Annotated in this window: 43 protein-coding genes, 9 pseudogenes and 1 riboswitch (1 of these 53 running past the window's edge); of the genes and pseudogenes, 31 read left to right on the top strand and 21 right to left on the bottom strand. The window is 67.8% G+C overall.

Going from position 1 to position 57,671, the window contains the following annotated elements; translation table 11 throughout:
• On the bottom strand, positions 1-1,197 hold the 5' portion of the coding sequence (locus tag PV679_RS22505; RefSeq protein WP_319682155.1) for an extracellular solute-binding protein. The gene continues 48 nt to the left of window position 1, outside the view; the window shows 1,197 of its 1,245 coding nt (coding positions 1-1,197); its start codon is at positions 1,195-1,197; its stop codon lies beyond the left edge, outside the window.
• Positions 1,198-1,342: 145 nt separating this feature from the next.
• Entirely contained in the window at positions 1,343-2,392 is a 1,050-nt protein-coding gene (locus tag PV679_RS22500; protein WP_319682154.1) for a LacI family DNA-binding transcriptional regulator, read from the bottom strand.
• 125 nt (positions 2,393-2,517) lie between these two features.
• On the opposite strand from PV679_RS22500, the gene PV679_RS22495 reads away from it, so the two are divergent.
• The 8 genes and pseudogenes from PV679_RS22495 to PV679_RS22460 form a co-directional block, all read left to right on the top strand.
• Positions 2,518-4,641 carry a glycogen debranching N-terminal domain-containing protein gene (locus PV679_RS22495; RefSeq protein ID WP_319682153.1) on the top strand — a complete coding sequence of 708 codons (2,124 nt, stop codon included), beginning with the start codon at positions 2,518-2,520 and terminating at the stop codon, positions 4,639-4,641.
• 256 nt (positions 4,642-4,897) lie between these two features.
• Positions 4,898-5,293 (top strand): cell division protein SepF, encoded by a 396-nt coding sequence (locus tag PV679_RS22490; protein ID WP_319682152.1) that lies wholly within the window; start codon positions 4,898-4,900, stop codon positions 5,291-5,293.
• Between the two features lie 55 nt (positions 5,294-5,348).
• A complete protein-coding gene (locus PV679_RS22485; RefSeq protein ID WP_319682151.1) occupies positions 5,349-6,491 on the top strand; it encodes an ATP-binding protein in 1,143 nt (380 codons plus the stop codon).
• Positions 6,488-6,838, top strand: a complete 351-nt coding sequence (locus PV679_RS22480; protein ID WP_319682150.1) for a nucleotide pyrophosphohydrolase — start codon at positions 6,488-6,490, stop codon at positions 6,836-6,838. Before PV679_RS22485 ends, PV679_RS22480 begins: the two co-directional genes overlap by 4 nt.
• Positions 6,839-6,981: 143 nt before the next feature.
• Positions 6,982-7,515: a DUF6099 family protein gene (locus PV679_RS22475; RefSeq protein WP_319682149.1), complete on the top strand. Its 534-nt coding sequence runs from the start codon at positions 6,982-6,984 to the stop codon at positions 7,513-7,515.
• Positions 7,516-7,692: 177 nt separating this feature from the next.
• Positions 7,693-8,616 carry an LLM class F420-dependent oxidoreductase gene (locus tag PV679_RS22470; RefSeq protein WP_319682148.1) on the top strand — a complete coding sequence of 308 codons (924 nt, stop codon included), beginning with the start codon at positions 7,693-7,695 and terminating at the stop codon, positions 8,614-8,616.
• Between the two features lie 125 nt (positions 8,617-8,741).
• Positions 8,742-9,668 carry a homocysteine S-methyltransferase gene (gene mmuM / locus PV679_RS22465; RefSeq protein WP_319682147.1) on the top strand — a complete coding sequence of 309 codons (927 nt, stop codon included), beginning with the start codon at positions 8,742-8,744 and terminating at the stop codon, positions 9,666-9,668.
• Positions 9,669-9,695: 27 nt separating this feature from the next.
• Positions 9,696-10,169 (top strand): annotated as a pseudogene (locus PV679_RS22460) (3' terminal RNA ribose 2'-O-methyltransferase Hen1); the annotation flags it as partial.
• Positions 10,170-10,572: 403 nt separating this feature from the next.
• Here the strand turns inward: PV679_RS22460 and PV679_RS22455 are convergent.
• Positions 10,573-10,800: a hypothetical protein gene (locus PV679_RS22455; protein WP_319682200.1), complete on the bottom strand. Its 228-nt coding sequence runs from the start codon at positions 10,798-10,800 to the stop codon at positions 10,573-10,575.
• Positions 10,797-11,000 (bottom strand): hypothetical protein, encoded by a 204-nt coding sequence (locus tag PV679_RS22450; RefSeq protein WP_319682146.1) that lies wholly within the window; start codon positions 10,998-11,000, stop codon positions 10,797-10,799. The genes PV679_RS22455 and PV679_RS22450 overlap by 4 nt, the downstream gene beginning before the upstream one ends.
• A gap of 170 nt (positions 11,001-11,170) precedes the next feature.
• Between PV679_RS22450 and PV679_RS22445 the strand changes: the two are divergent.
• Positions 11,171-11,922 (top strand): annotated as a pseudogene (locus PV679_RS22445) (DUF6879 family protein).
• A gap of 10 nt (positions 11,923-11,932) precedes the next feature.
• On the top strand, positions 11,933-12,784 hold the full coding sequence (locus PV679_RS22440) for a helix-turn-helix transcriptional regulator (protein ID WP_319682145.1): 852 nt from the start codon (positions 11,933-11,935) through the stop codon (positions 12,782-12,784).
• 7 nt (positions 12,785-12,791) lie between these two features.
• Here PV679_RS22440 and PV679_RS22435 read toward each other — a convergent pair whose 3' ends face one another.
• Entirely contained in the window at positions 12,792-13,370 is a 579-nt protein-coding gene (locus PV679_RS22435; protein ID WP_319682144.1) for a hypothetical protein, read from the bottom strand.
• A 77-nt stretch (positions 13,371-13,447) separates the two neighbouring features.
• Here PV679_RS22435 and PV679_RS22430 point away from each other — a divergent pair.
• The 3 genes and pseudogenes from PV679_RS22430 to argF all read left to right on the top strand — a co-directional run.
• Positions 13,448-13,864 (top strand): annotated as a pseudogene (locus PV679_RS22430) (polynucleotide kinase-phosphatase); the annotation flags it as partial.
• Positions 13,865-13,988: 124 nt separating this feature from the next.
• Positions 13,989-15,221 (top strand): arginine deiminase, encoded by a 1,233-nt coding sequence (locus PV679_RS22425; RefSeq protein ID WP_319682143.1) that lies wholly within the window; start codon positions 13,989-13,991, stop codon positions 15,219-15,221.
• A 110-nt stretch (positions 15,222-15,331) separates the two neighbouring features.
• Entirely contained in the window at positions 15,332-16,360 is a 1,029-nt protein-coding gene (argF, locus tag PV679_RS22420) for an ornithine carbamoyltransferase (RefSeq protein WP_319682142.1), read from the top strand.
• 34 nt (positions 16,361-16,394) lie between these two features.
• On the opposite strand, the gene PV679_RS22415 is transcribed toward argF, so the two are convergent.
• Positions 16,395-16,877, bottom strand: a complete 483-nt coding sequence (locus tag PV679_RS22415; RefSeq protein WP_319682141.1) for an ATP-binding protein — start codon at positions 16,875-16,877, stop codon at positions 16,395-16,397.
• Positions 16,878-17,164: 287 nt separating this feature from the next.
• Between PV679_RS22415 and PV679_RS22410 the strand changes: the two genes are divergently transcribed.
• The gene (locus PV679_RS22410; RefSeq protein WP_319682140.1) at positions 17,165-17,992 is read left to right on the top strand and encodes an enoyl-CoA hydratase family protein; all 828 of its coding nucleotides are present in this window, start codon (positions 17,165-17,167) and stop codon (positions 17,990-17,992) included.
• Complete coding sequence (locus PV679_RS22405) at positions 17,977-20,337, top strand: bifunctional salicylyl-CoA 5-hydroxylase/oxidoreductase (RefSeq protein WP_319682139.1); 2,361 nt, start codon at positions 17,977-17,979, stop codon at positions 20,335-20,337. The genes PV679_RS22410 and PV679_RS22405 overlap by 16 nt, the downstream gene beginning before the upstream one ends.
• On the opposite strand, the gene PV679_RS22400 is transcribed toward PV679_RS22405, so the two are convergent.
• Both PV679_RS22400 and PV679_RS22395 read right to left on the bottom strand, forming a co-directional pair.
• Positions 20,312-21,136 (bottom strand): PaaX family transcriptional regulator C-terminal domain-containing protein, encoded by an 825-nt coding sequence (locus PV679_RS22400; RefSeq protein WP_319682138.1) that lies wholly within the window; start codon positions 21,134-21,136, stop codon positions 20,312-20,314. The two genes, PV679_RS22405 and PV679_RS22400, sit on opposite strands and share 26 nt — an antisense overlap.
• Before the next feature lie 43 nt (positions 21,137-21,179).
• Positions 21,180-22,799 carry an AMP-binding protein gene (locus PV679_RS22395; protein WP_319682137.1) on the bottom strand — a complete coding sequence of 540 codons (1,620 nt, stop codon included), beginning with the start codon at positions 22,797-22,799 and terminating at the stop codon, positions 21,180-21,182.
• A gap of 100 nt (positions 22,800-22,899) precedes the next feature.
• Here PV679_RS22395 and PV679_RS22390 point away from each other — a divergent pair, with 100 nt between their 5' ends.
• The 3 genes from PV679_RS22390 to PV679_RS22380 all read left to right on the top strand — a co-directional run bounded on the left by PV679_RS22390 (position 22,900) and on the right by PV679_RS22380 (position 25,135).
• Positions 22,900-24,009 (top strand): acyl-CoA dehydrogenase family protein, encoded by a 1,110-nt coding sequence (locus PV679_RS22390; protein WP_319682136.1) that lies wholly within the window; start codon positions 22,900-22,902, stop codon positions 24,007-24,009.
• On the top strand, positions 24,006-24,404 hold the full coding sequence (locus PV679_RS22385) for a RidA family protein (protein ID WP_319682135.1): 399 nt from the start codon (positions 24,006-24,008) through the stop codon (positions 24,402-24,404). Before PV679_RS22390 ends, PV679_RS22385 begins: the two co-directional genes overlap by 4 nt.
• Before the next feature lie 173 nt (positions 24,405-24,577).
• A complete protein-coding gene (locus PV679_RS22380) occupies positions 24,578-25,135 on the top strand; it encodes a hypothetical protein (protein WP_319682134.1) in 558 nt (185 codons plus the stop codon).
• Between the two features lie 71 nt (positions 25,136-25,206).
• Here the strand turns inward: PV679_RS22380 and PV679_RS22375 are convergent, their stop codons facing one another.
• From PV679_RS22375 to PV679_RS22365, 3 genes are all read right to left on the bottom strand, one after another.
• Positions 25,207-25,599 (bottom strand): hypothetical protein, encoded by a 393-nt coding sequence (locus tag PV679_RS22375; RefSeq protein ID WP_319682133.1) that lies wholly within the window; start codon positions 25,597-25,599, stop codon positions 25,207-25,209.
• 241 nt (positions 25,600-25,840) lie between these two features.
• The gene (locus PV679_RS22370; protein ID WP_319682132.1) at positions 25,841-26,722 is read right to left on the bottom strand and encodes a helix-turn-helix transcriptional regulator; all 882 of its coding nucleotides are present in this window, start codon (positions 26,720-26,722) and stop codon (positions 25,841-25,843) included.
• 182 nt (positions 26,723-26,904) lie between these two features.
• On the bottom strand, positions 26,905-27,753 hold the full coding sequence (locus PV679_RS22365; protein WP_319682131.1) for a helix-turn-helix transcriptional regulator: 849 nt from the start codon (positions 27,751-27,753) through the stop codon (positions 26,905-26,907).
• Positions 27,754-27,968: 215 nt separating this feature from the next.
• On the opposite strand from PV679_RS22365, the gene PV679_RS22360 reads away from it, so the two are divergent.
• The 3 genes from PV679_RS22360 to PV679_RS22350 all read left to right on the top strand — a co-directional run bounded on the left by PV679_RS22360 (position 27,969) and on the right by PV679_RS22350 (position 30,592).
• On the top strand, positions 27,969-28,979 hold the full coding sequence (locus PV679_RS22360) for an alcohol dehydrogenase catalytic domain-containing protein (protein ID WP_319682130.1): 1,011 nt from the start codon (positions 27,969-27,971) through the stop codon (positions 28,977-28,979).
• A 133-nt stretch (positions 28,980-29,112) separates the two neighbouring features.
• The gene (locus PV679_RS22355; protein ID WP_319682129.1) at positions 29,113-30,006 is read left to right on the top strand and encodes an SDR family NAD(P)-dependent oxidoreductase; all 894 of its coding nucleotides are present in this window, start codon (positions 29,113-29,115) and stop codon (positions 30,004-30,006) included.
• A 118-nt stretch (positions 30,007-30,124) separates the two neighbouring features.
• Complete coding sequence (locus PV679_RS22350) at positions 30,125-30,592, top strand: nuclear transport factor 2 family protein (RefSeq protein ID WP_319682128.1); 468 nt, start codon at positions 30,125-30,127, stop codon at positions 30,590-30,592.
• Between the two features lie 46 nt (positions 30,593-30,638).
• On the opposite strand, the gene PV679_RS22345 is transcribed toward PV679_RS22350, so the two are convergent.
• Both PV679_RS22345 and PV679_RS22340 read right to left on the bottom strand, forming a co-directional pair.
• Positions 30,639-31,055: a CBS domain-containing protein gene (locus PV679_RS22345; RefSeq protein ID WP_319682127.1), complete on the bottom strand. Its 417-nt coding sequence runs from the start codon at positions 31,053-31,055 to the stop codon at positions 30,639-30,641.
• A 198-nt stretch (positions 31,056-31,253) separates the two neighbouring features.
• On the bottom strand, positions 31,254-32,120 hold the full coding sequence (locus tag PV679_RS22340; RefSeq protein WP_319682126.1) for a hypothetical protein: 867 nt from the start codon (positions 32,118-32,120) through the stop codon (positions 31,254-31,256).
• Between the two features lie 267 nt (positions 32,121-32,387).
• On the opposite strand from PV679_RS22340, the gene PV679_RS22335 reads away from it, so the two are divergent.
• Positions 32,388-33,347: an SDR family NAD(P)-dependent oxidoreductase gene (locus PV679_RS22335; protein WP_319682125.1), complete on the top strand. Its 960-nt coding sequence runs from the start codon at positions 32,388-32,390 to the stop codon at positions 33,345-33,347.
• Positions 33,348-33,677: 330 nt separating this feature from the next.
• Positions 33,678-34,151, top strand: a complete 474-nt coding sequence (locus tag PV679_RS22330) for an SseB family protein (RefSeq protein ID WP_319682124.1) — start codon at positions 33,678-33,680, stop codon at positions 34,149-34,151.
• A 115-nt stretch (positions 34,152-34,266) separates the two neighbouring features.
• On the opposite strand, the gene PV679_RS22325 is transcribed toward PV679_RS22330, so the two are convergent.
• Complete coding sequence (locus tag PV679_RS22325) at positions 34,267-35,169, bottom strand: bifunctional 5,10-methylenetetrahydrofolate dehydrogenase/5,10-methenyltetrahydrofolate cyclohydrolase (protein ID WP_319682123.1); 903 nt, start codon at positions 35,167-35,169, stop codon at positions 34,267-34,269.
• Positions 35,170-35,190: 21 nt separating this feature from the next.
• A riboswitch (ZMP/ZTP riboswitch) is annotated at positions 35,191-35,277 on the bottom strand.
• A gap of 643 nt (positions 35,278-35,920) precedes the next feature.
• On the opposite strand from PV679_RS22325, the gene PV679_RS22320 reads away from it, so the two are divergent.
• From PV679_RS22320 to PV679_RS22300, 5 genes are all read left to right on the top strand, one after another.
• Entirely contained in the window at positions 35,921-40,219 is a 4,299-nt protein-coding gene (locus PV679_RS22320; RefSeq protein ID WP_319682122.1) for a LamG domain-containing protein, read from the top strand.
• Positions 40,220-40,857: 638 nt separating this feature from the next.
• Positions 40,858-47,343 (top strand): polymorphic toxin-type HINT domain-containing protein, encoded by a 6,486-nt coding sequence (locus PV679_RS22315; protein WP_416069775.1) that lies wholly within the window; start codon positions 40,858-40,860, stop codon positions 47,341-47,343.
• Positions 47,344-47,348: 5 nt separating this feature from the next.
• Complete coding sequence (locus PV679_RS22310) at positions 47,349-47,759, top strand: hypothetical protein (RefSeq protein WP_319682120.1); 411 nt, start codon at positions 47,349-47,351, stop codon at positions 47,757-47,759.
• A 911-nt stretch (positions 47,760-48,670) separates the two neighbouring features.
• Complete coding sequence (locus PV679_RS22305) at positions 48,671-48,982, top strand: hypothetical protein (protein ID WP_319682119.1); 312 nt, start codon at positions 48,671-48,673, stop codon at positions 48,980-48,982.
• Positions 48,982-49,614 carry a hypothetical protein gene (locus tag PV679_RS22300; protein WP_319682118.1) on the top strand — a complete coding sequence of 211 codons (633 nt, stop codon included), beginning with the start codon at positions 48,982-48,984 and terminating at the stop codon, positions 49,612-49,614. The genes PV679_RS22305 and PV679_RS22300 overlap by 1 nt, the downstream gene beginning before the upstream one ends.
• A 47-nt stretch (positions 49,615-49,661) precedes the next feature.
• On the opposite strand, the gene PV679_RS22295 is transcribed toward PV679_RS22300, so the two are convergent.
• From PV679_RS22295 to PV679_RS22285, 3 genes and pseudogenes are all read right to left on the bottom strand, one after another.
• Positions 49,662-51,086 carry a site-specific integrase gene (locus PV679_RS22295; RefSeq protein WP_319682117.1) on the bottom strand — a complete coding sequence of 475 codons (1,425 nt, stop codon included), beginning with the start codon at positions 51,084-51,086 and terminating at the stop codon, positions 49,662-49,664.
• The gene (locus PV679_RS22290) at positions 51,086-51,310 is read right to left on the bottom strand and encodes a helix-turn-helix domain-containing protein (protein ID WP_319682116.1); all 225 of its coding nucleotides are present in this window, start codon (positions 51,308-51,310) and stop codon (positions 51,086-51,088) included. Before PV679_RS22290 ends, PV679_RS22295 begins: the two co-directional genes overlap by 1 nt.
• A pseudogene (locus PV679_RS22285) lies at positions 51,310-52,464 on the bottom strand (replication initiator); the annotation flags it as partial. The gene PV679_RS22290 and the pseudogene PV679_RS22285, both read right to left, overlap by 1 nt.
• Between PV679_RS22285 and PV679_RS22280 the strand changes: the two are divergent.
• The 3 genes and pseudogenes from PV679_RS22280 to PV679_RS22270 all read left to right on the top strand — a co-directional run.
• Positions 52,459-52,837, top strand: a pseudogene (locus tag PV679_RS22280) (NUDIX hydrolase); the annotation flags it as partial. The pseudogenes PV679_RS22285 and PV679_RS22280 overlap by 6 nt on opposite strands.
• Before the next feature lie 125 nt (positions 52,838-52,962).
• The gene (locus PV679_RS22275; protein WP_319682115.1) at positions 52,963-53,160 is read left to right on the top strand and encodes a hypothetical protein; all 198 of its coding nucleotides are present in this window, start codon (positions 52,963-52,965) and stop codon (positions 53,158-53,160) included.
• A 171-nt stretch (positions 53,161-53,331) separates the two neighbouring features.
• On the top strand, positions 53,332-54,369 hold the full coding sequence (locus tag PV679_RS22270) for an IS630 family transposase (RefSeq protein WP_319682114.1): 1,038 nt from the start codon (positions 53,332-53,334) through the stop codon (positions 54,367-54,369).
• 64 nt (positions 54,370-54,433) lie between these two features.
• On the opposite strand, the pseudogene PV679_RS22265 reads toward PV679_RS22270, so the two are convergent.
• The 4 pseudogenes from PV679_RS22265 to PV679_RS22250 all read right to left on the bottom strand — a co-directional run.
• A pseudogene (locus tag PV679_RS22265) lies at positions 54,434-54,614 on the bottom strand (IS5/IS1182 family transposase); the annotation flags it as partial.
• Positions 54,608-54,778, bottom strand: a pseudogene (locus tag PV679_RS22260) (integrase core domain-containing protein); the annotation flags it as partial. The pseudogenes PV679_RS22260 and PV679_RS22265, both read right to left, overlap by 7 nt.
• A 104-nt stretch (positions 54,779-54,882) precedes the next feature.
• A pseudogene (locus tag PV679_RS22255) lies at positions 54,883-56,685 on the bottom strand (reverse transcriptase domain-containing protein).
• A 533-nt stretch (positions 56,686-57,218) separates the two neighbouring features.
• Positions 57,219-57,671: pseudogene (locus PV679_RS22250) on the bottom strand (DDE-type integrase/transposase/recombinase); the annotation flags it as partial.

The following is a 57,671-nucleotide window of genomic DNA, read 5'->3' as shown; positions in this document are numbered from 1 at the left end:
GAGGATCTTCTTCGGGTCGGCCGTCCGCAGCGACTGGAGATCGGTGTTGAACTGGCTCAGCACCTTGTCGAAGCCGGCGATGGTCACGGGGCCCTGGGCGTACGCGCTGCCGTCGACCCACGCCTTGGCGCGCGGCTCCCGCTCGGCGTACGTCTTGAGCGCGCTCGTCCGCGACGGCATCACACCGAACGCGTCGGCGAAGGCGAGCTGCTGGTCGGCGGAGCTGAGGTACTTGACGAGATCGACGCTCGCCGCGCGGTGCGCGCTCTCGGCGGCCACGCCCCAGCAGTTGCTGAAGGCGAGCGTGGACTGGCCGGCCGGTCCGGCGGGCAGCGGCACCACGTCGTACTTCACATCCGGATAGTCGAGCTTCATCCCGCCGTCGAGCCAGTTGCCCTCGATGGTCATGGCGGCCTTGCCCTTGCCGAGCGCCTCACCGCCCCAGCTCGTGTCCACCTGCTTCGCGTACTTCATCGAGCCGGACTTGAGCAGGGACTGGACGAAGCCGAGGCCCTCGGCGTTCTCCGGAGTGGCGGCGGTCATCTTCTTCTGGTCCGCGTCGGTCAGCCAGCCGCCCGCCTGCTTCATGAAGACACCGAGCCGCTGGTACTCGTCGCTGGTGACCAGGCCGGTGACGCCGTCGCCGGTGAGCTTGTCCGCGACGTTCCGCAGCTCCTGCCAGCTCTTCGGATAGTCCTTCGCCGTCAGCCCGGCCTTCTTCCAGAGATCGGAGTTGACGACGAGACCGAGGGTGGAGGTGTCCTTGGGCAGGCACACCAGCTTGCCGTCGTACGTGAAGGAGGTCCGGAGCTGCTCGGAGAAGTCCGAGGCGTCGGATATCTGGTCTCCGTACGGGTACAGCGAGCCGCCCTTGGCGTAGTTCGCGAACTGGTCGGAGTTGACGTAGAAGACGTCCGGCGGCTTGTGCCCGGCGAACGACTGGGCGAGCTGCTGGTTCATGTCCTTGGCGATCGAGACCGTGACCGTGTTGCCGGATTCCTTCGCGTACGCGGCGGCGGCGGTCTTGACGGCCTGAGTCTCGGCGTCCCCGGAGGTGGCGATCAGGACCGTCAGTTCCTGCTTGCCGTTCTTGTCCTGCTCCGGCTCCTTGGCATCGCCGAAGCTGGACGAGCAGCCGGTGGCGGCCAGCAGCGCCGCGCAGGTGGCGAGGGCGGCGACGGTCGTGCGGGTGACCATGAATTCCTCCAGAAGGGATACGACGTGCGGCTCAACAGCCCGGAGAGGGGCGTGCTGTGAATCACTGGCCCCGGGCGGGCGCGATGCCTGGTCGCCCGGAGCGGCTGTGGGGTGGTGCGGTGCCCGGTACGGGCAGGGTTGGTGGTCAGTGGCCCGGTGCGGGCGTGCTGTCGCGGACGACGAGGGACGGTTCGAGCAGGACGCGCTCGGGCGGAGCGCCGGGCTCCGACATCCGTGCCAGCAGGAGACGGACGCATTCGCGGCCGACGGCCTCCAGCGGCTGAGCGACGGTGGACAGGCCGGGTGAGAGGAGCGACGCGGTGGGGGAGTCGTCGAAGCCGACGACCGCGAGATCCCTGCCCGGTACGGCTCTCCGCTCGCGCAGTGCGTGGTAGCAGCCCAGCGCCAGCATGTCACTGGCGGCGACCACCGCCGTGGCTCCCGCGTCGAGCAGTGGTCCGGCGGCGGCCCGCGCCGAGGAGATGTCGTCGACGCTCTGCGCCCGCCGGCCGCGGACCGGAAGGCCGTGCCGCCGCATGGCGCGCTGCCAGCCCTCCGCGCGGTCGTCACCGACGCCGGAGCCGCGCGGCCAGCCGAGGAACGCGATCTTGCGATGCCCCTGGTCCACGAGGTGCTCGACCGCCGCGTCCGTACCGGAGGCGCCATCGACATCCACCCAGTCACCGATCTGGCGGCCCGACCACATCCGGCCGAAGCCCACGAACGGCACACCGCGCTTCTCCAGCCACGCCTGGCGCTGGTCGCCGCGCTCGGTGCCGCTCAGTACGAAACCGTCGACATTGTGCAGGTCGAGGAGTTCCTCGTAGCCGTCCAGACCGGCGGTGCCCGGTGGCGAGGCGAACAGCAGCACCCGGTAACCGGCCTCGTCCGCAGTCTGGGAGAGAGCGTGCAGAAAGCGGTCCATGACCGGGGCCGAGGTGCCGGGCGCGGTGGGACGGATTCCGTAGCCGATGAGTTTGCTGGAGCGGGTGCGCAGCGTCTGAGCGGCCCGATGAGGGCGATAGCCCATCTCGTCGATGGTGCGGCGGACTCGTTCCAGAGTCTCGGGCCGCAGCAGATCGGGCGAATTGAGGGCGTTTGAGACCGTTTGCGGAGAGACCCCGGCCCGCCTCGCGACCATGGCCAGGGTCACCGGACCCGCCTTGGGTGAGGGGGAGTTGGGGGAGCGGGGCATGACAGTCTCCGGAACCGGTCTGGCGAATGGATGAGTTCATTGGAGCGTTCCAATGACGTTGTCAACGACCTGATGTCGTCGTTAGGGTTCTTGGAACGCTCCAATGCCTGAGAGGTTCTGCTGTTTTGGATACGACTGTCAAGACCCACGACATAACGAACTCCGTCGCGGGGGCCGGCCCCGCGGCCGAGGGCCTCCAGCCATTCCTGCACGACGCCGTCGTGACGCTGTACGCGCCGAGCTTCGCCGTCTCGCACCCGGACGGACAGATCGCCGGCGGCGCCGACGGCTTCTACCACGGCGACAGCAGAGCCCTGGCCCGGCTGACCGTCGAGGCCGACGGCATCACGATCGCGCCGGTCCACGGAGCCCTCGACGGAGCGGACCGGGCGGCCTTCCGCGGTGTGCTGCGCGGCCTGGGCGAGGAGACACCGGACCCGGCGGTCACCCTGCACCGGCGGCGCCATGTCACTCCCGGACTCCTGGAGGAGACCCTCGAAGTCGGCAACGCCGGACGCCGGCACGTCCGCGTCCGGCTGATCGTCACCGCCGCCACCGACCTCGCGCCGATGGAGCGCGTCAAGACGGGAAACCGGCAGAGCCCCGCCACCGCCACGGCCATCGAGGACGGCCTCGGCTGGTCTCGCGACTCCTTCGCCGTACGCCTCACGAGCGCACCGGCGCCCGCCGCCGTCGAGCCGGAGACGGGACGGCTGGAGTACGAGATCGAACTGGCGCCGGGCTCGGCGTGGACCGCCGTACTGCGCTGTGACGCGGCTCACGAGGACGGCGACCAGTTTCCCGCGCCGCCGGCGGACAGCGTGCCCTGGCGCACGCCTCGGCTGCGCAGCGCGGACCGGCGCTTCGACCACTGGCTGAGCCAGTCGGCGGCAGACCTCGACCGGCTGCGCCTGGCCGACCCGGAGCGGCCCGCTGACCAGTTCCTGGCCGCGGGAGCCCCGTGGTTCCTCACGCTCTTCGGCCGGGACTCGCTGTGGGCGGCCCGGATGCTGCTGCCGCTGGGCACCGATCTGGCCGCCGGCACACTGCGCACACTCGCCCGCCGTCAGGGCGCGGTCTCCGACCGGGACACCGAGGAGCAGCCCGGCAAGATCCTGCACGAGGTGCGCCGCGCCACACAGCGCTTCGACGACGGGTTCGCGCTGCCCGCCCGCTACTACGGCACGGTCGACGCCACTCCGCTGTGGGTCACTCTGCTGCATGACTCCTGGCGCTGGGGTCTCGCTCCGGATCAGGTCGAACAGCTCCTGCCGCACGCCGAGTCCGCCCTCGCCTGGATGCGCGACCACGGAGACGCGGACGGCGACGGCTTCCTGGAGTACATCGACCACACCGGACGGGGCCTGGCCAACCAGGGCTGGAAGGACTCGGGCGACTCCATCAGGCACCGGGACGGCCGGCTGGCCGCCTCTCCGATCGCGCTCTGCGAGGTCCAGGCGTACGCGTACGAGGCGGCACGCGGCGGCGCCGATCTGCTGCGCGCCTTCGGACGGCCGGGCGCCGACGAGTGGGAGGAGTGGGCCGGCCGGCTGCGCGACCGGTTCCGGAGCCGCTTCTGGGTGGAGGACGAGCGCGGACCGTATCCGGCGGTGGCCCTCGACCGGGACAAGCGGCCGGTGGACTCGGTCACTTCGGGCTTCGGCCATCTTCTGGGCACGGGTCTGCTCGACCGGGACGAGAGCGCTCTGCTGGCCGCCCGGCTCAGCACGCCCGACCTGGACTCGGGCCATGGTCTGCGGACCCTGAGCAGCGACTCCGTGGGCTACAACCCGTACGGCTACCACATCGGTTCCGTATGGCCGCACGACACCGCGATCGCGGTCCACGGGCTGATCAGGGCCGGATTCCCGGCCGCCGCCGCATCGCTGGCCGAGGGCCTGCTGACCGCCTCGGCGGGCTTCGACGCGCGGCTTCCCGAGCTCTTCGCGGGCCATGGCTCGGCGAGCGGCGCCTCGCCCTCGCCCTATCCGGCGTCCTGCCGCCCGCAGGCCTGGGCGGCGGCGTCGTCCGTGATGGTCCTCCAGTCGGTCCTGGGACTCACCGCCGATGTCCCGGGCGGCACGATCACGGTCGCGCCCGCCTTCGCCGAGGCGTACCGGCCGCTGAAGGTGGAGGGCTTCGACATCGCGGGCGGGCGTCTGGACATCGCTGTCGACGCGGACGGCACGGCGCACATCGAGGCGCCGGAGGGCCTGGAGGTGAAGAGGGAGCACGCGACGCCACGGTGACGCGGAGCCATGCTCCGGGCTTTCGGCGGCCGGGCCGTGCGCCGGGATCCTGGCGCACGGCCACCGGCGGTGGCTCCTTCGCCGTGCGCCGCCGGTGGCCGTGCGGATGACCGTGGGTGCGTGTGAGTGGATTTGAGCTGTTGTCCGGCCCGGTGTTCGGCCGGATTCGCCACAGAGCCGTGTCGCTGATGGGCCGAACGGGTGAGGGGCGGGAGGATGGCCCGATGCAGACACAGCGCGCGGGCGAGGTGGTCCGGTGAGCAGGTACGACGGGTACGACGTCACCGACGAGCAGTGGGAGGGACTGGCCCAGGTCGTTCCGCTGCGGGGCCGCAACGAATGGCCCTCGCGGGTCGGCCATCGGGCGATCCCCCGGGACTACGAGGCGGAGAACCGCCGCTTCATCGTCCTTCGGGTGCAGGTCTTCGCGGACGCTCGGGAGGTCGCCGACCATCTCATCGCCCAGATTCCGGTCCTGCTCGATCTGACCGGCGCCGAGAGCGATGTGGCCAAGCGGATCCTCGACTTCAGCAGCGGTGTGGTCTTCGGTCTGGGCAGCGGCATGCACCGGGTCGACAAGAATGTCTTCCTGCTGGCCCCGCACGGCACGGAGGTGGAGGGCATCGCGGCGGACGTCGTCCCTCGATCGTAGGAAGGCCGGCCAGGCGGAACGGTTCGGCACCTTTTGTCCCGCATACGGTCCGGCCATGGAAGACATCCGAGCCGTCCGCACGCGTCCCACCGTCACCGAACTCCGGCTCTCCGCCTTCACCTCGCACCGCGGCGCGGCCTTCCCGCTGGGGCCGATGACGCTCTTCACCGGCGCGAGCGGCAGCGGGAAGACAACGGCGCTGCGCGCGTACGAGTCCCTCGCGCGGCTCGGCGCGGGCGCCGCGCTCGGAGAGGTCTTCCCGGACCCGGTGGCCTGCGTTCCGGAACGGGCCGTGGCCGACGCACAGGGCAGGCGCGGCTTCCGGATCGGCTGCACCGTCGACGGCCCGGCCGGGCCCGTACGGCTCGATCTCGCCGTCCAGGCCGAGCCCGAGCTGCGCGTCGTCGGTGAACGGCTGACCGGCGGCGGCCGGACCCTGCTGACCACCGCGCTGCGCGATCCGGGCCGCCGCGCCGTACAGGCGGCCTGGCACACCGCCGGCGCCGTGCCCGTGACCCGTGCTCCACTGCCGGACGACCGGCTGGCCACCGCGCTGCTGCCGCTGCGGGTCGCCGGCCGGACGGAGGGACAGCGGCAGGTGCTCGCCGCCGCCGAACAGACCGTGATGGCGCTGCGGTCCCTCTTCGTCTGCGATCCGCAGCCGCAGCTCATGCGGCGGCCGGTGGCCATGGGCCAGGAGCGGCTGCGGCGGGACTGCGAGAACCTGGCGGCGGTGCTGGAGCGCACCTGGGACCGGTGCGCCGGGCGGGATGCCCGGCTGGCCGCGGCGGTCCGGGCGGGATGCGCGGGGCCGGTGACGGAGCTGGCCGTCGAGCGGCTCGCCGACGGCACCGTACGGGCGCTGCTCGCCAGGGACTCCTCCGGAGCCAGGGCCGCGACTCCGATGGAACGCCTCGGCGAGGGCGAGCTGCGCTATCTGGCACTGGCGCTGGTGCTGCTCACCGGTCCCGGCGTGCTGGCGGCGGGCCGGGCGGGTGAGGTGCCTGCGGAGCTGTGGTCGTTCACGGTCCTCGCCGACGGATTCGACCGGAGCCTGGACCGGCGGCAGGCCCAGGAACTGCTCTCGCTGGCCGCGGCGGTCTGCGCGGAAGGCGACCTCAGGCTGGTGGGGTCGGTCGGGGACGCCTCGTACGCGCGCGGGGCGGCCGGAGTGACGGTGGTAGACCTGGATCCATGACGGAACTGGACGTAGCGGGACTGCAGCGCAGACTGGCCGAGTTCTCGGCGGCACGCGACTGGGAGCGCTATCACACGCCGAAGAATCTGGTGGCGGCGCTGAGCGTCGAGGCGTCGGAGCTGCTGGAGATCTTCCAGTGGCTGACGCCCGAGCAGTCGGCGCGAGTGATGGAGGACTCCGAGTCGGCTCACCGGGTGGCGGACGAAGTCGCGGACGTACTGGCGTATCTGCTCCAGTTCTGTGAGGTGCTGGGGATCGACGCGCTGGCCGCGCTCGCCGCGAAGATTGACCGGAACGAGGTCCGCTTTCCACCCAAACCTCCCTCAGATCAGCCCAGTTCGGCGTGATCGTCACTCTGCGGAGTGACGGAGTTATACACAATGAGCCCGCTGTCCCCAGATTTCCGCATACCTCTGGCTTTTCAGTCGCCGGTCACTCACTCTGGGTAGTGGAGTGAGTGGGCAGGATTTCGTACGAACGGGGGCGGCGAATGGATGCGGAACGGCTCATCGGGTTGAGCCGGCATGCCCTGACCGGGAGCGCTGACGCGCTGGAGGTGATCGCGGAGGCCTGGCAGGCCCAGGCCCTCGCGCAGGTGATCGGCAACCAGCTCGCGCTGACGGGGCCGCAGGAGCTGAAGGGCGAGGCGCGAGAGCTCGGTGAGGCGGGCGGACGCGGCTGCGGACTGCCGGATCAGCCGGGCCTGGGCAGCGGCGGGATACGGGCGCGGCAGCTCTCCGGCGTGGCGGACCCGCGAAGCGCTCTGACCGGGCTCAGCGAGCTGCTGGGAGAGGTTGGTATCGCGCTGGTGGCGCTGGCGTGTGTGACGGACGAGGAGGGGTTGTACTGGCAGTGCATCGAGGCGATCGACGCGGCCGACGAGTCGAACGACCGGGTGGGCGCGATGCTGCGCCGGCTCGTGGCGATGGACCGGGAGGACGAGAGGGAACGGGAACGGACAGAACGGGCACCACGGGCACGGGGACAGGCGCGGGACGGGCCGCCCGGTGCTCTCCGCCGGTGAGACCGGCGGGCCGACAGCACGGCGGTGACACCACGGTGACACCACGGGGACTGCGGCGCCGGCCGGTCGCCGTCGGTTCGCCGGGCGGTCCGGCTTCGCCCGGCGGTGATCGCCGTGCCATCGGCCGCCGGCCGGGACGGTGCGGAGGAGGGCCGGCCGAAGGTGCAGGATGGAGGCATGGATCTTCGAATCTTCACCGAGCCCCAGCAAGGGGCGAGCTACGAGACGCTGCTGAGTGTGGCCAAGGCCACCGAGGACCTTGGCTTCGATGCCTTTTTCCGCTCCGACCATTACCTGCGCATGGGGGCCGCCGACGGGCTGCCCGGTCCCACCGACGCCTGGATCACCCTGGCCGGTCTGGCGCGTGAGACCAAGCGGATCCGCCTCGGCACACTGATGACCGCCGGGACGTTCCGGCTGCCGGGTGTGCTGGCCATCCAGGTCGCGCAGGTGGACCAGATGTCCGGCGGCCGGATCGAACTGGGCCTGGGCGCGGGCTGGTTCGAGGAGGAGCACAAGGCGTACGGGATCCCGTTTCCCAAGGAGAAGTTCGCCCGGCTGGAGGAGCAGCTCGCCATCGTGACCGGTCTGTGGGCCACGGAGGCCGGCAAGACCTTCTCCTTCGACGGCACGTACTACCAGCTCACCGACTCGCCCGCGCTGCCCAAGCCGGCCCAGGCCAAGGTGCCGGTCCTGATCGGCGGCCACGGCGCGACGCGCACTCCTCGGCTCACCGCGCAGTACGCCGACGAATTCAATATCCCGTTCGCCTCGATCGAGGACACCGAGCGGCAGTTCGGCAGGGTGCGGGACGCCGCCGAGACGGCCGGGCGCAAGGCGGACGATCTCGTGTACTCCAACGCGCTGGTCGTCTGTGTGGGCAAGGACGACGCCGAGGTGGCCCGCCGGGCGGCCGCCCTCGGACGGGAGGTGGAAGAGCTGAAGGCGAACGGGCTGGCGGGCTCGCCCGCCGAGGTGGTCGACAAGATCGGACGGTACGGCGCGGTCGGCTCCTCACGGATCTACCTCCAGGTCATGGATCTGGACGACCTCGACCATCTGGAACTGATCTCCTCGCAGGTCCAGTCCCAGCTCGGTTGAGCCGGGCCCGGCTGCTGAGTCCTGAGGCGAGTCGCTGTCGCCGTGACCGGCGAAGGTAGCCGGGAGGAGCACTCACACCGGACCACCTGGGCACCAGCGCCTCGGACCGGAGTAATGGAGCAGCCGTGAAGCCCGTCCGCACACTCGCCGAGGCCCTCGCCGAAGGGACTGTCGTCCTTGACGGCGGCCTCTCCAATCAACTGAGCGCGCAGGGCTGCGATCTGTCCGACGCTCTCTGGTCGGCGAGCCTCCTCGTCCACGGCACCGAGCAGATCGAGGCGGCCCATGTGGCGTATGTGCGGGCGGGCGCGCAGGTGCTCATCACCTCCAGCTATCAGGCGACCTATGAGGGCTTCGCTCGGCGCGGGGTGTCACGGGACCGGGCCGGGACCCTGCTGGCCCGCAGTGTGTACCTGGCGCGCCGGGCGGCCGAGTCCGGCGAGAGTGAGGTGTGGGTGGCCGCCTCGGTCGGTCCGTACGGGGCGATGCTCGCGGACGGCAGTGAGTACCGCGGGCGGTACGGACTGTCGGTGCGGGAGCTGGAGCGCTTCCACAGGCCGAGGATCGAGATCCTCGCGTCGGCCGGTCCCGACGTGCTCGCGCTGGAGACCGTGCCGGACGTCGACGAGGCGGAGGCGCTGCTGGGCGCGGCCGGAGGCTGCGGGGTGCCCGTGTGGCTCTCGTACTCCATCGCCGGTGAGCGCACTCGGGCCGGACAGTCGCTCGCCGACGCGTTCGCTCCGGCGGCCGAGAACGATCAGGTGATCGCCGTGGGAATCAACTGCTGTGAGCCGGGCGACACGGACCACGCGGTGGAGGTGGCAGCGGCGATCACGGGCAAGCCCGTCGTCGTCTATCCGAACAGCGGCGAGCGGTGGGACACGGCCGCGGGACGCTGGCGCGGAGGCTCCACCTTCGATCCGCTCCGGGTGCGTGACTGGCAGGCCGCCGGCGCCCGGCTGGTCGGCGGATGCTGCCGGGTCGGGCCCGCCGACATCGCCGCACTCAGCGCGCTGACAAGCGCGGCAGCGGACGAAAACCCCTGGTCGTAGGGGGCCGGACGGACAATACTCGGCCGGGTGTTCCTGACAATCAGCACCAGCGGCACCTTGGAACGTCCCGCCACCGATCTCGGATTCCTGCTGCACAAGCATCCGGACCGGGCCCAGACGTTCTCCACGTCCCACGGCACGGCGCATGTGCTGTATCCCGAGGCGTCCGCGGAGCGTTGTACGGCGGCTCTGCTACTGGAGGTCGATCCCGTGGCCCTGGTGCGCAAGGGCAAGGGCAAGGGCCGGGGCGGCGCCCCGGACGCGGCGCTCGCGCAGTACGTCAACGACCGTCCGTACGCGGCCTCCTCGCTGCTCGCGGTCGCGCTGAGCACGGTCTTCAAGAGCGCGCTGCGTGGTGTCTGCGCCGCGCTTCCCGAGCGCGTCGCGCATCCGCTGCCGCTGCGGATCGAGCTGCCCGCTGTGCCGGCGCGCGGTGGCGCCGAGCTGGTCCGCAAGCTCTTCGGGCCGCTCGGCTGGACGTCCGTGGACGCCAGGCCGGTCGCATCCTGAGGGACGCACCGCGGTCTTCGTCGGTGGCCTGGCCGACCGCGGTCCCGACAGCCCGGGTGTGCTCCGGCGAGTGATGAGCATGGTCACAGCCATTTCCCTGGGCATCATCCCGTTCCAGATCATGGTTCCTGCGTAGAAGCCCACGGATGCGCCCGGCGGGGCGTCTCTGTGTCCCGGGAGAGTGACGGAGACGCCACGACGGCCTATGCCCCGCTCTGCTGGCCGGTGCGGGTGTAGGCATGATGGGCGCAGGTGCAGCGGCGCACGAGCAGCAGGCCACCTCCGTGCGGCAACGGGACGTCTTCGGTTTGGCGGCACTCGCGGTGCAAGTCCCTGTAGCCCGGACGCTGGGCGAGGGCGCATTCAGCGGACATGCCCGGGGTATCCGGGCTCATCACAGGACGCCGCTACTACTGGCCGAGTTCAGAGCGCGTGTCCGCTCCCGCACGGACCTAAGCCGCTCCTCGTCCGTGGCAGTGCGGATGCGAGCAGGGTCGGCGTCCCACTCGCGCCCACCGGCCACCGGCCGGAGCTGAACGTACGGACCTTCGTGTCCCATGACGTAGCCCAACCTGTCGCGCTGGGTGTCGATGACAAGGGCGCCCTCCTCCGGCTGCTTCACTCGCGGCCTCCGTGCCGAAGTGCCTGGGCCAGTCGAGCGGCCACGTCGGCGCGAACGCGCCCCAGTTCAACGAGCCGCAGTTGTGGGGACGCAGCGTCGACGCTCATCGAGGGAAGGACGATTCCGGCGTCAGCCAGCGCCGCTCTCAGGGACTCCATCGCTGTGAACGGATCGATGTCCTGCTGTTCTTTGGTTGCCATGAACCGGACGCTAGAAGTGGGCGGTTGGCTGGCGACATGCTGTTTTCTCGAATTTGCTCGACGTCCGACGGAGATTGCTGGTTTTTTCTCTTGGACCCTGCCTGCCCCCGTAGTATCGGGCTGCGGCTCCGGCCATGCTGCTGATCAACACCCTTGGAAGGGAGAGCGCCATGGCTCGTCAGTTGCGCTTCACAGGCACAGACAGCAAGGTCGACGGTTGCCCCGCACTGCACACGGACGAGGGCACCGGCGAGATCATTGTTCAAGGCAAGCCCATCACCGACCCTGGAGACCTCGCGCAGCTCCAGCACTTCGGGCCGGACGATGCGGCGGTGGCCGTGCCGCGCGAACTGCTCGTGAACTGGGGACCGAAGGAGATGGAGCGGGTGCAGGAACTGGTCGATCGGGACACCTTCCGGCGTCTCTTCAAGACCTTCAAGCACACTGCTTGGCGTCTGGAGACGCGGCGCGGTTACGCGTCCGACCGGCAGGACCCCGACTTTCAAGAGTTTCTGGCCACTGGCTCCTCACCCTGCGACCCCAACGAGCCCTGGTTCGTCAACGTCAAGGCGCAGACGGAAGCGGGTAAGCGCGTCGGCCGTGTCCGTGTTGCCGACAACCCGCCCACCACCGAGCAACTGTTCCTGCTCGACTACGCCCGGCACAACGCGGCGGTCGGTGAGGAGATGCGCTACCTGTGGCGCGAGGACGCCGACAGGGCCGCTTTGCCCGCTGAGGATTTCTGGATCTTCGACTCGCGGATCGTCGCCCTGCTGCACTTCGACGACCAAGACAACATGCTCAACATCGAGCTGATCACCGAACCGGCCGAGGTCGTGCGGTACGCCATCGTCCGCGACGCGGCCTGCACCACGCCATCCCGTTCGACCAGTTCGCTGCCCAGGTGGCTGCGGCCGAATGACGCGTGACCGGTGAGCACTGACTACCAGCAGGCACGAGCGGCGTTGGGGGCGCGGCTGCGCGAACTGCGTTTCTCGTGCCCCGGTGGTCGGCTCACCGGTCAGCAGCTCGCCCAGCGGCTCGGGTGGCAGGGCTCCAAGGTCAGCAAGCTGGAGAACGGCAAGCAGACAGCCACCCCCGAGGACCTTCGGGCGTGGGCCGACGCAACCGAGCAGCCGGGCGTGTACGCCGAGCTTGCTGCCCGGCTGGCTGGGTTCGAGTCCCACATCAGGTCATGGCGTCGGGCGCTGGCGAATGGCTTCAAGCCGCTGCACGAGGGCTTGAGCGCGGAGATCGATCGCACCTCACAGATGTGGATCTGGGAAGAGTCGGTGATCCCCGGTCTGTTGCAGACCTCCGAGTACGCGCGCCACGTCATCCAGCGCTATTCGGAGCTGCTGGGCGGAGCCAGCGACATTGAGGCCGCCGTGCGCTCCCGGGCGCAGCGTCAGGAGTGCCTGTACCGCCCCGGTCGCAAGCTGCACGTCCTGTTGTGGGAAGCCGCGTTGCGTTCGCTGATCTGCTCTCCCTCCGTGCTGGCCGCCCAGCTCGACCGCCTTACCGGAATGCTGGGGATGGACACGGTCGAGCTGGGCATCATCCCGTTCACGGCGTCCGTCAAGATCGTGCCCGCCAACGGCTTCTGGGTCCTTGACGATCGCTTGGTGGTCGCGGAGGACTGGCACGCCGAGCTGTGGTTGGACGACGCCGACAACATCGCCCTGTACTCGAAGGTCTGGAAGACCCTCCGCGAGTCGGCGGTGTATGGGCCCGACGCTCACAACGTCATCAACGCGGCGAGGCGTGCGCTGAACCCGCGTTGAAGCGCGCTTACCGGGGAAGTTCTCGGTTCGGCGGGTTCACACGGTTGACGACCGGCTCGAAGATTGCCGTCGCGCGCATGACCCTGGCCAACTCGTCGTACGCCTCGTCAGCCTTGGCCGAGAGCTTTTCGACTTCCGGCCACCGCTTGGTCGTCTCGCGAACTGCTTCTGCACGTACTTCCTCCTCATGACCAGGGCCGGTCCGCTTGTTGTGGCCTTGCCATTGGATGAACTCCACCATCCAGTCCCGGAGCGCTTCCCACGTCGCATCGTGAGCCGCCCGTATGGCGGGGGTTCCGTACAGCTCAAGGTTCGCGTCGATCTTTCCCAGGTCCGCTTCCTTGAAAGCTGCGTTCAATGAGAGGAAGAGGTCGTCGTCCGGGGCGCGCATCGCGTTCCGCCGCTTGTGAGCGAGGTTCCTCTCGTGCTTGAGCAGATCCTCGATAACCGCTACTCGACGTTCCCACAGCTTGTGCTGGCGCTCGCGCTTCAGGGTCACCTTCTGGACCATCACAGCGACCAGCAACGTCATGAGAGCCCCGAACCCCGCTCCGAGGAGCGTGGCTATCACGGGCGTGATTTCCATGGTCGAAGACCATAAGGCCCGGGACGGTATCTCCGGGGGCCTCATGCTGGGGGCGCGGCCGGACGCCCCGGGCGGGTACGAGTGGCCTCCAGGTCACCCGGCGGCTGATCGTCGACACGGCCGACGAGGAGTCGGTCCGCTGTGGTGTCGACTGGTGGCTGGAGATGACGGAAAGAGGCGGCGAAGGCATGGTCGTCAAGCCGCTGCGGGCGCTCGTACGCGACGAGAAGGGCCGGCTCGTACAGCCGGGCATCAAGGTGCGCGGCCGCGAGTATCTGCGGATCGTCTACGGCCCCGAGTACACCCGCCCGGAGAATCTGCGGCGGCTGCGCAACCGATTCCTCGGCCACAAGAGGTCCTTGGCGCTGCGCGAGTACGCCCTCGGCCTGGAGGCCCTGGACCGGCTGGCGGACGGCGAACCGCTGTGGCGGGTGCATGAAGCGGTCTTCGCGGTCCTGGCCCTGGAGTCGGAGCCGGTGGACCCTCGGCTGTGATCCGCGGTGTCGCGAGCCGTACGGAAAGCGGGCCCGGTGCCTTTCCGTACGGCTCGCTCACCGGAGCCGCTCATTGGCGGGCGATCGGCGCGTGAATCGCGCCGCGTGCGGTGAGGATGGGGGCATGGGATTCCATGTCGACTCCGAGGCCGGGCCACTGCGCCGCGTCATACTGCACCGGCCCGATCTGGAGCTGAAGCGGCTCACTCCTGGCAACAAGGACGCGCTGCTCTTCGACGACGTGCTCTGGGTGCGTCGCGCGCAGGAGGAACACGACGGGTTCGCGGAGCTGCTGCGCGAGCGGGGAGTGGAGGTCCATCTCTTCGGCGATCTGCTGCGCGAGTCGCTGGATCTGCCGGCGGCGCGGCGGCTCGTACTGGACCGGGTCTTCGACGAGAAGGAGTACGGGCCGCTCGCCACCGGCCATCTCCGGGCGGTCTTCGACCGGCTGCCGACGGCCGAGCTGGTCGAGGCGCTGGTCGGCGGGATGACCAAGCGGGAGTTTCTGGAGCGGCACGCGGAGCCGACATCCGTCCGCTTCCATGTGATGGAGCCGGACGACTTCCTGCTCGACCCGCTGCCGAACCATCTGTTCACCCGGGACACCTCGGCCTGGATCTACGACGGAGTGTCCATCAACGCGATGCGCTGGCCGGCCAGACAGCGCGAGACGGTGCACTTCGAGGCGATCTACAAGCACCATCCGCTCTTCACAGGACCCGGAGCCGGCTCCTTCCACCACTGGTCGGAGGGGCAGGACGACTATCCGTCCACCATCGAGGGCGGCGATGTCCTGGTGATCGGCAAGGGCGCCGTGCTGATCGGGATGAGTGAGCGCACCACTCCGCAGGCCGTCGAGATGCTGGCCCGAGGGCTCTTCGCGGCCGGTTCCGCGACCACGATCGTGGCGCTCGACATGCCCAAGCACAGGGCCTTCATGCATCTCGACACCGTGATGACGATGATCGACGCCGACACCTTCACGCAGTACGCCGGCCTCGGCATGCTCCGCTCGTACACCATCGAACCGGGCAGCGGACGCAGCGAGCTCAAGGTCACCGACCATCCGCCCGAGCATATGCACCGGGCGATCGCGGCGGCCCTGGGACTGTCCGGGATCCGAGTGCTGACACCCACCCAGGACGTGCACTCGGCGGCCCGTGAGCAGTGGGACGACGGCTGCAATGTGCTCGCCGTCGAGCCCGGCGTCGTCGTCGCCTATGAGCGCAATGTCACCACCAACACCCATCTGCGCGAACAGGGCATCGAGGTGATCGAGATCCGCGGCAGCGAGCTGGGCCGGGGCCGCGGCGGGCCTCGCTGTATGAGCTGTCCGATCGAGCGTGCGGCCGTGTAGCGGACCGGCGCGATGATCCCGAAGAATCTGAATAGCAATACGGAACGTCGTATATAGTTCCGGAGTCCCGATATGAGAAGCCCACTCTTCCTGCCCCAGGAGCAGCCATCATGGCGATACACCTCGCAGGCCGCCACTTCCTCAAGGAGCTGGACTTCACGGCCGAGGAGTTCCGCGGTCTGATCGATCTGGCCGCCGAGCTCAAGGCCGCGAAGAAGGCGCGAACCGAGATCCAGCGGCTGCGTGGCAGGAATATCGCACTGATCTTCGAGAAGTCCTCGACCCGGACCCGCTGTGCCTTCGAGGTGGCGGCGGCGGACCAGGGCGCGGCCACGACCTATATCGACCCGGCGGGCTCGCACATCGGGAAGAAGGAGTCGGCGAAGGACACCGCGCGGGTCCTCGGCCGGATGTTTGACGGTATCGAGTTCCGCGGGGACGCGCAGGAGACCGTCGAGGAGCTCGCCGCGTACGCGGGCGTGCCCGTCTTCAACGGCCTCACCGACGACTGGCATCCGACCCAGATGCTCGCCGATGTGCTCACCATGACCGAGCAGACGGACAAGCCCCTGACGGAGATCGCCTTCGCCTATCTGGGCGACGCGCGTTTCAACATGGGCAATTCGTACCTGTTCACCGGCGCGCTGCTGGGCATGGATGTACGGATCGTCGCGCCGCGTGCCTACTGGCCCGCCGACGAGATCCTCACCCTGGCCCGTAAGGCCGCCGAGGAGAGCGGGGCCCGGCTCACTCTCACCGAGAACATCGCCGAAGGCGTCGCCGGCGCGGATTTCGTGGCGACCGACGTCTGGGTGTCGATGGGTGAGGCCAAGGAGGTCTGGGACGAGCGCATCGAGGCGCTGGGGCCGTACTCCGTGACCATGGACGTACTGCGCGCGACCGGCAATCCCGCGGTGAAGTTCCTGCACTGCCTGCCGGCCTTCCACGATCTGGGCACCGCGGTCGGCCGCGAGATCCATGAGCGTCACGGCCTCACCGAGCTGGAAGTGACCGACGAGGTCTTCGAGTCGGCGCACTCGGTCGTCTTCGACCAGGCGGAGAACCGGCTCCACACCATCAAGGCCGTGCTGGTCGCCACGCTCGCCACCGACGACAGCTCCGGCGCGCGCGCACAGTGAGGCGCTGAACAGCCTCCGGCCGTCCCGCCGGGAGTCAGGCGGTCGCCTCGCCGGAGGCGTACTCGCCGTCCTCGGAGGCGTAGTCGTCCGAGGCGTAGTCCGCATCCGCCACGAGCGTGAACCACACCGCCTTGCCGTGATCGGTGGGACGGTGACCACAGTCCTCGCTGAGCGTCCGGATCAGCAGCAGCCCGCGCCCGTGCTCCTGCCACGGGTCCGGCATGGTGCCGTGTCCTGGCTGCGAGAGATTGCCCGGCGGAGCCGGGTCGCGGTCGTGCACCTCGACCTGGCAGCCGGTCGGCAGCAGCTCCACCACCAGCTCTATGGGCCCGTCGCCGTTCGTGTGCTTCACGGCGTTGGCGACCAGCTCGGCGGTGAGCAGCTCCGCGGTGTCGCTGTCGGCCGCCTGCTCCAGTTCCGCGAGTGCCGTACGCACCAGGGCGCGCGCCATCGGCACGGCGCGCGGGCTGTGCGGCAACGCCACGCGCCAGGAGACGGAGTCTGTGGTTTCGGGCACGAAGGCTGGTCCGATCGGAGTTCAAGTCCTATTGGTGTTGCTATGCCCCCCAGCCTTACTGAGCGTGAAAGGTTCCACAAGAGGCGGCGGCCTGCTGCATATGGGACCTCTGCCACATGTCGGACAGGACTTTTGGCACCCGGATCCTACAGGAGTGCTATCGCGTACTCGTGACGGAAGTCATAAACGGGTGATACCGTCGGAGTGGGGAGCCGGTACGACGGCCCCGTGCGACCGGCACAGAGCACTCGCCGGCGGTCAGCGTCCGCTGAAGGAGGCCGCACTCCATGAGTCCTTTCTCCGGCTCCGCGTCCCGCACCCGGGAGTGGCGCCATTTACGGCTGACGCGGGACGGCGGCGTCGCGACGGTCACGCTGGCCCGCCCGGCAAAACTCAACGCGCTCACCTTCGGCGCCTATGCCGATCTGCGCGATCTGCTCGCCGAGTTGTCCCGGGAGCGCTCCGTACGCGCCCTGGTGCTCGCCGGTGAGGGCCGGGGCTTCTGCTCCGGCGGCGATGTCGACGAGATCATCGGTGCGACCCTCGCCATGGACACCGCACAGCTCCTCGACTTCAACCGGATGACCGGGCAGGTGGTCCGCGCGATCCGCGAGTGCCCTTTCCCTGTCGTCGCCGCCGTGCACGGGGTCGCCGCCGGCGCCGGCGCCGTCCTCGCGCTCGCCGCCGATTTCCGGATCGCGGATCCCTCCGCCCGCTTTGTCTTCCTCTTCACCCGGGTCGGTCTCTCCGGCGGTGACATGGGCGCGGCCTATCTGCTGCCCCGGATCGTCGGCCTCGGCCACGCGACCAGGCTGCTGATGCTCGGCGAGCCGGTACGCGCTCCCGAGGCCGAGCGGATCGGCCTGCTCAGCGAGCTCACCGACGAGGGCCGGGCCGGCTCCCGGGCCGCGGAGCTGGCCCGCCGGCTCGCGGACGGACCGGCCCTGGCCCACGCCCAGACCAAGGCGCTGCTCACCGCCGAACTCGACATGCCGCTCGCCGCCGCCGTCGAGCTGGACGCGGCCTCCCAGGCACTGCTGATGAACGGCGAGGACTACGCGGAGTTCCACGCGGCCTTCACCGAGAAGCGGCCCGCGAAATGGCAGGGCCGCTAGCCATGGCCCGCGCACCGCGTATCGCGGTCATCGGCGGCGGACCCGGCGGACTGTACGCGGCCGCACTGCTCAAGCGCCTCGACCCGGCGCGCGAGATCACCGTCTGGGAACGCAACGGCCCGGACGACACCTTCGGCTTCGGAGTGGTCCTCTCCGACGAGACCCTCGGCGGTATCGAGCACGCCGATCCGGTGATCCACCGGGCGCTCCGGGACGAACTCGTCCGCTGGCACGACATCGACATCGTGCACCGCGGCCGGACCCTCACCTCGGGCGGTCACGGCTTCGCCGCGCTCGGCCGGCGGGAACTGCTGGAGATCCTGCACAAGCGGTGCGCGTCCCTCGGCGTACGGCTCCGCTTCCGCACCGAGGCCCCGCCGGCCGCCGCGCTCGCCGCCGACCACGACCTGGTGATCGCCGCGGACGGTGTCCACAGTCTCACCCGTGAGGCGCACGCCGAGGTCTTCGTCCCGCGGATCACCACTCATCGCTGCCGCTACATCTGGCTCGCCGCCGACTTCGCCTTCGACGCGTTCCGCTTCGAGACCGCCGAGACCGAACACGGAGTCATGCAGCTCCACGGCTATCCGTACTCCCGCCCGTCAACCGCCGACCGCCTCGCCGGCGACCACGGGCCGCGCGCACGGTCCGGCGCGAGCACCGTCATCGTCGAGATGCGCGAAGAGGTCTGGCGGGCCGCCGGATTCGCCGAGCTCGACGAGCGGCAGTCCACCGAGCAGTGCGCCAAGATCTTCGCGGACGCGCTCGACGGGCGCCCGCTGCGCTCGAACGCCTCCTCCTGGACCGCGTTCCGTACCGTCGTCACCGCACGCTGGAGCCACCGCAACACGGTGCTGATCGGCGACGCCGCACACACCGCCCACTTCTCCATCGGCTCCGGCACCAAGCTCGCCGTCGAGGACGCCCTCGCGCTCGCCGCCCGTATCGAGGAGGAGCCGGACCTGCCGGCCGCACTCGCCGCGTACGAGAGCGAGCGCCGTCCGGTCGTCGAGTCGGTCCAGCGCTCGGCCGCCGCCAGTCTTCGCTGGTTCGAGGAGCTGGCCGGCCACACCGGCCGGCCGCCGCGCCAGTTCGCCTTCGGCCTGCTCACCCGCAGCCGCCGGGTCACCCACGGCAATCTGCGGCTGCGCGACCCCGGCTTCACGCGGCTCGTGGAGGAGGACTTTGGCTGTCCGCCCGGCACGCCGCCCATGTTCACGCCTTTCCGGCTCGGCGGTCTCACACTGCGCAACCGTGTCGTGGTCTCACCCATGGACATGTACTCCGCCACGGACGGCGTCCCCGACGACTTCCATCTCGTCCATCTCGGTGCGCGCGCCCTCGGCGGCGCGGGCCTCGTGATGACCGAGATGGTCTGTGTCAGCGCCGAAGGACGGATCACTCCGGGCTGCACCGGCCTCTACACCCGGGAACAGGCCGACGGCTGGCGCCGCGTCACCGACTTCGTCCATACGCGCTCACCCGGCACGGCCATCGGTGTGCAGCTCGGACACGCGGGACGCAAAGGCTCCACCCGCCTCATGTGGGACGGCATGGACGAGCCGCTGCCGTCGGACAACTGGCCGCTGTCCGCCGCCTCACCGCTGCCGTACCGGCCGGGCGTCAGCCAGCTCCCGCACCAGCTCGAACCTCGTCAACTCGGCACCATCCGCGAGGAGTTCGCCACGGCGGCCCGACGGGCCCAGCGCAGCGGCTTCGACCTGCTGGAACTGCACTGCGCGCACGGCTACCTGCTCTCCGGATTCATCTCTCCGCTCACCAACCGGCGCACCGACGCCTACGGCGGTTCGCTCGAAGGCCGGCTGCGCTTCCCGCTCGAAGTCTTCGACGCCGTACGGGCCGACTGGCCCGGCGACCGGCCCATGACGGTCCGGATATCCGCCACCGACTGGGCGCCGGGCGGGACCACCGAGGAGGAGTCCGTCGAGATCGCCCGTGCCTTCGTCGCGCACGGCGCCGACGCGATCGACGTCTCGACGGGACAGGTCGTCTCCGACGAGCGGCCCGAGTACGGCCGCTCCTACCAGGCGCCCTTCGCGGACCGGATTCGTAACACGCTGTCCGTGCCGGTCATCGCGGTGGGAGCCATCTCTTCCTGGGACGACGTCAATTCACTGCTGCTGGCGGGCCGCGCCGACCTGTGCGCGCTCGGCCGTCCGCATCTCCACGATCCGCAGTGGACCCTGCACGCCGCCGCCGCACAGGGATACGAAGGGCCCGGCGCGCCCTGGCCGCTCCCGTACCGCGCGGGCAGCCGCCCGCCTCCGGCCGGCCGCGCCGGCGATCCCGGGCCGCGTCTCACTCCGCGGCGGCCGGCCGCATGACGAACGCCGCTCCCAGGTCCCGCAGCCGGTGGTGGAGGTGGGCGAACACCTCGGCGGAACGCTCTCCGGGCCAGTCCGGCGGCAGCAGTTCCACCGGCAGACCCGGGTCCGTGTACACCAGCCGGCGCCAGGAGCCGAGGGCGAGCAGATAGTCCCGGTAGGCGTTCTCCGGCGAGACCACCTCGCGCTCCTCCCAGGCGCGCAGCACCGGCGCGTGCGCGTCCAGGAAATCCTGGTGCTGCCGGGCGATCGTCTCCAGGTCCCACCAGCGGGCCGCGGCCCGCGCCGTCGGTTCGAAGCCGAGGTGCCGGCCGCTGAACAGGTCCACGTACGGGTCGAGTTGGAGCCGCCGCAAGGTGTGACCGGTCTCCTCGTGGAGCCGGCCGGGCGCGATCCAGACACCGGGCGCCGCCGTCCCGAAACCGAGCCGGCCAAGACGCGACCGCAGCAGATGACGCTTGTGGCGCTCGGCCTCGGGGACGGAGAAGACCGCCAGCAGCCAGCCGTCGGAGAGCCGTGGCGAGGGACGGGCGTAGATCCGGCGGTCGCCGTCGTCGAGCACCTGACGCGCCTCGGCCGACAGCGCGTAACCCGCCGCGCCCTCCGCCGTACGCTCGGGAACGAGCAGGCCGCGCCGCTTGAGCCGGGAGACCGAGGAACGTACCGAGGGCGCGTCCACACCGAGGGCTCCCAGCAGCCGGATCAGTTCGGCGACAGGGAGCGGGGCGTCGTCCGGCGCCCGGCCGTACGCGCCGTACAGGGTGAAGATCAGGGATCGAGGGGTGTGCTGCTCGGCCACGCGATCACTGTAGAGGAGGCGACACCACGAGCGGCCCGCCGTGTCAGACGGGCCCAGGGCCGCGTAGCCGGAAGCGCTGGAGTTTGCCGGTCGGAGTGCGCGGGAGAGCGGTCAGAAAGGTGATCGCGCGCGGACATTTGTACGGCACCAGTTGGGATCTGACGAACTCACGCAGCTTGTCGGCCGTCTCCTCACCGCCCTCCACCTCGGCCCGCAGTACGACATACGCCGCCACGATCTGGCCGCGCAGCTCGTCATGGCGGCCGACGACCGCCGCCTCCAGTACATCGGGATGGGCCAGCAGCGCCTCCTCCACCTGCGGACCCGCGATCTTGTAACCGGCCGAGACGATCATGTCGTCCACGCGGGCCACATAGCGGAAGTAGCCGTCCGGCTCGCGTATGTACGCGTCTCCGGTCAGGTTCCAGCCGCCGCGCACATAGTCGCCTTGGCGCGGATCGGCCAGATAACGGCAGCCCACCGGACCTCTGACGGCCAGCAGACCCGGCTCTCCGTCGGGAACCGGGGCGCCGGAACGGTCCACGACGCGTGCCTGCCAGCCCGGCACCGGCACACCGGTCGTGCCCGGTCTGATCGCCTCGTCGGCCGCGGACAGGAAGATATGAAGCAGCTCGGTGGCGCCGATGCCGTTGATGATCTTCAGTCCGGTCCGCTCGCGCCACGCGTGCCAGGTCTCGGCGGCCAGATTCTCGCCCGCCGAGACACAGCGCCGCAGCGAGGAGATGTCATACGCGCCGGCCTCGTCCAGCATCAGCCGGTAGGCGGTCGGCGCGGTGAACAGAACCGACACCCGGTGCTCCGCTATCGCGGCCAACAGCGCACGCGGATGGGCCTGTTCGAGCAGTAACGCGGAGGCGCCGGCGCGCATCGGGAATATCAGCAGCCCGCCGAGACCGAAGGTGAAGCCCAGTGGCGGGCTGCCGGCGAAGAGATCGTCCGGCTCCGGCCGCAGCACCTGACGCGAGAAGGTGTCGGCGACGGCCAGCACATCCCGGTGGAAGTGCATGCACCCCTTGGGCCGGCCCGTCGTTCCCGAGGTGAAGGCGATGAGCGCCACATCGTCCGCCGCGGTACGCACCGCCGCGTACCGCCCGGGCGCGCTCTCGGCCAGCCGCAGCAGATCGTCCGGCGCGGCCCCGCCGTATGTGGTGATCCGCAGCCCCGGCACCTCGGCCTCGATCAGATCGTCCACCGACCGTATGTCGCACAGGGCATGGCCGACCCGTGCGATCTCGCACATGGCGGCCAGTTCCGGCGCCCGCTGCTGGGCGAGGACGGTCACGGCCACCGCGCCGGCCTTCAGCACCGCCAGCCAGCAGGCCGCCAGCCACGGCGTCGTAGGACCGCGCAACAGCACCCGGTTTCCCGGCACCACGCCCAGCTCGGAGGTAAGGACATGGGCGATGTGGTCGACGTGCCCGAGCAACTCGCCGTACGTCCAGACCTCTCCGGCCGCTGTCCGGAAGACGGGACGGTCCGCTCCGAAGCGTTCGACGGTGCGATCCAGCAGCTCCACGGCGGAGTTGAGCCGCTCCGGAGAAGGCGGCTCGGAAGCGACCGGGAGGAGCCGTGGCCACTGCTCCGAGGGCGGCAGACTGTCGCGCGGAAAAGTGTCGATGTGGGCCGACGGTGTCAGCTCCATGGTCCGCCCCCTTGTCGTGGTGGGGTCGCCCATCGAGCGTATCGTGAAGATGACGACAGTCAACGGTCCGCGATAGACCTGCGCCGAAGTGGGGGCTCGGATGCCCGTATTCTCACTCGATCCGGTACAGACCGCCTGGTGCGCCGAGTTGCGCGCTCTCGCCGGTGAGCGGCTGCGGCCACTCGCCGACAGCGGCGAGCCGGGCCGGGTCAACCGGAGCCTGATCGCCGCTCTCGGTGAACACGGCTTGCTGGCAAGGATGTTCACCTCGGGTGCGCTGGATCTGTGTCTGCTGCGTGAGTCCCTCGCGCACGGCTGTACGGAGGCCGAGACCGCGCTCGCGCTCCAGGGGCTCGGCACCTGTCCGGTCGTCCGGGCCGGTACCGCGGACCAGCGCGCACGCTGGCTGCCCGAGGTGACCGCCGGCCGTGCGGTGGCCGCCTTCGCGCTGAGCGAGCCGGGCGCCGGATCCGACGCGGCGGCGCTGGCCCTGCGGGCCGTACCGGACGGCGACGGCTGGCTGCTGACCGGCGAGAAGAGCTGGATCTCCAACGCTCCCGACGCCGACTTCTACACCGTCTTCGCCCGTACGGACGGCGGCGGCCGGGCCCGTGGGATCACCGCCTTCCTCGTCCCGGCGGACCGTCCGGGACTGACCGGCCGTCCGATCGAGATGCTCTCTCCGCACCCCATCGGAGCCCTGTCCTTCGACGCCGTACCGGTGACCGGCGAGGATGTCCTCGGAGAGGTGGACGGAGGCTTCCGGGTCGCCATGGACACCCTCAACCTGTTCCGGCCCAGTGTCGGCGCCTTCGCCGTCGGCATGGCGGCGGCCGCGCTGGACGCGGCCCTGGAACACACCGCGAGCCGCCACGCGTTCGGCGGCCCGCTGAAGGACCTGCAGTCGGTCGCGCACCAGGTCGCCGAGATGGCGACCCGCACCGAGGCGGCGCGGCTGCTGGTGTACGCGGCCGCCGCCGCGTACGACGCGGGCGCACCAGGGGTGCCGCGCCGCGCCGCCATGGCGAAGCTGTACGCGACCGAGACCGCTCAGTATGTCGTCGACGCGGCCGTCCAGTTGCACGGCGCCCGCGCCCTTCAGCGAGGCCATCCGCTGGAGCACCTCTACCGCGAGGTCCGTGCCACGCGCATCTACGAAGGCGCCACCGAGGTCCAGCGGACCATCATCGCCAAGGAGTTGTACGGATGAGCCTGGAGCGAATCAATCCCGCCGGACTCGCTCCGGCCAGCGGTTTCTCGCACGCCGTCACCGCCACCGGCGGCCGGCTGGTCTTTCTGGCCGGCCAGACGGCGCTGGACGCGGAGGGAGAAGTCGTCGGGCGGAGTCTTCCCGGCCAGTTCGAGACGGCGCTCGGCAATCTGCTCGGCGCTCTCGCCGCGGCGGGCGGCGCTCCGGCCGATCTCGCCCGGGTGACCGTCTACACCACCGATGCCGGGACCTACCGCGCTCACGCGGCCGAACTCGGCCGTGTCTGGCGCCGCCTGGCTGGCCGTGACTATCCCGCCATGGCGGTGATCGGAGTCGTCCGGCTCTGGGACGAACAGGCCCTGGTCGAGCTGGACGGGATCGCCGTACTGCCCTGACGGCCGCGCGGCGGATCCGGTGCACGCCGACCCGGACCGCTCGAAGGCGTACGGGACCCATCGGGCCGATCACGGCCATGTCCGTCCTTGGCATGACCTGCCTGCCATGCCCGTCCCCGGCGAGGGTACCCGAGAAGGGACAACACGCCGCCGGGCGAAGGGAGTTCGCGACCATGCACAGCGTGAAGCGATGGCTGGACCGGAGTGTGCCCGCGCAGGCCGTGCTCCTCCTGCTGCTGGTCGCGGGAGCGACCAGACTGATCCGTCCGGAGCTCTCCACCACACATTGGCTGGTCCAGAGCGCGGTCTGGACGGCGTTCGCCATGGTGTTCGTTCTCGTACGGCGGCGCCAGGACCGCTCCGTCATGGGCGGCGCCTCGGCCGGTGAACACGTCTCGGTCGAGCGCAAGCTGCGGCGCTGCCAGATCCCCGAGGACGCTCGCGAGCGGGAGTCCATGCGCAGGCTGGTGGCGTACCGGCGGCGCCAGATGACCAGGTACGCGTGGACACTGGTCCCGCTGTTCGCGGTGCTGGTGCTGCTGCCGGTCGTGTGGGCCGTTCAGGGCGTCTGGACGACGGCGGTGCTGTGGCTGCTGTTCGGGCTGGTCTTCGGTAGCTGGGTGTTCTCCGCGCGCCGCCACAATCTGAGCCGTATCCGGCACATGGACGAGGCACTGCGCGCCGCCGACCGTGTCCCCGCCGGCGTCGGACGGCCCGCTCACCACGCCTGACGGACGGGGCCCTTGGTCCCGTGGCAGGGACCAAGGGCGTCCCGTTCCGACGGGAAGCGCGCCGCCGGCGGCTACGGGACCAGGGCCAGATCTACTTGCAGCGCCTCGATCGCGCAGCCGACGAGCAGATCACACTGCTCCTGGCCGGTGATGCGGTGTGCCGCCAGGAAGATGTTCCAGACGGCGTCCTGCCGCCTGTCGTGCTCGGTGGCGAAGTCTCTGGCGAGAGCCTGGGACAGATGGTCGCTGTACAGACTCGCCCGGTTGCGCGGGTCCTTGAACGCCCGTGAGGCGGCCTCCGCGCAGCGCAGGAAACGGAGCATGTCCGGCTGTCCCAGTTGGGTGTGGATCAGGTCGAGGAGGTCACGTGCGACAAGGATGCTGTAGGGCCATTCGGCCTTGCGCCCGATGCGCGCCGTGAGTGAGTCGCGGAGCTCGAAGTTGAAGTCGAAACGTTCAGTCATGTCGCGTTGGTAGCGGATATTGGGCGCTCAGTGGTGCACGCCATACCGTGAAACGCCGAACTTCATCCCGATGCGCGGCGACTTCACCCCGATAGGCGCAGTGGCCGCCTTGTCCTTGCGCCAACCGGCCCATCCCGGGCATGGGCCTTTCGGGTGCTCTCGCGGGACGCCGGAACCGGCTCCGGCGGCCGGTTGTTCCGCCGTTCCGCCACGCGCGCTCAACGGCCCGTCGGGCCGCGCGTCACCGGACGACGGACGCGGCGTCCGTGACGGAGGAGCCGGGCCGCGCGGCGGACCGGCCGCCCCAGACCTGTTCCGCGTCCAGACCGCGCATCCTCTCCAGCACACCGGCCTCGGCCGGCACCATCCACAACAGCCGCTGCCCGACATCCGCGGTGTAGATGCTGTTGCAGCTCACCTCGACGACACCGAGCGCGGGATGGACGATGCGCTTGGACTCCTCGTGCCGTACCGAGACGTCGTGGACGTCCCAGAGACCGGTGAATTCCTCGCTCGCCTCGCGCAGCCGACGGATCAGCTCGGCACACAGGGCGTCCCGGCCCCGCCGGGCGGCTGCCGCGCGCAGGTCCGCCACCAGGAGACCGCTGTGGTAGGCGTGGTCCTCGACGGGATAGAGACCGCGGACCACCGGATTGGCGAACCACTGGTAGACAAAACTGGCCTCGACACCACGGCCACCGGACTGAGATCCGATCAGTACCTCACAGAGCTGGTTCTGCACACGGATCTCATGCAGATCCGTGATGATCATCGCGGGCGTGTCCTCGAAGCGGTCCAGAAGCTCCAGCAGAGCCCGTTGCATCTGTACGGGCTCGGCACCGAGCGGTGCCTGGTGTCCCGCCAGGTGGTACAGATGTGTGCTCTCGTCCGCGCTCAGCCGCAGAGCCCGGGCCAGCGCCGTGAGGATCTGCTGTGACGGGCTCTGGCCACGGCCCTGCTCCAGTTCGATGTAGTAGTCGACGGACATGTCCGCCAGCCGGGCCACCTCGTCGCGGCGCAGTCCGGGGACCCTTCTGCGGCCGCCGTCGGGAAGACCCACGTCCGCGGGTCGCAGCCGGCCGCGACGTGACTTGAGGAACCCGCCGAGCTCGGCATGATCCATGACATGACTCCGTTCTGGAGTATCAAAGTGCGCCCGTCAGGGGTCGTCGGCCTCCTCGCCGGCGTGGTGCACAGGTTCTTTACGATCCGATGACCATGCAAGCAGACCGATATTGACAGCGTGTATGCGGGGTGTTGACGACAGGATGCCTCAGGGCCGTGCGGCCGTGACCCCGGCGGCCCTCAGCCGAGCTCCGGCCGGAGGTCCTGCAGTCCGACGACGTCCAGCAGCGCCAGCAGTCCGGCCGCGGTTCCGCCGGGCGGCGCCGTGAACCACAGGAGCCGCTGACTGAGGTCGGCGGTGTGGAGATGAGTGAGATCCAGCTCGATGACGCCGAGGGCCGGATGCGCGAACCGTACCCGGCCCTCCGTAAGGCCGGATCCTGGAAGGTGTGTGTCCCACAGCGCCGCGAAGTCGTCGCTGAGCTCACGGAGCGTGGCCACCAGTCCGGACGCACGACGCGCGCTCGCCGGGCGCAGCGTGGCCGCGCGCAGGTCCGCCACCAGAGCGCGGCCGACCCGGCGGTGGTCCTCGGCGGGAAAGATCTCGCGAACGCCGGGATCGGCGAACCAGCGGTGCACAAAGCTTCCCGGCAGACCTCGTCCGGCCGTCAGGTCACCCAGCAGCGTGACCGACAGCGGGTTCTGCACCAGTACCTCCGCCAGATCGGTCATGACCAGGGCCGGAGTGTCGCTCAGCCGGTCCAGCAGGATGAGCAGGCCCGGCTGGACATGCGCGGCGGCGCCGGCGTCCGGCGGCGTACGCCCGGCCAGGCCGAACAGCTCACCGCGTTCGCGCGCGCCGAGACGCAGCGCCCGCGCCAGTCCCGCGAGGCTGAGATCGGACGGCCGGGATCCTTTGCCCTGCTCAAGCTGGGTGTAGTAGTCCAGCGAGAGCCCTGCCAGCCGAGCGACCTCGTCGCGTCGCAGCCCCGGCACCCGGCGGCGCGCTCCCGATCGCAGGCCCACCTCTTCCGGCAGGGTCCCGTTACGGCGGGAGCGCAGGAAGAGGCCCAGCTCGGCAAGGTTCATCAGGCCAGTGTGAAGGGCCGGAACGACGGCATCCAGGGGCGCCAAACCCCACCTTGGGCGCAACCCTGGGGTTGCCGACCCCAGGGTGACCAACACTCTTTTCCTTGTCGTCGGCTGCTGTGAATGTGGTTCTCGCCGGGAGGAAGTGAGCCTCTCGCTCTCCGCTCCGAACCACTGCTCCGAACGCCTGCTCCGAACCCTTGAGGAAGTGCCCGATGCGTGCTGCCGTCGCGACTGCCGTCGATGCTCCGCTGTCCCTTGTCGAACGCGAGACGCCCGAGCCCGGGCCGGGCGAGGTACTGATCAAGATCACCGCGTGCGGTGTGTGTTTCTCCGACCTGAACCTGGTCCGCGGTCACTATCCCTTCGCCCGCTTCCCGGTCATTCCGGGCCATGAGATCACCGGCTCCGTCGCGGCTGTCGGCCAGGGCGTGACCGGGCTCGCCGTCGGAGACGCGGTCGGCGCCCAGTTCCTGTACGACTCCTGCGGGCACTGCGACTACTGCGTCAGCGGCGAGCAGATCCTGTGCCCCAAGAAGCGGATCACCGGTGTCGTCGCGGACGGCGGCTACGCCGAGTACGCCGTCTTCAAGGCCGGATACGTCACCCCGCTGCCGGCCGGCCTGGACCCGGTGGCCGCCGCGCCGCTGATGTGCGCCGGTATCACCGCCTTCAACGGCCTGCGCAACGGAGGCGCGAAGGCCGGATCCCGTGTCGCGGTCATCGGCGCGGGCGGCATCGGAGCCCTCGCCATCCGGTACGCCGTCGCCATGGGCGCTCGGGTAGCGGTGATCGGCCGGTCGCGCCGAGGTGAGGAGCAGGCGAAGGAACTGGGCGCCGAACTGTTCATCCCCAGTGCCGACACGGATCCCGCCGTCGCGCTCAAGCAGTGGGACGGCGGTGCCAACCTGGTGCTCAACGCGGCGCCGTCCACGGCCGCGGCGGCGGCGACCCTCGGCGGTCTGGCGCCGGACGGCACACTGCTGCTGTGCGGCTACGGCTCCGAGCCGCTGACCCTGCCCACGCAGCCGATGGTGCTCAACCGGCTGCGGGTGATGGCCTCACCGTCCGGTTCGCCGCACAACCTCCGCGAGACCCTCGCGTTCTCCGCAGCCCACAACATCCTTCCCCAGGTCACGCCCATCGCTCTCGACCAGGCTCCGGAGGCACTGGAGGCGCTGGGCGCGGGCGGTGGCGGCGGCCGCTCGGTCATCACCTTCGGCTGATCGCGCACACCTCTTCGGCGGGCCTTTCTCTGTCTTTCCGCCACTCAACCCATCACATCGACATGCGTCACTTCTGCATGCGTCACATCGACATGCATCACATCTGCATGCATCACATCGACTGGAGACCGTCATGAGCAAGACCATCATCATCACCGGCGCTGGTTCTGGCTTCGGAGCACTGGCCGCGCGTGCGCTGGCCCAGGCCGGTCACACCGTGTACGCCGCGATGCGCAACACAACGGGCCGCAACGCCGACCGCGTCGCCGACGCCAAGGCCTATGCCACCGAACACAACGTGGACCTGCGCACCGTCGAACTCGATGTGCTGTCCCAGGAGTCCGCCGACGCCGCCATCGCCACCGTACTCAGCGAGGCCGGCCGGCTGGACGTCATCGTCCACAACGCCGGACACATGGTCACCGGACCCACCGAAGCCTTCACTCCGGAGGAACTGGTCGCCGTCTACGACACCAATGTGCTCGGCACCCAGCGCGTCAACCGGGCCGCACTGCCGCATCTGCGCGCCCAGCGCGACGGACTGGTGCTGTGGATCGGCTCCACATCGACCAAGGGCGGTACGCCGCCCTACCTCGCTCCGTACTTCGCGGCGAAGGCCGCCATGGACGCCCTGGCCGTCTCCTACGCGGCGGAACTGGCCCGCTTCAACATCGAGACCTCCATCGTCGTTCCCGGATCCTTCACCTCGGGCACCAACCACTTCGCCACCGGCGGCCGTCCCTCCGAGGAGACCGTCGTCCCGGCCTACGAGGAGCACTACGCCGGGCTGATGGACCAGGTCTCCCAGCGGCTGGCCGCCCTCGCACCGGCCGACGCGAATGTGTCGCAGGTCGCCGACGCGATCGTCGAGGTCGTCGGCACCGAGCACGGCAAGCGCCCTTTCCGTGTCCACATCGACCCGGCCAACGACGGCAGCGAGGTCGTCAGTGCCGTCGCCGACCATGTGCGCGCCGAGTTTCTCACCCGCATCGGGCTCCAGGACCTGCTGTCCCCGCACAACGCCTGACCCCCGATCCGGCGGGATCCGGCCGGGCGGGGCCATGAGCCCCGCCCGGCGCCTTCCCGCTACGCGGCCCTCGCACCCGTCCGTCCGGCCGCTCCTTGGCGCTACGGCGGATGCCACGGTGACCTGGCCCGTGGCGCGGCCGGCCGTCATCGTTGTGGTGTGCGCCCTGCTCACCGCCTGCGGCGCCGTGTCGCAGGGCGAGCCTCCGCCAGGTGCCGCGTCCGTCAACTCCTCACCCGCACATCCTCTGGAGACTCCCATGACCGCCATCCCGGTCCCGGTACCCGTACAACTGGCACTCGACGCGGCGAACGACGGCGACACCGAAGCCTTCCTGGACACCTTCACCGCCGACGGCGCCGTCGACGACTGGGGACGTGTCTTCCGGGGACGGGAGGCCATCCGCGGCTGGAGCGACAAGGAGTTCATCGGCGTGCGCGTCACTCTCGCTGTGACCGGAGTGCGCCAGTCGGGAAACCGTGTCACGGTGAGCGCCACAGTCGGCGGCGACGGCTTCAACGGACCGTCCGACTTCACCTTCGTCATGGCCGAGGACGGTCTGTCGCTGATGCGGATCACCGGCTGATCCCGAGGCGGTCTGCCGTCGGCAGGCCGTCATGTGTCCGGCGCGGTCAGTGATTGGGCTTCGCGCGGCTCAGGGCGACCAGGACCTCTTGGGCATGAGCTGTGGAGGCGAGGTCGCCGAGCGTGATCAGCCCGACCAGACATCCCTCGTCCACCACCGGAAGTCTGCGCACCGAGTGCGCCATCATCAGGCACGCCGCCTCGCACACCGACACATCGGAGGCGACGGTGACCGGCACACCCGAGACCGCGGAGAGCGCCGTGGCGGCTCCCGCGATCGTGCCTTCGGCCGCGATACGTACCGTGACATCGCGGTCGGTCAGGATTCCGTGCAGCGCGCCTTCGGATGTGATGAGTACGCATCCGACATTCGCGTCACGCATACAGGACGCGACGGATGTGATCGACGTGTACGGAGGCACGGTGATGGGGCCGGTGCTCATCAAGTCGCGTACGAGTTGCATGAGGCGTTCCCAACGGCCGGTGAACCTGCCCCTCATTCAGTGTGGATCAGGCCGCGTCCAGGCGCATCCGTGAGCGAGACCCGTGGCCGGCCGTGTGGGACCGGTGAAGCCATGCGGTCCCCGCCGCGGTCCGGCACCGGCGGGGACCGCATGGTGTCCTGCGGCGTTATGTGATCAGTACGGTGGCGCGTGGTCCGGTCAGGCCAGTTTCTGGATGGTGTAGATGGCGTATACCCCGCACGGAGAGCCGGACTGCTGGTTGGTGACGACCCAGCCGCTCGGGATCCTGGAGGGACCACAGACCCGCATGCTGGTCTGGTCGGTGATTTTCACGACGGTGTAGACCGTGTAGACGCCGCACTGCGAGCCCTGCTGGATCGAGGTGATGACCCAGCCGTCCGGTATGGCGGACTGGCCGCAGTCCTGGATGGTGGTCTGGTCGGTGATCTTCAGCAGTGTGTACAACGGGTAGGCGCCGCAGTGGGCGACGTTCTGCATCGATGTGATGACCCAGCCGTTCGGGATCGCGGAGTGCGAGCACGCCTGGATCGTCGTCTGGTTGGTGATTTTCACGACGGTATAGACGGTGTAGACACCGCACTGCGCGCCGGGTTGCACCGAGATGATGACCCAGCCGTCCGGTATGGCGGACTGGCCGCAGTCCTGGATGGTGGTCTGATCGGTGATCTTCAGCAGCGTGTACCAGGGAAAGCCGCCGCAGTGGGCGACGTTCTGCATCGAAGTGATCACCCACCCATCCGGAATCGGCGAGTTCGCACAGGCCTGGACCGTGGTCTCAGTGGTGAGTTGAGTGATGGTGAAGAGCCCGTAACCGCCGCAGCCGGCCGGCTGCTGGCTGATGATTACCCAGCCACTGGGCACGGGGGTGTAGCCGCAGATCGTCATGGTGTCGCCGGCCTGCGCGGCCTGCGGCGCGGCCTGTGGTGCGGCCTGCGCGGCCTGTGGTGCGGCCTGCGCGGCCGGGGCGCCGGCCAGGGCCAGCCCGCCCAGCAGCAGGGCCGCGACCGCCACCCACCGGGAGAGCAATCGCCGTAATGTTCCCATTCGAATCCTCCTGATCGCCTCGTACATGGCGGCTGAGAGCTTGGCAGAGCCGCGCTCTCGACCGCCACCTCTCCCAGGCGTGGTGCCAGGGCCCGCGAGCCCGGCAAGAGATCCAGACGAGAGACCCTGGCCAAGGGGTGTCCCGGAGCGCACCGGGCACGACTGTTTGCTAAACGGAGCAGACTCCGCTTACGCTTCTTCTCGCCGGAGGATCCTCTGGCGAGACATGGCGCGCGGCTTCTCTCCGCTGCCGGGAACAGGACGATCATGACTTCCCACACTCGTATCACCACTCCCTTCACCAGGGAATCCACCGCCGACGAGGTCATCGCGGGTGTCGATCTGACCGGCAAACGCGCCGTCGTCACCGGCGCCGCGTCCGGCATCGGAGTCGAGACGGCGCGCGCACTGGCGGCGGCGGGAGCCGAGGTGACGCTGGCGGTCCGAAACGTCGAAGCGGGCGAGCGAATCGCGGCCGAGATCGCTTCGAAGACCGGCAACGGCAGCGTCTCAGCCGCCTCGCTCGAACTGACCGACCGCTCGTCCGTCGCGGATTTCGCGGCGGCGTGGCAGGGGCCGTTGCACATCCTGGTCAACAACGCCGGAGTGATGGCCCTGCCCGAGCTGCGCCGCACCGCCGAAGGCTGGGAGTACCAGTTCGCCACGAACCACCTGGGCCACTTCGACCTCGCGCTCAGGCTGCACGACGCCCTGGCCGCCGCGGGCACCGCGCGTATCGTCTCCGTCAGCTCCAACGCGCACCGCAGGTCCCGTGTCGTCTTCGACGACATCCACTATGTGAACCGCGCGTACGACGCGTGGTCGGCGTACGGGCAGTCCAAGACGGCCAATGTCCTCTTCGCCGTCGAGGCGTCCACGCGGTGGGCGGCCGACGGAATCACCGCCAACGCGCTGATGCCCGGCGGCATCCGCACCGCGCTGCAACGCCACCAGACAGGGCCGGAGATGAGCGCCGAGACCAGAAGGATCTTCGACAACTATCCGTGGAGGACGACCGAGCAGGGCGCGGCCACCTCCGTCCTCCTCGCCGCCTCACCTCTGCTGGACGGTGTCGGTGGCCGCTACTTCGAGAACTGCGCGGAAGCGCTCCCGTACACAACCGCCACGGAGCGAACGGCCGAGGCGTCCGGGGTCGCCGCGCACGCACTCGACCCGGACGCCGCCGCGCGGCTCTGGGACGTATCGGCCGCGATGCTGGCCGGCTGACCGGACGCCCGGCGAGCGGCGCGGGGGAGTGGCCGACTGCCGACGCGTCGAGCGTGACCTCGCCGACGCTCCTGATCAGTCGCCTTCCCACGCGGTGTGAGCGTTACGTGTGGTGGCCACGACCCTGTCCAGGGACGGCGGCCCGGCTCCGGCACCACCGATTCCCTCATCGAAAACTTCGCACAGCACGTCGGGCGGCATAGCCTGGTGGTATTGCCTCGCTTGCCCCGGCCCCGTGCCGCTGGGCGGCATCCGGCGGCGACTGCGGCAATTCGTGTCCGCCCGTATCGAGCGGGTGGCCCGTGAGCAACGCCGACGAGAGGACAAGCCATGAGCACTCCGACTCCCGACGAACACGCACCTCCGGCCGAGGCGCGCTCCACCGAGGAAACCCAGGCCGCGGCCGACGCGGCGGAGCGCCAGGCCGCGGCGGACACGCAGGCCACTCTGACCGATCTCGCGAACAGCGTGGCCCTGCTGCCGCAGGCGCCGCCGGTCGAGGGCGAGGAGGAGCGTCCCGATGGCGCAGTCGCTCTGCCGGTGATCGAACAGGACGGCAATCGATACGTGCCCGCCTTCACCTCCGAGGACGCACTGGTGGCGGCCGGCGGCGACCCCGGCACCGCGCTGGGCATATCAATCGTCGAGCTGGCCGAGAACTGGCCGGAGGACGATCTCTGGCTGGCGGTCAACCCGTCGACTGACGAGGGCCTCGCCCTCCCCTCCGACCTGGTGCGGGCGCTGCCCACCTTCAGTCATGCCGGCCGGTCGGGGCGGCCCGGTGGAGAGGGAGGCACGCGATAGCGCGCGGTCCGCGACACGAGTGTCCATGTGGTCCGTGGTGATGACATGGGCTGTGGGTGGTGGGTTTCTCACCTGTCCAGGACGTCGGCGGCGGCGCGGTACAGCATCAGGTCCGCTACGCGGTAGCCGGGCTCGTCGGCGAAACGCGCGGTGAGCCGCCGGGCACGCCGAGCCGGCGTCTCGCAGCGTCGATCGTCTGGGCGAGAAGCACGGCGATGGTCATGGGCCCCACACCGCCGGGGACAGGCGTGATCAGACTCGCCCGGTCCTTGGCGGACTCGAAATCCACATCGCCGACGTTGCCCGGGTTGTAACCCGCGTCGATCACCACCGCACCAGGTTTGAGGTCCGCACCGGTGATGAAGCGCGGCCGTCCCACCGCGGCGAGCAGGATGTCCGCCTGCCGGACGATCGCGGACAGGTTGGAGGTACGTGAGTGGCAGTAGGTCACCGTGGCGTTCCGGCCAAGAAGGAGCATGCCCGCGGGCTTGCCGAGGATGGCACTGCGTCCCACCACGACCGCGTGCTTACCGGCGAGGTCCACCTCGTACTCCTCCAGCAGACGCATGATTCCTCCGGGAGTGCAGGACACGAAGCCGGGCAGGCCGAAGCTCATCGCCGCGAAGGAATGCATGGTCACCCCGTCGACGTCCTTCTCCGGCGCGATCGCCTCAAAGGCGGCGCGTTCGTCGATGTGAGGTCCCACCGGGTGCTGGAGCAGGATGCCGTGCACGCCGGGATCTTCGGAGAGTTCGGTGATTGTTTCGATCAGGCCGCTGGTGCTGATCGAAGCGGGCAGGGCCACATGCCGTGACTGGATACCGGCCTTCTCGCACCGGGCGCGCTTCATCCGGACGTAGGTCACCGAGGCCGGGTCGTCTCCGACCAGCACGGTAGCCAGGCACGGGGCTGTCCCGGTGTGCCGGAGAATGTCCGCGGCAGAGGCGGAGCTGGTCTCGATGATGCGGCGGGCAAGCCCGGTACCGTCCATCAGGCGAGCTGTCCGTGTCTGGGCCATGTGCCACTCCTGAGCGTCACGACGAGTCGCCCAGGCGCACGGCATTCGACAGAGTGTCAGGCCGCTCCCCGGTGGTACTCCACCTCAGCGCCAGTCACGGCCCGCTACTCACCTTAGTGCTTCCGCGGCGCTTCGCTACGCCTACTGGTCGGGCGCCGAGCGGGTCCGGTGTTGGTGGCGACAGCGGCTGGCAACGGCCGGCGGCGGCGTCCAACTCTGCGACCGCAGTGCCGCAAGGCGCACCGCGTGGTGGCCGCGAGCGGGTCCTCCGCACCTGGCACTCGGAGGCGTCGACGGGGTGCTTGCGTCCGGACGCTGGATTCGGGTGAGGAGCCGACGCGGTGGCGTGTTTGTGGTGCCAGCGGGTTCTTCGTTCGCTGGTGTTGCAAGTGCGGCTGCGGCCCCAAGCGTGGTCGGCCACTGAGAGTTCCCATCCGACGTGCAACCAGCGGCTCGACCCCGACACATGGACGGGTCGTCAGCTGAGGGACCTCAGGGGGAGCTTTAAAGGTCACGGGAAGAGCTGAGGGGCGTATCTACTGACTGTTTGCTCTTTGGATGATCAGAATCCGCTAGGGCAATTCCGATTGTTCAAGTGTTGCGTTAATCACGTTACATGGACTTCGGGCTTTCGTGATCAAGGTTGGGGTTTGCCCGGATTGATGGATCTGGACGTGCTCTCAGTCCGGCCTTAGATTTCCGTGCGTCCTGCATGTGTTGGATGTGTGGAGATTTCGGGGAGGGGTGCGTGATGGGCAGACGTCTGCGTGGATATCCGGCGGTGCGGGGCTTGGGGGGCTTGCTCAGCGCGTTGCTGGTAGCAGGCGTACTGACTGCGGTTCCTGCGGCTGCAGTCGCGCCCGCCTCCGCGGCTCTGAAGGCCGGGAGTGCGGCCAGCGACGGCGGTTCCGTTGCTGGTACGGAGGACGCGGCGCTGGCCGAGGCCAGGCGCACAGGCAAGGATGTCGAGGTCACTGCGGAGCGCACGGAGACGGGTGAGGTGTTTGCCAAACCCAATGGCCGTCTGGAGGCGCTGGAGCACCTGCGACCGGTCCGTACCCGTGTGAATGGTGAGTGGCGGGATATCGACACCTCGCTGCGGAAGCGAGCGGACGGTTCCGTTATTCCGGAAGCGGCATCCGTGGGTATCGCTTTTTCGGGCGGGGGCGGTGCGCCGCTGATCGCGCTGGAGCGGGCCGGCCGGGAGCTGTCTCTGTCTTGGCCGACCGCGCTGCCCACGCCGGTGATCGACGGCTCCACGGCTACCTACCCCTCCGTCCTGCCGGACGTGGACCTCAAGGTGCGAGCCGATGTCGACGGTGTCTCGCACACGCTGGTGGTCAAGACGCCGCAGGCGGCCGCCAATCCGCAGCTGGCTGAGCTGCGGCTTGGTATGCACACCGACGGCATGACGGTCCAGGAGACGACCGATGGCGGCCTGCAGGCGATGGACACCGGGGCCGGTGGGCCGGTGTTCGAGGCGCCGCAGCCGCTGATGTGGGATTCCAGTACTGCGGAGGGAACGTCCGTTTCCCGAAAGGCTGCGTCAGCCAAGCTGGACGCATCCGGCGGGCCGGGCGAGGCGGCACAGGTGGCGCCCATTGATGTCGAGGTCACCTCCAACGGTGACGAGCTCGTACTCACCCCAGATCAGCAGCTTCTGAAGGACGCCACATACCCGGTCTACATCGACCCGCAGTGGTACTCGCCGAAGGCGTCGAACTGGACCATGGTCTCGCGCTACTGGGCCTCCTCGCCGCAGTGGCACTTCAACGGCGACTCCGACGCCGGGGCGGGCTACTGTGCGGGCGACGCGCGCTGCGCTCCGGAGGACGTGAAGCGTCTCTTCTACTCGATTCCCACAGAGAAGTTTGCGGGCAAAACGATCCTGGACGCCACGTTCGTGGCGCATGAGACACACTCTTACAGCTGCATCAAGACGGACGTAGAGCTGTGGCGCACCCAGGGCGTCAATAAGTCCACAACCTGGAACTCCCAACTGGCGAGCGGTTTCTGGGCCGATCTGCAGCAGACCCGCAGGGAGGCCAAGGGCTACAGCAGCGACTGTTCGAGTGGCGATGTGGAATTCTGGGCGCTGCGGGCGGTGCAGCAGGCCGCCTCCTTCGGCTGGTCCACCACCACCTTCGGCCTGCGTGCCAAGAGTGAGACAGACCCGGAAGCTTGGAAGCGTTTCTCCGACGACGCCTACCTGCGCGTGCAATACAACAAGCCGCCCGCCCAGATCAAGATGTCCCAGCTCACCCAGAACCCCGGCGGAACTTGCTCCTCGACGGTGCGGCGTGTACGGATTCTGCCGACGTTGCGTGCGGACAATGTCACCGACCCGGACGGCGACAGCGTGGCCGTGCAGTTCCAGGCTTCGTGGGATGCCGGTGATGGCAAGGGGCGTATAGCACGCTGGACTTCGGCGAAATCGACGTCGAAGAAATCCGGCTCCGATTTCTCCCTCGCGATGCCGGCCAGCATCCCCAGAGATAAGGCAGTCGGCTGGCACGCCCGCTCGTACGATGGCGCGCAGTGGTCTCCATGGTCCTTCGAGGGTTCGGCGACCGACTGCGCTGTGCTGTACGACACCAGCGTGCCTCCCCAGCCGTCCGTGACGTCCGGTGAGTATCCGGCTTCCGTCGCCGAGGACCCAGACGACCCGTGGGCGGACGGTGTGGGCCGCTACGGCAACTTCACCATCGACACGACGCAGACAGATGTGACGAAGTACTGGTTCGGTATCAACGCTCAGCCCAGCAGCGCGCACACGCTGAACACGTCTGGTGGTGGTGCGAAGACCATCACGTTCATGCCGACGAAGTCCGGGGTCAACTTCATCACAGCGCAGGCGTTCGACGCGGCGGGCAACGGCAGCAGCATCGCTACCTACTACTTCCGGGTGCGCGCCGGTCAGCCGGAGCGAGTGGCCTGGGACCTGGACGAAAACGCCGGGGCGAACACGGTGAGTGGGCAGGGCGGTGCCTGGCCCGCGGATCTGTCCGGTGGCGCGAAGGCTGGCGGGGAAGGGGTCGTGGGTACAGGTCTGCACCTGGACGGCAAGGACGGGCAGGCCGCGACAGTCTCACCGGTCCTGAACACAGCGAAGAGCTTCTCGGTATCGCTGTGGGCCAAGCTTCCCGGCACCGATCAGGGGCGTTCCCTGGTGGCCGCCGCGCAGTCCGGAAACCACAACAGTGGGTTCGAGCTCTATTACTCCTCCGCACTGGGCGGCTGGAACTTCCTGCGGCATTCGGCGGACGTGGAGAGCGGCGCTGCCGCCGCGCGCGCGACGCAGCCGGCCTGCGCCGCCGGGGACACCGCCTGTACGACGGCCCGGCTGGGGCAGTGGACCCATCTGGTCGGTGTCTTCGACAACACTCAGGGCCAGTTGAAGCTGTACGTCGACGGGAAGCTGGTCGCCACCACCGCGTTCACCAGCCCCTGGGACGCCCGCAGGTCCCTGCACCTGGGCGCGACATCGCTCAACGGCACGTCGAGCAACTACTTCGCCGGTGATCTGGACGAGGCCCAGTTGTTCGACTACCAGCTCAGTGATGCACAGGTGGCGGAGCTGCACGACATGAAGCCGGTGGACACCGGGCGCCCGGCGAAGGCGGTGTGGTCACTGGACGAGGATGGTTCGGTCCCATCCGTCGCCGGCCATGCGCAGAAGATCAGTGCTGGTCTGCACGGTAGTGCGCTGCTTGGTGGTGCCGGAGCCTCCGGGACCTCTCTGAACCTGAACGGCACTGACGGGTACGCGTCGACCGGCCGACCGGTCCTCGACACCTTCCAGAGCTTCTCTGTCTCCTTGTGGGCGCGTTTGCCCAAGGACAAAGAGGACCGGGCGATGACCGTCCTGACTCAAGGAGGCAAGACACAGAGTGGTTTTGAGCTCTACCACTCCTCGTCTCTGGGCGGCTGGGTCTTCATGCGGGCCGGCGGTGACAGCACCGATGCTCCCCTCGCGCGAGCCACATATCCGGTCTGTCCCGAGCACACCAACTGCGCCGCCGGGGGATTGGGTGAGTGGGCACACGTCGTTGGCGTCTACGACCTGGACGCAGGTCAAATACGTCTCTACGTCAACGGTGTCCTGCGTTCGACCCAGCCGTTCACCACGCCATGGCTGGCGACCGGCCCCGTCATGCTGGGCGCGGCTCCGTACGCCACGGGTACCGGTGGTTTCTTCAAGGGCGATGTGGACGACGCGCGGATGTATGACCGGGTCCTCTCCGACGAGGAGGTGAAGAATCTCTTCAACCAGCATCCGGTGGTGAAGGGCCGATGGAGGCTTGACTCGGCCACGGGTAGTCCGGCGGTATCGCCTGACGACTCTTCAGGGAATCGTCCCCTGACGCTGGGCGGCCAGGCGTCCATCGATATCTCCGGAAGCTCCAACAATGTGGGCCCCGGCGGACTTGTCCTGGACGGCATCAGCGGTTTCGCGGCTGCCACCTTGCCGTCCCTGCGGACCTCGGAAAGCTTTACCGCAGCTGCGTGGGTGACTACGGCTGCCCGTCCGGACCATCCGGTGGCGGTGATGTCCCAGCCGGGTGTCAGCGAATCGGCGTTCATCGTGCGCTATGTGCCCGACCCGAAGGACCCAGCGAACGCCGGAACCTGGCAGCTACAGATGCCGGACAAGGATGCGCCCGATGCGAGTCGGCCCGTCGCCGAGCATTCGAACTTCCAGAACATGACTAACTGGAATCATCTGGCGGTGGTGTATGACGCCTTCGCCAGTGAGATGCGCCTCTACGTCGATGGCCAGTTGCAGACGGTCGTGTGCTCCGACGATGACGGAGACGGTACGCAGAACGAGCCGGTGTGCACCGGTCAATTCTCCTGGAACAGCAACGTGCCGTCGGCCTTCGACGCTGCTGGAGGACTGCAACTCGGCCGGGTCAAAGTCGCAGGGAGGTGGGGTGAGTTCTGGCCCGGCGTGATCGACGACGTCTGGGCCGTCCAGGGCGCGCTCACCGAGACACAGATCCGCAACCTGGCGAGTGGCAACGAACTGCCCACCAACCCCGGACCGTAATCGCTTTCCTCAGGGGCGCGCTGCGCCCTGAGACCTCTTCGCCACGGCGACCGCACCATAAGCGCACCGCCCGGAGGCGGGCAGCGCAGTTCCCGGTCGGCGGTGGAGCTGATCGGCAGTTACTCCGGATCAAGGTCATTTCAAGCAGGACGCCCCGTCACGGGGGTGCGGGCCGTGTGCGTCGCGCGTGGCTCAGGACGGGCAGGCAAAAGGAGTGAGGAATGGCAGTGAGGGTTCGGACGCGGCTACGGCGCAGGACTGCTTTGACGATCTCGGTGGTACTGATCGGTGGCCTGCTGCAGGGCGCGGTCACACCGACCGCGCTTGCCGATGACCTGCCGAAGGTACCCGTGTCGGAGAAACCTCTGAGCGGGCACGGCGCGAAGATGCTGCCCCGCCGGACGGACGGCGCGCCGAGCACGCCCCAGCGCGCTCCGAAGGGGTCCTGGCCGGCGGCGGCCTCCGCAGATGTGACGCTCCAGCCGGGAACAAGGAGCGCGCGCACCCGAGCCGGACGCACCCCGGTTTCACTGACCACCCCCGCCACGTCAAAGGCCAACAGAACAAAACCACTTGCGGGTGCGGCCACGGTTCGGGTGCTGGACCATGAGGCTGCCCGACGAGCCGGCGTAGACGGCATGCTCTTCTCCCTTGAGCGCCAGCCTGGCACCACAGGGGATGCTGTAGGGATCAGCGTGGACTACTCCGCCTTCGCCCAGGCGTACGGTGGCGGATACGCGGCCCGAGCGAAGCTGGTGCAACTGCCCGCCTGCGCAGCCACCACGCCGGCCAAGGACGCGTGCGCCACTCACACTGCCGTCACGACTCGTAATGACACGGCCACACATATCCTCACCGCGAACGCCGTGAACGTGGCCGCCTCCGGCCAGGCTTCGCTGTTCGCGCTGGCCGCAGGTGCTTCGAGCGACAAAGGTGACTACACGGCAACATCGTTGTCTCCGTCTGCCGCGTGGAGCACGGATCTCAACACGGGCGACTTTTCTTGGTCCTACGACATGCCGGTCCCCAACGTGCCCGGCCAATTCGCCCCCACAGTCGGTCTGTCGTACTCGTCTGGTTCCATCGACGGTCGCACCGAAAATACCAACAACCAGTCCTCGTGGGTGGGCGACGGTTTCAACCTCTGGTCGGGTTCAATCGAACGCTCGTACGGGTCGTGCGCGGATGACGGGGTGAAGGAGAACGCCGACGGGAACAAGTCGGGCGATCTGTGCTGGGCCTACGACAACGCGACCATCTCTTTCGACGGTCACGCGGGCGAGCTCATCCCGACGGGTGCCGATAGTTTCAAGATCAAGGGCGACGACGGCACCAAGGTCGAGCGTATTTACGGTGCAGGTAACGATGTACGGGCTAATGGCGCTCGCAACGACGAATACTGGCGAGTGACCACCACGGACGGCACACGCTACTACTTTGGCTACAACCGCCTGGCGGGATGGGCATCGGGCAACCCCACCACCAACTCCACCTGGACTGTTCCGGTCTTCGGCGACGATGCCAATGAGCCGTGCCACGCGGCGGCGTTCGCCGACTCCTGGTGCCAGCAGGCATGGCGCTGGAACCTCGACTACGCCGTCGATGTGCGCGGCAACTCCATCGGCTATTTCTACAATAAGGAGACCAACACCTACGCACGGAACCTCCAGTCGACGGACGAAACTTCCTATGACCGCGGCGGTTCTCTGGACCACATCGACTACGGGTTGCGCAGCATCTCCAACTACTCGACCAAGGCACTCGCGCGCGTCGATTTCGCCTCGGCCGAGCGGTGCCTGCCCGAGTCGGGTGTGAGCTGCGACGCCTCCACAATCGATGACAAGTCGTCCTACTGGTACGACACCCCATGGGACCTCAACTGCAAGCCCGGCGCCGACTGCATCAAGGCCATTTCGCCGAGTTTCTGGACCCGCAAGCGCCTGACCGATATCACCACCCAGGTCCTCAAGCCGGATGGTACCGGCTACTCGCCGATCGACTCCTGGCACCTGGATCAGGGCTGGGGCATGTCGGACATCGACTACCAACTCTTGCTCTCGTCGATTCAGTACACCGGCAAGTCAGCGACCCCGAACATCACGCTGCCGAAGGTCACCTTCGGCTATGACCAGCGCGCCAACCGACTCGACATGCCCGGCGACGACACCGCTCCCTTCATCAAGGAGCGCCTGTCGCAAGTCGTGGATGAGTCTGGCGGGCAAATCAATGTCGGGTACTCCGCTGCCGCGTGCGACGAGGACCAGCTTCCAACCCCGGAGACTAACACCACCCGCTGCTTCCCTGTCTTTTACACCAAGCAAGGCGACAAGGATCCGTCGAGACAGTGGTTCAACAAATATGTCGTCGATTCGGTCACCCAGAGCGACCGCACGGGATCGTCGCCCGACATGGTCACCCGCTACTCCTATCTGGGCGGTGCAGCCTGGCACTACGACGACGATGAAGGCTTGACAAAGGAGAAGTACAAGACTTGGTCGACTTACCGTGGCTACGCACATGTACGAGTGGAGACCGGCGGGCAGGACCCGGTCGGCATGAAGTCGCAGATGGATCACTATTTCCTACGCGGCATGGACGGCGACAAGGCTAAGCCGGACCCGGTTACCGTCTCGGACGACAACGGTGGCATCATTACCGACCACGACTCCGCAGCTGGCTTCGAGTACAAGACCGAGCAGTACAGCGGTCCTGGGGGCCGGGTCCTGACCAAGACCGTCAACACCCCGTGGCACCACGAGACGGCCAAGCGGGTACGTGACTGGGGCACCACTACTGCCAATCTGACGGGAACTGCCAACACTCGAAGTTGGACCTCGCTCGATAACGGGGCCGGCGTCAAGTGGCGCGTCGCCTCAACGACCAATGCATTTGAGGACACCGCAGGACGGATCGTTCAGGTCGATGACGAGGGTGATGTCAAGACCGCTTCCGACGACGAATGCACCCGTGCGACGTACGCGGACAACACCATCGCCTGGATACTGCGTGCCGTCGTCAGGGTTGAAACCGTGGCGACCAAATGCGGCACCACCCCAGACCGTTCCAAAGACGTCATTGCGGACGTGCGTAACGCCTACGACGGACAGGACTATGGCGCGGCGCCCACCCTGGGCGACGCCACTCATACGGCCACGCTCAAGTCGCATGACGGAACCACCGCCACCTATACGGAGGCGGGTGCCACTTACGACACCGCCACGGGTCGTCCGCTGACCGCCACCGACATAACCGGCATCGTCACGGCGACCGGCACCGCTGCCCCGGTGCGTACCGACCGCAAGGACGGCCGGACCACCACTACCGTCTACAGCCCCACCACCGGCTTCCCGACGGAAATGACGGTGACCGGCCCACCCGCCGTCCCTGGCACCGCCGCCACGGCGCAGTCCACCAAGACCACCTACGACACGCTGCGCGGACTGCCGGTCACTGTCCTGGACACCAACAACAAGCGCACCGACACCACCTACGACGCTCTGGGCCGCAGCCTCAAGACCTGGCTGCCCAACCGGTCCAAAGCCAACAGCGATACTCCGAACTACGAGTTCAGCTACTCAATCACCGACAACAAGCCGGTCGCGATCGCCACCAAGACCCTCAAGGGCGCCGGCGCTCAGCAGACCGCGTACACCCTCTACGACGGATTCCTGCGCCCTCGCCAGACTCAGGCTCCGGGCCCGGACGGCGGTCGGCTGGTCGACGACACGTTCTACGACGAGCGGGGCCTTACAGCGAAGTCCTTCGCCACGTATTACAACACTGGAGCACCCTCGGCGGAACTGCTCGTACTCGACAACGCACTCGCGGTTGAGACCCAGGCGTGGAACACCTACGACGGGCTAGGACGCGTAATCAAGTCCCAGCAGGTGGCGGGCAACGGCGACGGCGGCACCGTACTAGCCACCACCAGCACCACCTACGGCGGCGACCGCATCAACGTCACGCCTCCCCATGGAGCCACCCCCACCACCACCGTCTCCGACGTGCGGGGCAACACCACAGACCTGCTGCAGTACCACGCCGTCAACCCCACAGGGCCGGCCGACACCACCCATTACGACTACACCCCCGCCGGCAAACTTGCGAAACTCACCGACCCCTCAGGCAACACCTGGTCGTACACCTACGATCAGCGAGGCAACCTGACTGGTGTGCACGACCCGGACAAGGGCGACGCGACCTCGGCATACGACGACCGCAACGTGCTCACCTCCACCACTGATGCCCGCAAGCAGACCGTCACGCACGTGTACGACGGTATCGGCCGCGAGACCGAGACCCACGACGGCGGCGCGACCGGCCCCCTGCTGACCAAGCATGTCTGGGACCCATCCGGAGCCGAAGGCCAGCTCGCCTCGGCCACTCGCTACGTGGGCGGGGCAACCGGATCTGCCTACACCACCACCTACAACATTTATGACACTCTCTACCGGCCCAACCGGATCACTACCACCATCCCCTCGGTCGCAGGGGAGGAGGGACTGGCCGGCGCTTACCAATCGAACGTCAAGTACAACGTCGACGGCACCCTCCAGTCGACCGGGTATCCCGCAGCGGGCTCCCTTGCTGCGGACGGTCTCGTCCCCACCTACGACGAGACGCTACGCCCCGTCACGCTGACCGGAACTGGCGGAACCACCTATCTCACCGACACCAAGTACAGCCTCACGGGCAAGCCGCTGCAGTTCACCTACCAGAGCGGTGGCAAGAAGACTCTGGTCAGCAACATTTACCAATGGGGCACTCAGCGCCTGGACAAGGCCCAGGTCGACCGTGAGGACGTGCCGGGCACCGACAAGTCCTCCACGTACGGTTACGACGAGGCCGGCAATGTCACATCCATCAGTGACGTCTCCCGTGACGGCACCGACAACCAGTGCTTCCAGTACGACTACCTCGCACGCCTGACCGAAGCCTGGGCACAGAACACCACCACCTGCGCGACACCCGGAGCATCCGCCCTCGGCGGACCCGCCCCCTACTGGCAGTCCTACACCTACGACCTCAGCGGCAATCGGAAGTCGGAGACGCTCCACGACACGAGCGGCTCGGCAGCGAAGGACATCTACCGCACCTACGCCTACCCCGACACCGGCGCCACCCACCCCCACTTCCTCACCCAGGTCGACACGGCAGGCCCGGACGGCACATCGAGAACCAGCTACACCCCCGACGCCACGGGCAACACCGCTACCCGCACCATCAGCGGAGACAAGCAGACCCTCGAATGGGACGCTGAAGGACACCTGGCCAAGGTCACCGCACCCGACGGCAGCGGCGCCACCAAGACCCTCGCCTCCTACGTCTACGACGCCGACGGCAATCGCCTGGTCGCCCGGACCGCCACCGACACGACTCTCTACCTCGGCGCCACCGAACTAACCCTCACCAAGGGCGCGACCAAAGCGAAGGCCACCCGCTACTACGACCTCGGCGGCGGCAACCAGGCCATCCGCACCGACGACAACAAACTCACCTTCCTCATCGGTGACCACCACGGAACCTCCGAACTCGCCATCGCGGCCACCGACCTGGTCATGAAGCAACGCCGTTCCACACCCTTCGGCGCTTCTCGCGGTACCCCGCCCACCACCTGGCCCGGCCAGAAGGGGTTCGTCGGCGGCACCCAGGACGCCACCACCGGGCTCACTCACCTCGGGGCCCGCGAATACGACCCCGACACCGGCCGCTTCATGAGCGTCGACCCAGTCCTGGATACGGCCGACCCCCAGCAGCTCAACGCGTACAGCTACACCGAGAACAACCCGGTCACCTACAGCGACCCCACGGGCCGTACCAAGTGCGACGTAAACCCTGAACTCTGCGCAGGACACCATGCGACCCCAACTGGCAACAGCGACGGTACAGGCGACAGCGGTAGCAAACCGGGCAGTGACGGGGACACAAGTCCCGAAAAGCCGACTGCCGCAGAACTGATCTCTTATCTGCCTCGTGCCGAGAATGGCTGGGACGGCAGCAGTCTGATGATAAATTGGGTATCGTATGCATACGAAAAGCTTGGAGATTATTGGTATGCGCCTATCGGCGATGGTGACAGAACGGCCATGGCATGCTGGGGGCGCATGGCCTGTCTAAAAGCCGCAGAGCTGTATGGGAACACGCACGACTTGGCTGCGGCCAAAAAAGTCGCTGCAACGTACTGTCTCAATAATCCGAAGAGCTGTGTCGTCGACAGTGGTGCGTACGCCGCCGAGAAAGAAGCCAGTGAGGTAGTTCCAATTCTCCTGAGTGGCGGAGTGGCGGCAATGACGGAGAGGGCCATCGCCAGCGCGGCCGACAAGGGTGCAAAAGCAGCACTGGGGAAGATTCGCAAGGGTGCCGGCTGCAGCTTTAGTCCCAGCACCTTGGTGCTGATGGAAAAAGGCAAGATCAAGCAGATAGATGAAATCAAGCCGGGCGATAAAGTCGAAACGGCTGACCCCTCAAACGGAAGGCATCGCAGCCCCAAGACCGTCACGGCTCAACTCGTTCACCACGACGACGATCTCATAGACCTGAACATCCAGAACCGCCAAGGCGACAACGCTACCCTTCATACGACCTCCAAGCACCCGTTCTGGGATGATACCGCCCACACCTGGGTTCCGGCCGGTAAACTCGCACCAGGCCACACACTCAATACTGTCGCTGGTGAGCACGCCCTGATCATGAGCATCAGTGTTCGGCCCGGCGCAGCCGACATGTACAACCTCACCGTCGAAGGCATGCACACGTACTATGTGCTGGCGGGGAAGACTCCGATCCTCGTTCACAACAGCAACTGTGCTATACCTTCCGCCTCGGAAGCCGCTTTTAAGGCTGCCGAGAATCCTGCGGGTATCTTTGTCAAGAACAAGCATCTCTCGTCCTTTGAGGGGCGCTACGCCAAGTTCAATACAGCCGACGTATCGGAAGCGCAATCGTGGATCGCTGAAGGGCTCAGATCTAGAGGTGCGAGTTTCAAGCCGAACGGCCTGGATGGCACCTTCAAGATGGAAGTGGACATGGGACGTGCCGTCGGAACTAAAGGCCAGACAGGAATCAGGATCATTGTGGCCAACGACGGCAGAGTGATCAACGCATTTCCGTTCAATGTGGGATGATTCGGATGAAGATTCTCTACGGCGCAATCAATGCGAACGACCTGAGAGGGGCGACGATCGCGGACTACCTCGTAAACATTGAGGCCTCGATCAAGGTGGTCGATGGACGTGGCGTGATCTACGAGGAGCCTTATTTCCCCGTGGCGGAGTTGGCGCGTGAGCTTGCCCGTTGGGTTTCGCTGGGTGAGAAGCAAGCTCCGGACTTCCTTTTCGCTTCGCTCTCCTTCGAAGAGCCGGGTGCGGTCCAAATCCTCGGCAGCGGATCAGGCTGGACGGTGGGATCAATGTTCACGCCGGAGTTGAAGAGTTCTCCCGTTTCATGGGGCGAGGTCGCCGCGTGTATCGATGCGTTCGTTACGGATGTGCGGCGAGATGTTCTTGAGCTGGGTATCAGCCCCGACTTCATCGACTCATAGAGGGATGAATAAATGGGCCATTCAGGAGGAATGAGCTTGAGGTAGGAAAGAGATCTTGAGTTCGCACTGGTGAATCTCAGCCCCGTGAGGCATGTGCCTGGCGGGGCTGTGCAAGCTTCTGACGGCAGTAGTTGACGGCAACGTCGGCGGACGCGGGCTGCGCAGCGTGGTGGGTCACCGTTGCCGGGTGGGGTTGCGGAGGGCGTCGCCGAGGAGGCCGATGGCGTCGCGCGGGAGGCGTACGGGGTGGCTGTGACGCCGAATATGGATGTGGTCGAGGTTCCGACGGGCTCGTCCTGTGCCAGGCGGGAGCGGGATGACGCTGACCTTGGACTATGCCCTCAGCGCGGCGACAGGGGATGTCTCCCCGAGAGCTGTTCAGAGTTTCTTTACTTGATCAAGGGCGCCCCGCTGACGCGGGCCGCCGCGGCGCCGGCGGCCGGTGACCGCCGCCCGCTCCTGTCTGCCGCCCCGCTGGCGACGCCCACCGGCCACTCGGCGCGCACGCCCAGCGGATCGAGATCCGGTCGGCAGAGCGGCGAACCCCTGGCGAGCCGGACGGCCGTCCCGTACGCCAGGGCCCGGCGCTGGCTCAGGCCGTGACGGCATGGACAGCGTGGCTGGTGCCGGTGGGGGCTGAGCGAGACACACGTGACGGGTGACTGTCCGGCGCACCCGCCGTCGTGGCTGACGGTCGGCGGCTGAGGCCCGAGCACCTCCATGTGGCCGACTGGATCGTGGACGACCTCACCGAGCGCCTCATGTAGCCATCTAGGTCTAGACCGCTGACGGCAGTAGTGACGGCAACAACCACGCACAACGGTGCACGACAACGAACCTCGACGGACCGTCAAAACCCCGCTCACCTGCGAAAACGCAGGTAGAACAGGGTCGAGTGCCACACGTACTATGTGCTGGCTGGCGAGACGCCGGTGCTGGTTCACAACAGCAACTGCCCGACCGCATCGAAATACGAGGACATCACGAGTCCCGGCGCCCGCATGCCAAACAAATCGACAGACGTGGGTCCCGTGGACTTCGGAAAGAATCTTGAGGCCAATGGGTGGAGCCGCACCGAAAAGGGCCCGAACATCATGTACGAGAAGGATGGGGCAAGGTATTTTCTTCGAGGGAAGGCGAACAGCCACAAGGGGTGGACGGCTGACTACTACAATCCGGGGTCCAAGAAGGCCGACATCAAGATCAGACTGGGTGAGGACTAATGGCAGAGGCAGGTTCGATAGTGGTCGATCGCAACGGCTATCTGGGTGTTCACTCCCGTAGTGCAGCCACCTTCGATCTTGATGCCAGGCTGCCTGGCCAGGTCTTCAAAGGCGGTGTGGAGGGCTCACTGTTCTGTGAGTTCGATGCAGTTCTCACCCCGGAATTCTGGCCGGCGCTCTGCGCGATGGCCCGGTGGCATGGCGACAGTCACGTCGAACTGCTGGTTCTTGAGCCGGATTGCGATGCGTTCTACCGTCCGGAGTATCGGATGTATCCGGCGGTGTCGTTGTCCGTAGGGGCCGACGTGGACGACTACTGGGCGGCGATCGGTCACGAGCCGGACGGTGACATCATGGGGTCGATTGCAATCTCTGCGAACGTCATCGCTGTGACCGGACCTTCCGGAAGATGGGGGTGTTGGGGTGAAAGGGATCCCGAGGTTGCAGTTTTCAGGGGGTTTCCCAACATGGCCGCACGGAATGAATGGCGCGCGCAGTTCGGGCCCTTCCTGGAGGTGTCAGACGCTCTGGAGTCGTATCTCTCGCTGACCTTCGAGGGTCAGACCGTCCCGGACGAGTACGCCGCAACCCTGACTGCCAACTATGGGCCTCCGAGCGGTAGACAGCCGTAACGGCACGGAGCATCCCGCCGATGTTTCGGTAGGATGCTCCGTCGGCATCATGGGAACCAAGGCTCCTCGTCGAGTTCCACGATCCGGCCCAGGTGTTGAGCTCCGCACGGAAGTTCGCTTATGCAAATATGAAGCCCCGTCAGGTGAGTCCTGGCGGGGCTTCTGCGCGGGGTGACGGCAGTAATTGACGGCAACGTCGGGGCGGCGCAGGGTGGCGATTCGGCGCCGTCGCCGTTGGCCATCTCGGTGTTCGTCGGGTCGTTGAGCGCGGTGCTGAGAGTGTCGATGGCGTCGCGCTGGAGGCGGAGTCGGACGTGGGCGTAGACGGTGGCGGTGACGCCGATGTGGGCGTGGCCGAGGAGTTCCTTGATGACGACGAGTTCGACTCCTTGTTCCAGGAGGAGGGTGGCGGTGGAGTGGCGGAGGTCGGCCGTGAGGAGGAGCGTGGTGAAGGTGCGGGTGGGGTTGGTCGGGTCGATCGGCCTGCCCCGTGGCGTGGTGAACACGTACCCGTTGTGCTGCCACTCGGTTCCTGCCGCGTGCCGTTCGCGCTGCTGCTCCTCGTGGTGGTGCTTCAGCGACTGGAGGCAGCGGGCGGGGAGAGCGATGCGGCGCTCGGAAGCCCGGGTTTTGGTGGGCAACGTGGTGAGCCCGCCCGTGTTGGTGCGCTGCAAGGTGCGGCGGATGGCAGCCGTGCTCCGGTCGAGATCGAGATCTTCCCAGCGGAGGCCGAGGAGTTCGCCTTTGCGGAGTCCGGTGTGGAGCGCGAGTTCGAACAGGGCATGGAGCCGGTGTCTGCGCGCGGCTGTGAGGAACTGGCGGGCTTCGTCGGCGGTAAGAGGTTCGAAGCGTCGGGGCCGGGGTGTGCCGGTGCGGACGTTACGGGCGACGTTGCGCGGGATCTCCTCCTCGTGTACAGCGTGCTCCAGGGCGGACTTGAGGACGGAGTGCACGTAGGCCAGGGTCAGCGGTGAGAGCCGCCTCGCGCAGCACTTTCCGGCAACGCAGCAGAGGGGCTCGACACGGGCGGCGTCGAGGCCGCGCGCGCAGCATTGGCAGGTGGTGCGGAGCTGGTTGAGCCAGGTGCGGACGTCCTTGGCGGTGAGTTTGGCGAGCTTCTTCTTACCCAGGCCGGGGATGAGGTACCGGTTCACGCAGGCGGTGTAGCGGGTGTGGGTGTTTTCGCGGAGGTGGTAGGCAGCGACGTTCTCCAGCCAGTACGTCAGGTATGTAGCCACGCTGCCCTGGGCGGAGGGGACCGGGAGGCCGCGGTTGCTGGCGGCGATCTTCTCGGTCAGCTTGGACAGGGCCTCCTTGCGGGTGGTGCCGTAAACGCGGACGCGCTTGCGGGTGTTGCCGGGGGCCAGCGCGTATCCGGCGGCCTCCCAGCGGCTGTCCTTGCGCTGGTAGATGGTTCCGTCGCCGTTGGCGCGTACGCGGCGGGAGGCGGGGGTGTCCCGGGAGGTGGTCATCAGGCGGCTTCCTGTTCGAGGCGGGTGCGGATGAAGTCGGTGAGGGCGTGGGTGGGGATGCGGCGGGCGCGGCCGAGGGTGATCGAGGCGAGTTGGCCGGTGCGGAGCAGGTCGTAGACGGTTGAGCGACCGAGCTGGAGGCGGGCCATCACCTGGGGCACTGTGAGCAGATCCAGTGCCGGTGCCGCCTCGGCGTGGAGGACGGTGGGTGGGGGCGAGGTCATCAGCAGCCTCCTTCGGCCGTGAACTGCCGTTCCATCTCTCTGCGGTGCCAGACGTGGGCGGCGAGGAGGGCTGCGCCGGGGCTGTAGCCCGAGCCGAGGTAGTCCCACTGGCCGACGACGAGCGTGGTGGCCGGGTCGTGCTCGGGCAGGCCGGCATGGGCGTGGGACTGTTCGGTGCGCCAGGTGCGGCGGGCGTCGCGCAGCGCGCCCAGGGTGGTGGAGTAGTGGCGGGACTTGGTGGAGAAGTGGCCCCGGAAGCCGAGCATGTGCGCCCACTTCCAGAGCTTGAGCTCGGCGAACTCGGGTAGCTTGCCCAGCTCCCAGCAGGTGCGGATCATCTGCCGCACGTGCCGGGCGACGGCAGGCCGGGGCAGCGGCCGGGCCTGCCCGGTGCCGTCGCAGGCGGTACACGGGAGCGGCGTTCCGTGGGGCAGGAGGGTGGCGCCGCGTCCCTGGCAGGGGCGGCAGAACAGGGAGCGGTCGAGGGCGCCGGAGGCGTCGGCGGACTTGGTGGCGTACTTCGCGACGTAGGCGGCCACGGCCTGGTCGCTGAGTTCGGCGTCGGTACCGAAAGTGGCGATCTCGCGCACGTCAAGCTGCTGCCCCCAGCCGAGTTCGCGTTCCCCGAGCGCATCAGAGTCGACGGAGATGCGGGCGCGCGGTGCGGCGGCCCTGATGGCGTCGGTGAGCACGGCGGCGGTGGCATGCGAGGGCGGGGGCTGGGCGCTGCAGTCGGGTCCGTCGAGTCGGATCACGGCGTGGAAGTGGACCAGGCCGCGCTTCTGGTACTCGGCGACCTTGGCGAAGGAGACCCGCAGCACGGCGCGGGCGGCCTTCTGGGTGAGGTCCCGCCGGACGGCGAGCTCGCGGCGCAGGTAGGTGGTGAAGCGGGCCCACAAGGCTCCGGCGTGGGCGTTGAAGAGGACCGCGCCCGTGTAGTCGTATGTCGCCGGGGCCAGGGGCGTGCCCAGCAGGGGGTCTGTGGGTTCGTGGCGGGTGCCGCAGCGGCAGGGCCGGGTGTCGGGGCGGTTGTGGACGGGGCCGAAGGAGGGCGCGGTGAGGGTGGCGAAGACGCGGGGATGGGTGCGGACGGTGTCGGGCACGGTCTTGCCGCCGGACAGGCCGGCGCGGATGAGGTGGTACGTGTCGGCGGCGTCCTCTTCCAGCGCCGTCGCGACAACGACCTGTGGGCGCTGCCCGGCGGAGGCATGGACGTCACCGACTTACTGCCCGGCACCGCCGTCCGCGAAGTCAAGGAAGAGACCGGCCTCGACGTCGAGATCACCGGTCTCGTCGGCCTACACCGACCCGAAACACATCGTCGCCTACGCCGACGGCGAGATACGGCGGCAGTTCAACGTCTGCTTCACCGCCCGCATTACCGGCGGCCGACTGGAGATCTCCCACGAATCCACCGAACTCCGCTTCGTGCCGCCCGAGGAAATCGACGAACTGGCCATGCATCACACCCAACGGCTTCGGCTCCGGCACTTCCTGGAGCGACGCGAGAGCCCCTATCTCGGCTGAACCGATGACGGCAGTAGATGACGGCAACTACCCCGCACAACCACGCACCCCACCGGACCAGCAAACCCCGCCTGACCTTATGTACTTCACCAGAAACTTCAAGTCAGAGTGAGAGGACGATTCTGATGCATGTGGAGGATTGCGGGGATCAGGTCGTGATCACGATGCTCAGAGCGGAATTCTTTCTGGTTGAAGCGCTGATGATGGAAGCGCTTGAGACCGGGGATGACCGCGACTTTCAGACGCGCGTAGGGGCGACCAAGGATAAAGTGAGGGCTCTCTTGGATAGCCTGCCGGATCTGCCACTCGGTGGTGGGAGTTAACCGCTGTGATGTGATCGCTCATGCAAATCTAAAGCCCCGGCACCCATGGCTTGGGTTCTAGTGTCTCGTGATCCCGTCAGCATTGCTTGATCTCGTGTGGCTCGTTCTCTTGGTATGGAGCTCTCTGTGGAACAGGCGGCCGAGTTGCGGGAGTTGGTCAACAGTCGGGACGTGCCCGCGGATATAGCGATGCGGGCCCGGATCGTCCTGTGGTCGGGCGAGGGACGTCGGCGCAGGGACATTGCCGAGTTGCTCGGGGTGTCGCTGCCGACGGTGGACCGCTGGAAGACCCGTTATGCCGAGCACGGGCCGGCCGGTCTGGAAGGCGACCGGCCCGGCGGGGCCCGGGAGCAGGTTCCGGCGCGGATTCGGGCTCGGTTGATCGCGCTGACGCGCATGACGCCGCCGGCCGTCACCGGTCTTTCGCATTGGTCCACACGCGAGCTGGCGAAGTATGTGAAGCGGACCGAGAACGCCACCGTGTCCTGGCACTACGTTGCGCGGGTCTGGCGCGAGGAGAATCTCAAGCCGCACCGCAGTGGCACCTTCAAGATTTCGAAGGACTCCGCGTTCGCGGACAAGGTCGCCGATGTCGTCGGCCTCTACCTCGCCCCACCGGGCGGCGCGGTCGTGCTGTCCATCGACGAGAAGACACAGGTCCAGGCGCTGGACCGGACCCAGCCGGTGCTGCCCGTCACCTTCGCGGCCACGGAGAAGCGCACGTACGACTACGTCCGGTACGGCACCACGAACCTGTTCGCCGCCCTCAACGTCGGCACCGGCGAAGTCATCGGTGAGTGCAAGCCGAGCCGGAACGGCAAGAACTTCCTGGCCTTCCTGAAGAAGGCGGTGAAACCGCACGCGGGCAAGGAGATCCACGTCGTTCTGGACAACCTCTCCACCCACACCACGCCGGAGGTGAAGGCATGGCTGGCGAGTAATCCGCACGTCCACTTCCACTTCACCCCCGTCGGGTCTTCCTGGATCAACCAAATCGAGACCTGGTTCGGAATCCTGACCCGCCAGTCAATCCGCCGCGGCACGTTCTCCAGCGTGAACGTCCTGATCAAACAGATCCGCGACTACATCGACTCCTGGAACTCCGAGGCCAAACCGTTCACCTGGACCGCAACTGCCGAAGAGATCCTGACGAAGGTCCGACTCGTCCAGACCAACGTCAAGAAACTCGTCGCAAACAACTCAAAGTGATACAAACGGAATCACGAGACACTAGCCTCGATCGTTCATGAATCCTCGTTGGTGTGCTGACGGGGCTGCCCGGTCGGCCCCGGTCGACCGGCGAAGGTCCGGTGTGCGCCCCCTTTGAGGGACCTGACGTGCGAGCCGTCCACCGCCGCGTCGTCCATGTCGAGCGGGCCGGCCGCCCGGAGTTCGGCAAGGAGCGCCTCGTGGAGGCGGGGCCACACGCCGGCCTCGGTCCAGTCCCCTAGCTGTATTGACCCGTGAGGTTGGGGATGCGGCTGGCGGGTGGTTGGCCTTTGAGCGCGGTGTGTCCGCGGTGGTGATTGTAGATGTGGAGCCATGCGGGGTAGGCGTCGCGTCGTTCGGTCTCGGTGCGGTAGGTCTTGGCGTAGGCCCACTCGTCCAGCAGGGTCCGGGTAGGGTCGGCCGAGCGGCGAGGTCCCTGCTGGCAGGGCCTTTTCCGCTCGGCCTCCCTCCGAACCGGACGGGCCCGTTTCCGAGCATCCGGCTCTCTAGTGACTACTGCGTGAGTGTTGCGTTCGGTTTCCCGGTGTGGATGCGCTCGTGACAGGCACCGCAGACCACGAGAGCCTTGCGCCGGCGCCTGGCCATGAGATTCATCCAATCGGGGGACGGCCCGTCCAGTCAGCTGAGGTCGTTGAGTGACCTGATGTGGTGAACCTCCACCTCACCAGCTTGATCGCAAACCTCGCACCGATTTCCCTGGAGTCGACGGATCAACTCCTTGTGGGGATAGGCGGGACCGGCCAGACGGTCGGTCAACTCCGCCGTCTTCTGCCGCTTGAGGGGAATCCCTCCGAACCGTGCTACCAGTTCCTTTCTGTTGTCCCGTGGCATGCGAGCCTCGAAACAGGTGCGCGGCCCATACGGCGTCTCGATCTTGGCCTTGAAGCGGGCCGCCATCTTCGACACCGTCGAGCCGTGCTTTCGCGCCAAGGTCCGGAGCATTGCTGTCTCCATGACCCAATGCAGCCGGTGAAGCCGAAAGACATCACCAGCCATCAGGTAGTACTGGACGACACCCCGATACTCGATACCGAACTTTCCGACAATGACATGGTCGGACTCGCTCACAAGCGAGTTCTGGCAGGCGGGCTTTCCGCGTGCCAGGAAGGGTGCGGACTTGGCCTTGACTACGGTGGCGGGCACGTGCAGGACGATCGTTCCGTTGAGGGACCGGCGGTTGCGTCGGTCCGTCGCTGACGGTCGCCGTGTACTGCGGTCCGTACTCGCCGTCGAAATCTCATAGCCGAGGAATCGAGCCCTGCCTGTGCGGGCATGGGTGATCAGCGTTTTCTCCTGCGACAGCTCCAGCTTGAGGTCTTCACGCAAGAATGTCGCCAGACGCCGTTTGATTTCTTCGGCTTCGGCCTTCGGTCCGACAAACCCAAGAAGGGTGTCGTCCGCGTAGCGCACGTATCGCAGTCTCCGATAGTCAGGATCGTTGGGGTCCTGGCTGGGGAGACGGTGCAACCGCTTGTAGAGAGACCGTGCCTCGGTGCGGTCGCCTCTTCGGCGGGCACGTGCGATCGCCGATTCCACCCGCCGGTACTCCGTACTGCGTGCACGGAGGTTTCCTCGGGTGTATTCCGGGATCAGTGTCTGCTCGACGTAGGTGTCCAGCTTGTGCAGGTAGATATTGGACAGGACAGGTGAGGTTACGCCGCCTTGCGGAGCTCCGCTCAGCGTCGCGTGCCAGATCCAGTCCTCCAGGTATCCGGCCGTCAGCATGTTCCGCACCAGCCGCAGGAACCGGCTGTCGTGGACCTTCTCGCCCAGAGTTCGGAGCATGACCTCGTGGTCGAGGCTTCCGAAGCAGTCGGCGATGTCGCCCTCGATGAACCAGGTCGTCCCCGTCCAGGTGTTGGCCACTTCGCGTAGCGCGGTGTGGCAGCCTTTTCGAGGACGGAATCCGTGGGACCGGCCGGAGAATACCGGCTTGTAATACGCCTCCAGCAGGAGTCGTACCACTTCGCCGACCAATTTATCCGACCAGGTAGGCAAGCCGAGAGGCCGAGTCTTCCCGCTCTGTTTCTTCGGGATATAGACGCGTCTCGCGGGGCGGAACCGATAGCGCTCGTGGCGCATCGCATCAATGATGCGGTCAATCCGTCCCGTTGACATACCGTCCACGGTCTCCTGCGTGGCCCCTGGCGTCATCGCCCCCTTGTTGGAGTAGATTCGGCCGTAGGCCAGTAGATACAACTGCGGATTGAACATCTGTCGATACAGTTCCCCGCACGGCAGACCGCGCCTGCCGCGCTCACGCAGGACACCCAGCACCGTTTCGGCGTTCTGCATTTCGCATACCTCCCGACTTCGGGTGTCCGATCACCTGGCCCCCTTCGCCCGATGTGGACGGCTTTCCCGTCCTCCTTGGCCGGTCGTGACTCCGGCGACTACTACGGGGCCTCCGTCACCATGGGGCTCGCGCCCGTTAGGCGATCCCACGTTCGTCTCTGTCGCACGTCATAGCGCGACTTAGGCGCCCCACTCATCTCCTTGAATGTCCTCACTGGACATCGCTCCTGGCCCCGAGAGTTGCGGAGTCCGTTCAACGCGAACTCCGCAGGGCTGGCGCCGGTTTCTGTCGTCTTTCCGGCGGATGTGAACTTCCATCTCCTGGAGATTGGGATTCAGGCAGTCAAGCCTTCGCCATATCACGCGGGCCTCCCAGCACACCGTCCCTGACGCCTGGACCCGGCTGCTGGTTTCCTGGCATGCTCTGGTCCCCTTCACCTTTCGGATTCAGGTAAGCCATTAGGCCCAGGAACCTCCTCTCGATTTCCTCCCGGCTATGCCGGGGATACGACAGAGCGCCTCGTGGCGCACTTGAAGCGTTCGACTTTCCCGTTGGTCTGGGGCCGGTAGGGCCGGGTGCGCTTGTGTGAAATGCCGTGTGCGGCAAGGGTGTCGCGCCAGTGGTGGGATTTGTAGCGGGCGCCGTTGTCGGTCAGGACGCGCTGGACGGTGATTCCCGCGGCGGTGAAGAAGGCGTGGGCCCGCTGCCAGAAGGCGGCGGCGGTTTCCTTCTTCTCGTCGGTGAGGATCTCGCTGTAGGCGAGGCGGGAGTGGTCGTCGACCGCGTTGTGCAGGTAGCTCATGCCGGCCTTGGCGCGGTTCTTGCGGCCCGGCCTGCCGGCCGAGGACTTTGTGGCCGCCGCCGTCGGGGATGTTGCCGGGTTTCTTGATGTCGACGTGGACCAGGTCGCCGGGGGCGTCGTGTTCGTAGCGCCGTATCGGGCGGCTGGTGGCCCGGTCGAGGTGGGCGAGGCGGGCGATGCCGT

The organism is Streptomyces sp. AK02-01A, from assembly GCF_033795305.1.
Classification (GTDB): Bacteria; Actinomycetota; Actinomycetes; order Streptomycetales; family Streptomycetaceae; genus Streptomyces.
Note: the sequence above shows the minus strand (reverse complement) of the source record. Positions and strands in the feature narration are given on the sequence as shown.

Coding starts and splice junctions, on each gene's coding strand:
- PV679_RS22475 (WP_319682149.1), top strand. CDS start 6,982: ATGGATGCGGAACGGCTCATCGGGTTGAGCCGGCATGCCCTGACCGGG.
- PV679_RS22370 (WP_319682132.1), bottom strand. CDS start 26,722: ATGGATCATGCCGAGCTCGGCGGGTTCCTCAAGTCACGTCGCGGCCGG.
- PV679_RS22470 (WP_319682148.1), top strand. CDS start 7,693: ATGGATCTTCGAATCTTCACCGAGCCCCAGCAAGGGGCGAGCTACGAG.
- PV679_RS22365 (WP_319682131.1), bottom strand. CDS start 27,753: ATGAACCTTGCCGAGCTGGGCCTCTTCCTGCGCTCCCGCCGTAACGGG.
- PV679_RS22295 (WP_319682117.1), bottom strand. CDS start 51,086: ATGACCACCTCCCGGGACACCCCCGCCTCCCGCCGCGTACGCGCCAAC.
- PV679_RS22500 (WP_319682154.1), bottom strand. CDS start 2,392: ATGCCCCGCTCCCCCAACTCCCCCTCACCCAAGGCGGGTCCGGTGACC.
- PV679_RS22290 (WP_319682116.1), bottom strand. CDS start 51,310: ATGACCTCGCCCCCACCCACCGTCCTCCACGCCGAGGCGGCACCGGCA.
- PV679_RS22385 (WP_319682135.1), top strand. CDS start 24,006: ATGAGCCTGGAGCGAATCAATCCCGCCGGACTCGCTCCGGCCAGCGGT.
- PV679_RS22425 (WP_319682143.1), top strand. CDS start 13,989: ATGGGATTCCATGTCGACTCCGAGGCCGGGCCACTGCGCCGCGTCATA.
- PV679_RS22450 (WP_319682146.1), bottom strand. CDS start 11,000: ATGGCAACCAAAGAACAGCAGGACATCGATCCGTTCACAGCGATGGAG.
- PV679_RS22405 (WP_319682139.1), top strand. CDS start 17,977: ATGGCAGGGCCGCTAGCCATGGCCCGCGCACCGCGTATCGCGGTCATC.
- PV679_RS22340 (WP_319682126.1), bottom strand. CDS start 32,120: ATGGGAACATTACGGCGATTGCTCTCCCGGTGGGTGGCGGTCGCGGCC.
- PV679_RS22325 (WP_319682123.1), bottom strand. CDS start 35,169: ATGGCCCAGACACGGACAGCTCGCCTGATGGACGGTACCGGGCTTGCC.
- PV679_RS22485 (WP_319682151.1), top strand. CDS start 5,349: ATGGAAGACATCCGAGCCGTCCGCACGCGTCCCACCGTCACCGAACTC.
- PV679_RS22375 (WP_319682133.1), bottom strand. CDS start 25,599: ATGACTGAACGTTTCGACTTCAACTTCGAGCTCCGCGACTCACTCACG.
- PV679_RS22390 (WP_319682136.1), top strand. CDS start 22,900: ATGCCCGTATTCTCACTCGATCCGGTACAGACCGCCTGGTGCGCCGAG.
- PV679_RS22315 (WP_416069775.1), top strand. CDS start 40,858: ATGCTCTTCTCCCTTGAGCGCCAGCCTGGCACCACAGGGGATGCTGTA.
- PV679_RS22355 (WP_319682129.1), top strand. CDS start 29,113: ATGAGCAAGACCATCATCATCACCGGCGCTGGTTCTGGCTTCGGAGCA.
- PV679_RS22275 (WP_319682115.1), top strand. CDS start 52,963: ATGCATGTGGAGGATTGCGGGGATCAGGTCGTGATCACGATGCTCAGA.
- PV679_RS22320 (WP_319682122.1), top strand. CDS start 35,921: ATGGGCAGACGTCTGCGTGGATATCCGGCGGTGCGGGGCTTGGGGGGC.
- PV679_RS22310 (WP_319682120.1), top strand. CDS start 47,349: ATGAAGATTCTCTACGGCGCAATCAATGCGAACGACCTGAGAGGGGCG.
- PV679_RS22300 (WP_319682118.1), top strand. CDS start 48,982: ATGGCAGAGGCAGGTTCGATAGTGGTCGATCGCAACGGCTATCTGGGT.
- argF (WP_319682142.1), top strand. CDS start 15,332: ATGGCGATACACCTCGCAGGCCGCCACTTCCTCAAGGAGCTGGACTTC.
- PV679_RS22335 (WP_319682125.1), top strand. CDS start 32,388: ATGACTTCCCACACTCGTATCACCACTCCCTTCACCAGGGAATCCACC.
- PV679_RS22435 (WP_319682144.1), bottom strand. CDS start 13,370: ATGGAAATCACGCCCGTGATAGCCACGCTCCTCGGAGCGGGGTTCGGG.
- PV679_RS22380 (WP_319682134.1), top strand. CDS start 24,578: ATGCACAGCGTGAAGCGATGGCTGGACCGGAGTGTGCCCGCGCAGGCC.
- PV679_RS22410 (WP_319682140.1), top strand. CDS start 17,165: ATGAGTCCTTTCTCCGGCTCCGCGTCCCGCACCCGGGAGTGGCGCCAT.
- PV679_RS22330 (WP_319682124.1), top strand. CDS start 33,678: ATGAGCACTCCGACTCCCGACGAACACGCACCTCCGGCCGAGGCGCGC.
- PV679_RS22360 (WP_319682130.1), top strand. CDS start 27,969: ATGCGTGCTGCCGTCGCGACTGCCGTCGATGCTCCGCTGTCCCTTGTC.
- PV679_RS22480 (WP_319682150.1), top strand. CDS start 6,488: ATGACGGAACTGGACGTAGCGGGACTGCAGCGCAGACTGGCCGAGTTC.
- PV679_RS22345 (WP_319682127.1), bottom strand. CDS start 31,055: ATGCAACTCGTACGCGACTTGATGAGCACCGGCCCCATCACCGTGCCT.
- PV679_RS22395 (WP_319682137.1), bottom strand. CDS start 22,799: ATGGAGCTGACACCGTCGGCCCACATCGACACTTTTCCGCGCGACAGT.